Annotated in this window: 47 protein-coding genes and 1 pseudogene; 17 read left to right on the top strand and 31 right to left on the bottom strand. The window is 38.6% G+C overall.

The genetic code is table 11. The features are described from left to right. Nucleotides 1–422: 422 nt before the first annotated feature. Nucleotides 423–884, bottom strand: coding sequence for a threonine/serine exporter family protein (locus CD138_RS03690; protein ID WP_019167946.1), 462 nt, complete (start codon nt 882–884; stop codon nt 423–425). 12 nt (nt 885–896) lie between these two features. Beyond that, on the bottom strand, nt 897–1,619 hold the full coding sequence (locus CD138_RS03685) for a threonine/serine exporter family protein (RefSeq protein ID WP_019167947.1): 723 nt from the start codon (nt 1,617–1,619) through the stop codon (nt 897–899). Between the two features lie 290 nt (nt 1,620–1,909). Between CD138_RS03685 and CD138_RS03680 the strand changes: the two genes are divergently transcribed. Next, nucleotides 1,910–2,179 (top strand): AbrB/MazE/SpoVT family DNA-binding domain-containing protein, encoded by a 270-nt coding sequence (locus tag CD138_RS03680; protein WP_019167948.1) that lies wholly within the window; start codon nt 1,910–1,912, stop codon nt 2,177–2,179. After that, nucleotides 2,176–2,514 carry a type II toxin-antitoxin system PemK/MazF family toxin gene (locus CD138_RS03675; protein WP_019167949.1) on the top strand — a complete coding sequence of 113 codons (339 nt, stop codon included), beginning with the start codon at nt 2,176–2,178 and terminating at the stop codon, nt 2,512–2,514. Before CD138_RS03680 ends, CD138_RS03675 begins: the two co-directional genes overlap by 4 nt. Nucleotides 2,515–2,723: 209 nt before the next feature. Here CD138_RS03675 and hemQ read toward each other — a convergent pair whose 3' ends face one another. After that, nucleotides 2,724–3,479: a hydrogen peroxide-dependent heme synthase gene (hemQ, locus tag CD138_RS03670; RefSeq protein WP_019167950.1), complete on the bottom strand. Its 756-nt coding sequence runs from the start codon at nt 3,477–3,479 to the stop codon at nt 2,724–2,726. Nucleotides 3,480–3,646: 167 nt separating this feature from the next. On the opposite strand from hemQ, the gene pta reads away from it, so the two are divergent. The 4 genes and pseudogenes from pta to CD138_RS03650 all read left to right on the top strand — a co-directional run bounded on the left by pta (nt 3,647) and on the right by CD138_RS03650 (nt 6,208). Further along, the gene (pta, locus tag CD138_RS03665; RefSeq protein ID WP_019167951.1) at nt 3,647–4,636 is read left to right on the top strand and encodes a phosphate acetyltransferase; all 990 of its coding nucleotides are present in this window, start codon (nt 3,647–3,649) and stop codon (nt 4,634–4,636) included. Beyond that, nucleotides 4,636–5,472, top strand: coding sequence for a lipoate--protein ligase family protein (locus CD138_RS03660; protein WP_019167952.1), 837 nt, complete (start codon nt 4,636–4,638; stop codon nt 5,470–5,472). The genes pta and CD138_RS03660 overlap by 1 nt, the downstream gene beginning before the upstream one ends. Before the next feature lie 96 nt (nt 5,473–5,568). Then, nucleotides 5,569–5,732: pseudogene (locus CD138_RS03655) on the top strand (toxin C-terminal domain-containing protein); the annotation flags it as partial. 2 nt (nt 5,733–5,734) lie between these two features. Then, nucleotides 5,735–6,208 carry a hypothetical protein gene (locus CD138_RS03650; RefSeq protein ID WP_019167954.1) on the top strand — a complete coding sequence of 158 codons (474 nt, stop codon included), beginning with the start codon at nt 5,735–5,737 and terminating at the stop codon, nt 6,206–6,208. Between the two features lie 288 nt (nt 6,209–6,496). Here the strand turns inward: CD138_RS03650 and arsC are convergent, their stop codons facing one another. From arsC to CD138_RS03625, 5 genes are all read right to left on the bottom strand, one after another. Beyond that, nucleotides 6,497–6,901: an arsenate reductase (thioredoxin) gene (gene arsC, locus CD138_RS03645; RefSeq protein WP_019167955.1), complete on the bottom strand. Its 405-nt coding sequence runs from the start codon at nt 6,899–6,901 to the stop codon at nt 6,497–6,499. Nucleotides 6,902–6,916: 15 nt separating this feature from the next. Continuing rightward, the gene (gene arsB / locus CD138_RS03640) at nt 6,917–8,206 is read right to left on the bottom strand and encodes an arsenite efflux transporter membrane subunit ArsB (protein ID WP_019167956.1); all 1,290 of its coding nucleotides are present in this window, start codon (nt 8,204–8,206) and stop codon (nt 6,917–6,919) included. After that, nucleotides 8,203–8,514 carry an ArsR/SmtB family transcription factor gene (locus CD138_RS03635; protein ID WP_019167957.1) on the bottom strand — a complete coding sequence of 104 codons (312 nt, stop codon included), beginning with the start codon at nt 8,512–8,514 and terminating at the stop codon, nt 8,203–8,205. The genes arsB and CD138_RS03635 overlap by 4 nt, the downstream gene beginning before the upstream one ends. 333 nt (nt 8,515–8,847) lie before the next feature. Continuing rightward, nucleotides 8,848–10,686, bottom strand: a complete 1,839-nt coding sequence (locus CD138_RS03630; protein ID WP_019167958.1) for a DHA2 family efflux MFS transporter permease subunit — start codon at nt 10,684–10,686, stop codon at nt 8,848–8,850. 16 nt (nt 10,687–10,702) lie between these two features. Next, entirely contained in the window at nt 10,703–11,350 is a 648-nt protein-coding gene (locus CD138_RS03625; protein WP_019167959.1) for an HlyD family efflux transporter periplasmic adaptor subunit, read from the bottom strand. A gap of 125 nt (nt 11,351–11,475) precedes the next feature. On the opposite strand from CD138_RS03625, the gene CD138_RS03620 reads away from it, so the two are divergent. Together CD138_RS03620 and CD138_RS03615 are read left to right on the top strand one after the other, a co-directional pair. Then, complete coding sequence (locus CD138_RS03620) at nt 11,476–12,045, top strand: TetR/AcrR family transcriptional regulator (RefSeq protein WP_019167960.1); 570 nt, start codon at nt 11,476–11,478, stop codon at nt 12,043–12,045. A gap of 102 nt (nt 12,046–12,147) precedes the next feature. Further along, nucleotides 12,148–13,317, top strand: coding sequence for a DUF418 domain-containing protein (locus CD138_RS03615; protein ID WP_019167961.1), 1,170 nt, complete (start codon nt 12,148–12,150; stop codon nt 13,315–13,317). 245 nt (nt 13,318–13,562) lie between these two features. Here CD138_RS03615 and CD138_RS03610 read toward each other — a convergent pair whose 3' ends face one another. Further along, a complete protein-coding gene (locus CD138_RS03610; RefSeq protein WP_019167962.1) occupies nt 13,563–14,114 on the bottom strand; it encodes a GNAT family N-acetyltransferase in 552 nt (183 codons plus the stop codon). A 230-nt stretch (nt 14,115–14,344) separates the two neighbouring features. On the opposite strand from CD138_RS03610, the gene CD138_RS03605 reads away from it, so the two are divergent. Beyond that, nucleotides 14,345–15,796, top strand: coding sequence for an APC family permease (locus tag CD138_RS03605; RefSeq protein ID WP_019167963.1), 1,452 nt, complete (start codon nt 14,345–14,347; stop codon nt 15,794–15,796). Nucleotides 15,797–16,813: 1,017 nt separating this feature from the next. Here the strand turns inward: CD138_RS03605 and CD138_RS03590 are convergent. From CD138_RS03590 to CD138_RS03580, 3 genes are read right to left on the bottom strand one after another with little or no spacing between them, the layout of a single operon-like run. Further along, nucleotides 16,814–17,176 carry a DUF423 domain-containing protein gene (locus CD138_RS03590; RefSeq protein ID WP_019168992.1) on the bottom strand — a complete coding sequence of 121 codons (363 nt, stop codon included), beginning with the start codon at nt 17,174–17,176 and terminating at the stop codon, nt 16,814–16,816. A gap of 27 nt (nt 17,177–17,203) precedes the next feature. Then, nucleotides 17,204–17,539, bottom strand: a complete 336-nt coding sequence (locus CD138_RS03585) for a DUF5327 family protein (protein ID WP_019168993.1) — start codon at nt 17,537–17,539, stop codon at nt 17,204–17,206. Beyond that, on the bottom strand, nt 17,532–18,209 hold the full coding sequence (locus CD138_RS03580; protein ID WP_308446763.1) for a uracil-DNA glycosylase: 678 nt from the start codon (nt 18,207–18,209) through the stop codon (nt 17,532–17,534). The genes CD138_RS03585 and CD138_RS03580 overlap by 8 nt, the downstream gene beginning before the upstream one ends. Before the next feature lie 180 nt (nt 18,210–18,389). Between CD138_RS03580 and thiD the strand changes: the two genes are divergently transcribed. Continuing rightward, on the top strand, nt 18,390–19,220 hold the full coding sequence (gene thiD / locus CD138_RS03575; protein ID WP_019168995.1) for a bifunctional hydroxymethylpyrimidine kinase/phosphomethylpyrimidine kinase: 831 nt from the start codon (nt 18,390–18,392) through the stop codon (nt 19,218–19,220). 154 nt (nt 19,221–19,374) lie between these two features. On the opposite strand, the gene CD138_RS03570 is transcribed toward thiD, so the two are convergent. The 12 genes from CD138_RS03570 to CD138_RS03515 all read right to left on the bottom strand — a co-directional run bounded on the left by CD138_RS03570 (nt 19,375) and on the right by CD138_RS03515 (nt 29,780). Then, nucleotides 19,375–19,635 (bottom strand): hypothetical protein, encoded by a 261-nt coding sequence (locus tag CD138_RS03570; RefSeq protein ID WP_241520311.1) that lies wholly within the window; start codon nt 19,633–19,635, stop codon nt 19,375–19,377. After that, entirely contained in the window at nt 19,632–20,003 is a 372-nt protein-coding gene (locus CD138_RS03565) for a VraC family protein (RefSeq protein WP_019168997.1), read from the bottom strand. Before CD138_RS03565 ends, CD138_RS03570 begins: the two co-directional genes overlap by 4 nt. Then, nucleotides 19,972–21,117 carry a thiolase family protein gene (locus CD138_RS03560; protein WP_019168998.1) on the bottom strand — a complete coding sequence of 382 codons (1,146 nt, stop codon included), beginning with the start codon at nt 21,115–21,117 and terminating at the stop codon, nt 19,972–19,974. The genes CD138_RS03565 and CD138_RS03560 overlap by 32 nt, the downstream gene beginning before the upstream one ends. Then, entirely contained in the window at nt 21,114–22,469 is a 1,356-nt protein-coding gene (locus tag CD138_RS03555) for an AMP-binding protein (protein ID WP_258026489.1), read from the bottom strand. The genes CD138_RS03560 and CD138_RS03555 overlap by 4 nt, the downstream gene beginning before the upstream one ends. A gap of 204 nt (nt 22,470–22,673) precedes the next feature. After that, nucleotides 22,674–23,360 (bottom strand): 2,3-diphosphoglycerate-dependent phosphoglycerate mutase, encoded by a 687-nt coding sequence (locus CD138_RS03550; protein ID WP_019169000.1) that lies wholly within the window; start codon nt 23,358–23,360, stop codon nt 22,674–22,676. Nucleotides 23,361–23,929: 569 nt separating this feature from the next. Then, nucleotides 23,930–24,100 (bottom strand): P-loop NTPase family protein, encoded by a 171-nt coding sequence (locus tag CD138_RS14620; protein ID WP_241538844.1) that lies wholly within the window; start codon nt 24,098–24,100, stop codon nt 23,930–23,932. Between the two features lie 366 nt (nt 24,101–24,466). After that, complete coding sequence (locus CD138_RS03540; RefSeq protein WP_019169035.1) at nt 24,467–25,324, bottom strand: oxidoreductase; 858 nt, start codon at nt 25,322–25,324, stop codon at nt 24,467–24,469. A 261-nt stretch (nt 25,325–25,585) separates the two neighbouring features. Further along, nucleotides 25,586–26,134, bottom strand: a complete 549-nt coding sequence (gene hxlB / locus CD138_RS03535) for a 6-phospho-3-hexuloisomerase (protein WP_019169036.1) — start codon at nt 26,132–26,134, stop codon at nt 25,586–25,588. Nucleotide 26,135: 1 nt separating this feature from the next. Next, nucleotides 26,136–26,774: a 3-hexulose-6-phosphate synthase gene (gene hxlA / locus CD138_RS03530; RefSeq protein ID WP_019169037.1), complete on the bottom strand. Its 639-nt coding sequence runs from the start codon at nt 26,772–26,774 to the stop codon at nt 26,136–26,138. A 97-nt stretch (nt 26,775–26,871) separates the two neighbouring features. After that, entirely contained in the window at nt 26,872–27,606 is a 735-nt protein-coding gene (nagB, locus tag CD138_RS03525) for a glucosamine-6-phosphate deaminase (protein ID WP_019169038.1), read from the bottom strand. 5 nt (nt 27,607–27,611) lie between these two features. Further along, on the bottom strand, nt 27,612–28,286 hold the full coding sequence (locus tag CD138_RS03520) for an N-acetylmannosamine-6-phosphate 2-epimerase (RefSeq protein ID WP_019169039.1): 675 nt from the start codon (nt 28,284–28,286) through the stop codon (nt 27,612–27,614). Next, nucleotides 28,287–29,780 carry a PTS transporter subunit EIIC gene (locus tag CD138_RS03515; RefSeq protein ID WP_373364638.1) on the bottom strand — a complete coding sequence of 498 codons (1,494 nt, stop codon included), beginning with the start codon at nt 29,778–29,780 and terminating at the stop codon, nt 28,287–28,289. Nucleotides 29,781–29,944: 164 nt separating this feature from the next. Here CD138_RS03515 and CD138_RS03510 point away from each other — a divergent pair, with 164 nt between their 5' ends. The 4 genes from CD138_RS03510 to folE2 all read left to right on the top strand — a co-directional run bounded on the left by CD138_RS03510 (nt 29,945) and on the right by folE2 (nt 32,849). Then, complete coding sequence (locus tag CD138_RS03510) at nt 29,945–30,790, top strand: MurR/RpiR family transcriptional regulator (protein ID WP_019169041.1); 846 nt, start codon at nt 29,945–29,947, stop codon at nt 30,788–30,790. A 79-nt stretch (nt 30,791–30,869) separates the two neighbouring features. Continuing rightward, complete coding sequence (locus CD138_RS03505) at nt 30,870–31,229, top strand: YojF family protein (RefSeq protein WP_019169042.1); 360 nt, start codon at nt 30,870–30,872, stop codon at nt 31,227–31,229. Between the two features lie 18 nt (nt 31,230–31,247). After that, nucleotides 31,248–31,925, top strand: coding sequence for a bacillithiol biosynthesis deacetylase BshB2 (gene bshB2 / locus CD138_RS03500; RefSeq protein WP_019169043.1), 678 nt, complete (start codon nt 31,248–31,250; stop codon nt 31,923–31,925). A gap of 45 nt (nt 31,926–31,970) precedes the next feature. Beyond that, entirely contained in the window at nt 31,971–32,849 is an 879-nt protein-coding gene (gene folE2, locus CD138_RS03495) for a GTP cyclohydrolase FolE2 (RefSeq protein ID WP_019169044.1), read from the top strand. Nucleotides 32,850–33,415: 566 nt separating this feature from the next. On the opposite strand, the gene CD138_RS03490 is transcribed toward folE2, so the two are convergent. The 4 genes from CD138_RS03490 to tadA form a co-directional block, all read right to left on the bottom strand. Then, nucleotides 33,416–34,078, bottom strand: coding sequence for an ATP-binding cassette domain-containing protein (locus CD138_RS03490; RefSeq protein ID WP_019169045.1), 663 nt, complete (start codon nt 34,076–34,078; stop codon nt 33,416–33,418). A gap of 2 nt (nt 34,079–34,080) precedes the next feature. Next, nucleotides 34,081–36,273: a bacteriocin-associated integral membrane family protein gene (locus CD138_RS03485; RefSeq protein ID WP_019169046.1), complete on the bottom strand. Its 2,193-nt coding sequence runs from the start codon at nt 36,271–36,273 to the stop codon at nt 34,081–34,083. A 217-nt stretch (nt 36,274–36,490) separates the two neighbouring features. Further along, nucleotides 36,491–37,357 carry a Cof-type HAD-IIB family hydrolase gene (locus CD138_RS03480; RefSeq protein ID WP_019169047.1) on the bottom strand — a complete coding sequence of 289 codons (867 nt, stop codon included), beginning with the start codon at nt 37,355–37,357 and terminating at the stop codon, nt 36,491–36,493. A gap of 150 nt (nt 37,358–37,507) precedes the next feature. Continuing rightward, on the bottom strand, nt 37,508–37,981 hold the full coding sequence (gene tadA / locus CD138_RS03475) for a tRNA adenosine(34) deaminase TadA (protein WP_019169048.1): 474 nt from the start codon (nt 37,979–37,981) through the stop codon (nt 37,508–37,510). A gap of 68 nt (nt 37,982–38,049) precedes the next feature. Between tadA and CD138_RS03470 the strand changes: the two genes are divergently transcribed. Both CD138_RS03470 and CD138_RS03465 read left to right on the top strand, forming a co-directional pair. Continuing rightward, nucleotides 38,050–38,673 (top strand): deoxynucleoside kinase, encoded by a 624-nt coding sequence (locus CD138_RS03470; RefSeq protein WP_019169049.1) that lies wholly within the window; start codon nt 38,050–38,052, stop codon nt 38,671–38,673. Then, on the top strand, nt 38,660–39,325 hold the full coding sequence (locus CD138_RS03465) for a deoxynucleoside kinase (RefSeq protein WP_019169050.1): 666 nt from the start codon (nt 38,660–38,662) through the stop codon (nt 39,323–39,325). Before CD138_RS03470 ends, CD138_RS03465 begins: the two co-directional genes overlap by 14 nt. A gap of 236 nt (nt 39,326–39,561) precedes the next feature. Here the strand turns inward: CD138_RS03465 and CD138_RS03460 are convergent, their stop codons facing one another. After that, nucleotides 39,562–40,278 (bottom strand): HAD family hydrolase, encoded by a 717-nt coding sequence (locus CD138_RS03460; RefSeq protein WP_238310436.1) that lies wholly within the window; start codon nt 40,276–40,278, stop codon nt 39,562–39,564. 228 nt (nt 40,279–40,506) lie between these two features. Between CD138_RS03460 and sph the strand changes: the two genes are divergently transcribed. Continuing rightward, entirely contained in the window at nt 40,507–41,499 is a 993-nt protein-coding gene (sph, locus tag CD138_RS03455) for a sphingomyelin phosphodiesterase (RefSeq protein WP_019169052.1), read from the top strand. Nucleotides 41,500–41,832: 333 nt separating this feature from the next. On the opposite strand, the gene CD138_RS03450 is transcribed toward sph, so the two are convergent. Together CD138_RS03450 and CD138_RS03445 are read right to left on the bottom strand one after the other, a co-directional pair. Beyond that, entirely contained in the window at nt 41,833–42,243 is a 411-nt protein-coding gene (locus CD138_RS03450) for a type II toxin-antitoxin system HicB family antitoxin (RefSeq protein ID WP_019169053.1), read from the bottom strand. Nucleotides 42,244–42,284: 41 nt separating this feature from the next. Further along, a complete protein-coding gene (locus CD138_RS03445; RefSeq protein WP_019169054.1) occupies nt 42,285–42,488 on the bottom strand; it encodes a PH domain-containing protein in 204 nt (67 codons plus the stop codon). Between the last annotated feature and the right edge of the window lie 51 nt (nt 42,489–42,539).

The raw sequence follows: 42,539 nt of genomic DNA, 5'->3' as shown, positions 1-42,539 counted from the left end.
AAACTATCCACATTGTCTATAATTAAAATATAACTCAATCATCATTTTAATCTTTTGTTGTGATATATGATAAATGGGGTAATGTGATAAAGGGAATGTTTGTTGATAAAAATGAACTCAAAAGAAGTATTAAAGAATAAGGTGATGTGATGAATAGAACCATCTACGCTCTCAAAATAGGCGTCATTACTTTTTTAGTCCTTTGTACCGTTCGCTTTTTTTGGACAGAACTTGATCATTTTTTTGATACCATTTTGTTTGCTTTAATCGTTAGCGTTTTAACTGTATGTATGTCTTTATTTTTAATAGGTAAACCTGAAAGTTAAAACATTGATAACGCCAGTATAGGTGGAAGTTTCATTGACTCCATCTATACTGGCGCTTTTGTAGTCCTATACGTCCACTCATCTGAAATTTTTATGCTATTTTTTTACTGGTAATTTCAAAATCTCAATCGGTTTTCGAATAAATGATTTCGAGACTTGATCCGATATGAGCAACCCTACCGCAATCGCACCGGCAATGAGAGTGGCACGGACGAAAATGTCACTCGCTTCATTAAAATTGAGTGTTAAAAGTTGTTGCGTGGCTTTAAAAAATATACTTCCCGGCACTAACGGAATAATACCTGGCACCATAAAAATGATGACCGGCGATTTATATTTGCGCGCCATGATATGAGAAATAATCCCTAGAATAAAACTCCCATATAGACTTGCATAGATACTGTCGATAGCGAAAATTTCAAAAGCGATATGATAAGTTAAATAGCCGAATCCCCCACATAAGCCGGCTGGTAAAAATAACCGCTTCGGCGCATCATATACGAACGCAAAGCAAAAAGAAGTTAAAAAACTGCATATAAATATCAATACAATGGTCATTTTTACCACCTCCTACAAGATGAGAAACGCTGTCGTCACACCTGCGCCAATCGCAAATGAGGTGACAATGGCTTCTAAAAATTTCGCAGTAAACATGAGCATGTGACGCCCGAATAAATCTTGAATCGCTGTCGTAATTAAGACTCCCGGCACAATCGGCATCACAGCTGCGGTAACGGTGGCGCCGATATTAGGACTGTCTAACCAGTGATTCAATGGTATCGCAATTAAACCAATGACAATGGCCCCTAAAAAGTCTGGAATAAATAAAGTGAGCTCTTTACTTTTCATCCACTCTGTCACGAAATAGCCCATTGCACCGGCGAGCACTGCAGGTAGCAAGTCGACCCATGTCGCACCTTGTAAATATAAAAAGCCCATAGAGATGAGTCCTGCAAACAACATTTTGTGCCCTAATGCATAACGTTGTTGTTCATGCTCTAATCGCTTCAAAATCGCATAAGCTTCGTTAAAATCAATCGCCTGTCGAGCAATTTGACGTGACACGTGATTTACTAAATAAATATTCCTCAAATTCGTATCGTTCTTTTTAATTCTGACCATGCGGGTATCGTGATCTGGTGATAATGAGAAGTTAATAAAAATATTAAGTGCATAACCTTGTGATTCTTCATACCCATAACTTTGTGCAATCCGAGTCATCGTATCTTCCACACGCGTCGCCTCAGCACCACATTCTAATAAGATGCGCCCTGCTAATGTCACAATATTCATAACCTCTCGATCAGTGGGGATATACCGCGTCATTTCCGTCACCTACTTTAATGTATTTCTGTTTCCAACAAGTGCTACAACGACTGCTTCAATGTAGCCACATATTTGATTTGACTTAATTCAAAAATTATAACCGATTTAGGTCGAGATTGCTATGATAGATATTAAGCCACTCAGCCCTATCAAAATAGATGTATCGCTTATAGCATAATCATTTCCTCTAACCTCCCACTTTTTGTATTTACATCAGTAAGTACTTTTGTTATAATATGTTTATGGAGATGATAAAAATGACTCAAACATTTAACGATGTAAGTAAATCGACCGAACGCATTTTTAAAAACGGAAATAGTCAAGCTATGAGTTTAAGTAAAAAAACGATTCAATCCGTTGATTTTGAGATTGGCGATACAGTTGAAGTACAAAAAATAAATGGTGGGCTGTTTATTACTAAAAAAGAAGTATCTATTGAAGATAGTATCAAAAATTTCTTCCAAAATGGTGGTAAGTATCAAGAATCAGAAGTAGACTTCGGCGAAAGTGTGGGTCGTGAAATATGAGTATTAAACAATTTGACATCATTTACATTGATTTAAATCCAACTCGCGGTCGTGAAAAACAAAACATAAGACCTTGTTTAGTGATCAATAACCAAATGATGATTGACGGCACTGAATTTGTTTGGGTTGTACCTATCACAAATCGTGAGTTGCGTTATCCAACCGATATAGAACTTAAAACCAAAAAAGGACTGGTATCTGGCGTGATAGATACGATTCAAATACGTGCTTTAGACTTAAACGCTCGTCAACATAACTATAAAGATGCATTACAAGACAATCTAAAAAGTAAAGTTTTAAAAGCAATACAAACATATTTAAACCCAAACTACTAAAATGTGATATGAATTCCTAAAAAATATAGTAATAGTAAGCTGTAAACAATAAAACGTAATGACTGCTTTGATAATGCTTAAGCCTAATGGAAATTTCAAGCAACAATTCATTCACGAGAACAATGCAATCCAACGAAAATGAGCGATTGTCTTCAAAATCAAAAAAGACAGTGCCGTCCTCAAATCGACGTACACTGCCCACTTCTTGATTATTGTTCAATTGTCATTAATGCATCAAAACGTGTCGCATCTAGACGATGACCGACGAAGAAGCTGCCAAATTCACCGTAACGTGCTGTTGTTTCATCAAAACGCATTTCATATACGATTTTTTTGAATTGAAGTACATCATCTGAGAATAACGTGACACCCCATTCGAAATCATCGAAACCTACTGAACCTGTAATGAATTGTTTAATTTTCCCTGCATATTTACGACCAATCATGCCGTGATCGTACATTAACTTTTTACGTTCTTCCATCGACAACATATACCAGTTGTATGTTTCGTTACGACGTTTGTTCATCGGATAGAAACAGATGTATTCTTTTTCTGGTAATTCAGGGTACAATCTTGCTTTCACATGCGGATTTTCGTATGGGTCTTCATTCGAATCACCTGCAAGATAGTTACTCAATTCTACAACTGATACATAAGAATAAGTCGGAATGAAATGATCTGAAATCGCTAACTTGTTAATTTCGTTTTCAATTTCAGTTAAATCTTTCATTTCTGGACGTAACACCCATAATAGTAAATCAGCTTTTTGACCTGTTACATTATATAACACTTGGTCACCTTGTCCCTCTGATTGCGCTTGTTTTAATCGATCCATTAAACGATGAAATTCCGCAATCATCTCTGCTCTATCTTCTTGAGGCACTAATCGCCAAGATGCCCAATCTATCGCATAAAATAAATGTAAACTATACCAACCATCTAAAGTCTCTGCTGCATGACTCATTCAGAACACTCCTTAGAATTATTATTATCTGTACAAACTAAATTTTATCATAAAATATTCTGTCAGAACGATTTAAATGATTACAAATTAGTGTCATGGAAATCTCCCTTTAAATACCGTATAATAATAGGTGGAAAATTGATGAAGGAAAGTAGAGGAGGAGCATTATGTCTAGTTTATTAGATGTACTTAAAGACAAACTTTCAGGTAAAAATGTGCGTATCGTATTACCAGAGGGAGAAGATGAGCGTGTATTAACAGCGGCTGTTGAATTACAAGCTTCTGACTATGTTGCACCTATCGTATTAGGTAATATCGACAAAATTAAAGCACTTGCTGCAGAAAAATCTTTAAATATTGAAGGTTTAAATATCATTCAACCTGATACAAGTGACCTTAAAGCAGCACTCGTTGAACAATTTGTAGAACGTCGTAAAGGGAAAGCGACTGAAGAACAAGCACAAGCTTTATTAGATAATGTGAACTACTTCGGTACAATGCTTGTTTATGCAGGTCATGCGGATGGTTTAGTGAGCGGTGCAGCCCACTCAACAGCGGATACTGTACGTCCAGCGCTTCAAATCATCAAAACAAAACCAGGTGTTTCTAAAACATCAGGTGTTTTCTTCATGATTAAAGAAGACCAACAATTCATTTTCGGTGACTGTGCCATCAACCCTGAATTAGCTGCATCAGATTTAGCTGAAATTGCAGTAGAAAGCGCGAAAACAGCACAAAGCTTCGGTATGGACCCACGCGTGGCAATGTTAAGCTTCTCAACAAAAGGTTCTGCTAAATCAGACGACACTGAAAAAGTGGCTGAAGCTGTGAAATTGGCACAAGAAAAAATCGACGCTGAAAACTTATCAGACGTGATTATTGATGGTGAATTCCAATTTGACGCTGCCATCGTTCCTGAAGTAGCTAAGAAAAAAGCACCTGATGCAAAAATCCAAGGTGACGCTAACGTATTTATTTTCCCAAGTCTTGAAGCAGGTAACATTGGTTACAAAATTGCGCAACGTTTAGGCGGTTATGATGCGATTGGTCCTGTCTTACAAGGCCTTAACTCACCTGTGAATGACTTATCACGCGGTAGCTCTACAGAAGACGTTTACAACTTATCTATTATTACTGCTGCTCAAAGTTTACAATAATGGATTTAGCACACAAATATTTTAATGGTCACACATGGCGCTATGTGGACCATTCTTCTGGTTTAGAGCCCATGCAGTCTTTTGCATTTGACGATACCTTTTCTGAAAGTGTCGGTGCTGATTTATCCCCTAGCGTTGTCCGTACTTGGGTACATCAACATACGATTATTTTAGGCATTCACGATTCACGTTTACCTTATTTAAAAGATGGTATTCAATATTTAACAGATGAACGTGGCTATAATGCGATAGTGCGTAATTCGGGCGGTCTTGGTGTCGTCTTAGATCAAGGCATTTTAAACATTTCCTTAATGTTCAAAGGGAAAACTGAAGTGACCATTGATGAAGCTTTTACGGTCATGTATTTGTTGATGAGTAAGATATTTGAAGATGACTTTACGGAGATTGCGACACATGAAATTACGCATTCGTACTGTCCGGGCAAGTTTGACTTAAGCATTAACAATCAAAAGTTTGCCGGTATTTCACAGCGCCGAGTTCGCGGTGGAATTGCCGTTCAAATCTATTTATGTGTCGAAGGGTCAGGAAGTGAGCGTGCGGCTTTGATGCGTGACTTTTATGAACGTGCATTGAAAGGTGAAACGACAAAATTCACTTATCCTGATATTCATCCGACCAGTATGGCTTCATTAGAGGAGTTATTAGGTCGTCCGATAACCGTTCAGGACGTGATGTTTAAATTACTCTATGCGATTAAAGATTTAGGTGGTCAATTAAACATGGATCCGATGACACCTCACGAATGGGAGCGGTATGACCATTATTATGAACGTATGCTCGATCGCAACGCTAAAATGAATGCAAAATTGGATTAAATCAAAACCACCCGTGTGAACGGGTGGTTTGTTTTGCCTCTGAAACCCTCTGTTACTGCCCCTCCCTTTTAAGGGCACTGATACTATAACGGCCAATGCCAGTTTAAAAGAAATAAACGAGGTAACCAATGTATATAACTCCCGACGCCGATAGCCATAGTGGTGGAGCTTGGAAAGAAGCTAGCAGTATTAAGAAATTGGGCAATAAAAAAATACATAGTGGCACATATGATATTAATTTAAAGAGAATTGGAGATTAATCATGGATATTAAACTAAAAAATCTAGTAATTCAATTCGACTTAAACAGTGAAAGTCCTTATTTTCAAGTTGAAGATAATTACAAAATAAGATGGGATATTAACTCGATTCAAAAGAGAGACCTTGCAGAAATAATGAGATTATCATTTAAGTCAAAAATGAATAGTTCATTCCTATCAAAAATGATCTCACCTTACTGTAAAAGAGAAGTGACTCGGCTTGGATGGTATATTCATATAAAGAATTGGCGTGAACATATTCATTGTGATTATGAAAAATATGTCATTTCTAGTATATACGATATAGATATTACAGAAGTGTTAAATTATTGCATGTATATCAAAAACAGTCAGATTCAACCTTTTATCATTTTTTATGATGATACATCGTTATTAAAAATAGGTGCTGATACGATTGATGTAATTAGCGCTTCTGAAGAATTGATTAAAATGTTAAATACTAAGTTTAATTTTTAATTCATATATCATAAAAACACAATACAATTTGTAGCATCGTGTCAGACTGTCGAAAAAGTACTACGGAGCTGACCAAATATTATTCTAGCATGGTGAGGTGCCTATTTTAATACAACGGTAGAACCTTTTCGGAACCCTTTGCATAACGCATGATTTACTTTTAGTCAACTATAGAAAAGGCAGGTTCGGGAACATCCCTGGCCTGCTTTCCTTTTCGTCTATTGATTGTCTTTATGGTTCGGATAGGCCCTGTCTATTAGCCTCAAAGGCATCACTGTTCACATGATTCTAGCTTTCTGTACATGCATGAAACGCCTTAATTTTCTCACCGATTTCATCTCGCACACGTTGAAATTCTGACCACGCTTGATCTGCTGGATCATCAAAACCCCAATGTTCTTTTTTAACGTGTGATGGTATAGTCGGACAATTTTGGTCTGCATCACTACATAGCGTGACCACTAAATCTGATTGTTGGATGATTTGAGGATCAATCAAGTCTGAAGTATGAGACGAGATATCGATGCCGACCTCTTCCATGGCCTTAATTGCTTGTGGATTAACCCCGTGTGTTTCAATCCCAGCTGAATAGACGTGCCAATCATCACCTAGTATGTGCTTGCCCCACCCCTCAGCCATTTGACTGCGGCATGAATTTCCAGTACATATAAAATAAATAGTTTTCTTATTCATATTCAAACCTCTTCCTTAAAATAGAATCAATGTTAGGTATAATCCTAGAAGTGTCATCAATAATACAGGTATCGTTGTAATGATACCGATTTTAAAGTATGTCCCCCACGAAATCTTGACACCTTTTTGAGTTAATACATGTAACCATAATAATGTTGCTAAAGAACCAATGGGCGTCATTTTAGGTCCTAAGTCAGAACCGATGACATTCGCAAAAATCATGCCTTCTTTAATTGTACCTGCCACATCAGCTCGGCCAATTGCAATGGCGTCTATTAAAACAGTAGGCAGATTGTTCATAATAGAAGACAAAAACGCTGCGATCATTCCCATACCCATGATGCTACTGAATAAGCCGTAATCCGAAATGTGCGTCAATGCATCGGCTAAAATAGTTGTAATGCCTACATTTTTCAAACCAAATACAACGACATACATCCCAATAGAAAAAAGAACGATATTCCACGGCGCCCCTTTAATCACCTGTTTGATTCGCACAACTTTGGATTGGCGTGCAAACAAAATGAATATCAATGCAATACTTGACGCAATGAGAGATACAGGGATTTTGACAAATTCACTCACTAAATAACCTATGAGTAAGAGTGCTAAAACTATCCATGACGCATTAAATAATTTATGGTCTTTAATCGCCTCTTGAGGTAATGTCAGATTTTCAGTATTAAACGTTTGCGGTATAGATTTTCTAAAGTAAAGCCACAAAACGAAAATACTCGCAGTTAACGAGAATAGATTCGGAATGATCATGCGGCCTGCATATTGAATAAAACCAATATCAAAATAATCAGCCGAAACAATATTGACGAGATTACTCACGATGAGAGGGAGTGATGTCGAATCCGCAATAAATCCACTCGCAATCACAAATGGGAAGACTGCTTTTTGATTAAAACCTAAATGGCGTACCATAGCTAAAACTATGGGTGTCAATATGAGAGCTGCCCCATCATTAGCAAAAAATGCGGCCACCACAGCCCCTAATAACATGACAAAAACAAACATTTTCAAGCCATTTCCGTTTGCGGCCTTGGCCATATGTATCGCGGACCATTCAAAAAATCCAATTTCATCTAATATGAGTGAAATCAAAATAATGGCGATAAATGTGACCGTCGCATTCCATACGATACCTGTCACTTCAAGTACGTCAGAAAAGTTGACAACACCCGAAACCAACGCGAGTATTGCACCGATTAACGCAGTCACACCGATGTCTAAATTTTTAGGTTGCCATATCACAAAAACTAAAGTGAACAGAAAGATGACGATTGCTAAAAATGTCATGCGCCACACACGCCCGTCGTAATTTCGTTACATATACAGCGTTCGTGAGCGGTATTAATGCGGCTTAAATTTTGATTAATCGCTTCTAAAAGTGCGTGATTCAGTTGATGCATACGGTTATGACCTGTATAAACCAACTCACTCTCTACTAAAGTTTTCATGTGATAACTGAGCGTAGGCTGCGGAAATCGAAAGTGTTTCAACAAATCGCACGCATATAATTCTCCACCTGATAGAGTATCGAGTATTTCTAATCGACTCGGATTGGCTAAAATCTTCAATATTTTGGAAAGTTCTTGATATGACATCTGCATACCTCCTAAACTTTAAATAGATTAACATCTATATAGATAGTCGTCTACGTTATTGTTGTTTCTACTTTTGAAGTTTTAAATATGTTTGACCCAACCGTCCATTCCTCAGAAAACATCAACGCGTTGGTAGTTCGCTACGTAACGCGTACACTAAAGGACCAACTATCTAGTGTCGGACACATCATATATAAAAAAGGACCGATAAGATTTTCATCTCATCAGTCCTTGTTATGCCCGACGTCAATATCTACGTTGTCCACTTCACCACTGTGCTTCATGGACAATCGTTCATTTTCCCCACGAAAATAAACAACACGCATTCATTGACTATTCGTTTGAAATGTAATGTGATTTGCCTTTTAAGAAGAAACTTAAAACGAGTGCTAAACCACTTAAAGCCGTCGCAACCCAGAATGCACTGTTGACCCCATCAACAGAAGCAAGCTGATTCACGAATTTGATAATTGCCCCCATCGCTTGCTCTTGACCACCCAATTGTTGGGACAAGGCTTGCAAGCTGTCTTGTATCGTTGGATCTGTACGGTCTAAATCTTGTTGGAATGTCGCCAAATGTGTTTCAGTCTGTTGTGTCATCACTGTCACTAAAATGGCAGTACCGATTGAACCGGCTAATTGTCTCATCGTATTCACTAAGGCGTTACCATGAGAAATTAAACGTGACGGCAATGCGTTCATCCCTGCTGTCATAATCGGCATCATCACAAAACTCATCCCGAATGATCGGATAATATAAATCATTAAAATACTACGATATGGTGTATCCATCGTTAATTGTGTCAATTCCCAAGTGCCGTATGTTGTAATGGCCAAACCGATAATCGTAATCGGCTTAATCCCTATCGTATCAAGCAATTTACCAGCTATAGGTCCCATCACACCCATAATTAATGCACCTGGTAAAAGTAATAACCCAGAGTCTAGCGCTGAGAAACCTCTTAAATTTTGTAAATATAGTGGTAGTAGAATCATACCACCGAAAAGACTCATTGTGAGAATCATATTAATGACTGCAGTTAATGTAAATCCTGAATATTTGAGTACTTCAAAATTTAACATTGGCGCTTTCATTGTCATTTCGCGAACGACAAACGCAATCGTAAAACTGATTCCGATGATAAACATAATGACAATTTTTGTAGAAGTCCAGCCATCGTTACCCGCTTCACTAAAGGCGTATAACAATGCGCCGAAACCAATTGTACTGAAAATGATACCTGGAATATCTGCTTTTGGATTCGTCGTTTTTTGGTAAATTCCAAACCAGACAAATGCGAGCACGAGTGAAATGATACCGACGATAAACATACCGAAGAACATCGTGTGCCAGTCATAATTTTCTACAACATAACCAGATAACGTAGGACCGATTGCTGGCGCTAAAATCATCGCAATCCCCATTGTTCCCATGGCCATACCACGTTTTTCAGGTGGAAAGATGGTCATGAATACATTTGTACCTAAAGGCATTAAGACACCTGCACCCATCGCTTGAAGCACACGACCCACCATCATGACTGGGAAGTTCCAAGCGAAACCACAGACAAGTGAACCTATCGTAAATATAAACATCGCTATTAAGAATAAACGGCGATATGAATATTTATTAAATAGGAATGCACTGATCGGAATCAAAATACCGTTTACTAACATAAAGCCTGTCATCAACCATTGTCCTGTTGAAGCAGAAATATTAAAGTCTGTATTGATTCGAGGTAATGCCGTGTTCAACAATGTTTGGTTCAAAATAGAGATGAACATCCCGAAAATCATTGCGACTAAAATTTTGCCACGTGTGATGCCCTTTTTAAAGACATAGCCTTGTGTGGCATCCGCAGCCATTTCGTTCACCGGCTGACGCTTAGCTTTATCTTGGTCCGCTGTCGCATTTTGATGTGCGTCATTATTCTCAGCAGATGTTTCACGAGACATGTCATCTTCATTAGCATCTGTTGTTGAATGTTGGTTATCTTCATCTAATCGAAACGTATGCGTCGTTGAATGTGCATCACGTTCAGGTTGCATTGTGTCTGATGTGACGTCACGATGTTGTTGAGAAAGTGCTTTTTTCTTTCTTCCTCGTATCATCGTCCAGTTCAGTATGATAATCACAATAAGAGCAATTATGGTGTAAATCATCATAAACATGTGATGACCCCCTCTCTTAATTTTTGTGAATACTTACTTCAGCGTTCATGCCTGGAACCACACCGTTAGAAGGCTGGCTGTTTAATTTGATTTTAACAGGCACCACTTGTGTCACCTTTGTATAATTACCGTCACTATTCGATGATGGCATTAATGAAAAACTTGAGGCAGTCGCATGACCGATTTGGTCGACTTTCCCTTTCACAGTTGCGTCTTGGCCATCAATGGTAACATCAACATCTTGACCATTTTGAACATCTTTCACTTCTGTTTCATCAATATTTGCTGTGATATATAAATCATCAAGGTCGTATGCATAGGCAATCGGTTGACCTGCTTGTGCGATACCGTCCTCTTGACCATCTAATTTTGCAATTGTTCCTGCTTTAGGCATTTTGATAGTCATTGTTTGTGGCTCTTCACCTTGACCTGCACCTTGTACTTTCGCAACAGTGTCACCTTTTTTCAAAGTGTCGCCTTCACGTACATCTAAGCTACTAATTTTCCCTGACGCTGGACTTGCAATTTTAATTTGGTCCCCGTCCACTTGTGCGTTGTCTGTTTTAATATAGTTCACGGATTGATTGTAGAAATAAAATCCTACAACACCAATGATAATTAACACGATGATTGTAACAATGTTAATCATGACTAATTTCTTCATTTTATTACTCCCTTTCTCTTTCAATTCAACTTCTGTATTATAAGATAATTCTCTATTCAAAAATACAGACAATCTTTTCAAATGTGTCGGATTGAAAATTATATTATAATAACGATGGTGATCATATGGGAAAAACAAAAACAAAATCAAAAGCAAGACGTCGCATTGTGAAAGCGATGATTGAATTATTAAAAACAGCATCCTTTGATGAAATTACAATTAAACAAATATGTGCAGAGAGCGGCGTACATCGATCAACATTTTACGCGCAATTTGAAGATAAGTATCAATTGTTCGATGTGTTGACGACATATCATATGGGCAGGTATGAAAAGCTGATTTTATATACGTCAAACGTGATTGATTCGTATCCATTAGAAGAAGCGAAAACACGTATCATCAAAACATTTCGTCTGCTCTTTAAGTATATACAACGCCACCAAACCTTTTTCACGACCATTATTGTGACACAGCCGCAATTGAAGGCCATTCATCAATATTTACAATTTACGCATGATGCTTATGAAAAATTATTAAATCAACTACCTCAACTTCAACAATCCAACTACTTTATCAACTATACGATTGGCGGTGAACTTGCGCTCATTTACAGTTGGCTTATGGAAGGTTGTCAAGAATCCCCTGATGTCATGGCACAAATTTTGTATTCTAATATTGTTAAAATGGGAAGATAGTTTCACTGTTAGACATGATGCACATGTGATACAATCCAACTGACATACATGATACACAGCTTTGTCCAACCTTTAATAAAGAAAAAAGTGAGGTTATCCATCATGGTTTCCACCCCAAAAAAGCAACGTATCATTGAGTTAGATGCGTTGCGTGGGATGAGTTTGTTTGGTATTTTACTCATGAATATTTTAGTGTTTAGTTTTCCGTATGCGGATGTTCGCCTAGATGTGGCACTCCAAGGCATTAACGGCTTTTTATTTCGAGTTGTTTCGTTACTCGTTATCGATTCCTTTTATCCGATTTTCTCATTCTTATTCGGATTCAGTTTGATGCTCATATATAACAGCACACAACAACGCGGCATCGCTTTTAAGCCCGTGATGATACGACGGCTTATTTTTTTGGCATTGCTCGGCTTGCTCCACGGCTTTTTCTTATATTCAGGAGATATTTTATTTACATATGCAGTAATGGGCTTCGGTGCGATGTGGTGCACAAATGCGTCTGCCAAAAAGTTAAAAAAAGCCGCTATCATTTTATTTACAATTAAAGTCATCATCTGGGGCTTACCATTTCTTATCATGGGATGGATGACAAATGCGAAATTGCCGTTGAGTGGGGAAGGTCAGACAGCATTGAATGCCGTGTTACAAGCTCAAACGAGTACACATTATCTCGATTTTTTCCTTTATAATGCACAAGATAATCTCGGCAACATTGCTACAACACTGACGATAGATTGGCTCGATATTTTTCCTTATTTATTGTTAGGGATGGCGGCGATGAAAGGGAATTTAGTCGCATGGATCAAGGCAAACCCGACACCTACGACACAATGGGGTAGTCTTTTTGTCATTATCGGGGTACTCATCAAATTTTTAGGTGCTTATGCTATCACGAATCCTGGCTATATGATGTTCAGTTTTACAGTGGGTGGTCCATTATTATCTGTCGGAATCGTGTTGCTCTTTTTCCATATGATGCAATATCCGACAGCACAAAAGTTACTTCACCCGTTTTGTTATCCTGGAAAGATGAGTTTATCCGTGTATTTATCTCAAACGCTTGTCTGTGTACTCTTTTTCGCAGGATTCGGGCTTGGTTTTTATAATCAATTGCCACTTTATCAAACTTATCTTTTTGCGGTTGCCCTATTTCTCATTCAAGTCGTGATTTGCTTTATTTATCAACGCCAGTTCGCACAAGGTCCCATCGAATGGGTGTGGCGAAAAATCACGTACTTCGGCGTCAAAACGCAATCATCCAAATAAGCGCAAACGTTAAACAGGCCTGTTCAATCATTCGTAGTCGCTACGCTATGAATGTGAACAGGCCCTTTTATTGGAGAACTTTTTGAAAATGAAAAACACAAAATGATATGTTTACTGTCATATCTTTTGCTTACCCTTACTGTATCATGTTTTGAATCATTTTGGGATACAAATATTAGAAATTTATTGATTTTTTATGAATTGTCTCACAAAAGATGTAACATTTACACATATCGGGTATCTTCTCACTCTCGATAAAAATCACGCTTCAAACATTCATAATAGTTCATACTCATGTATTGGCCTCCATCTATGACATCTTCATGTTTGACGCCAACGAAACGAAATCCCGCTTTTTCTGCAACGCGATTACTGCCAATATTATGTACATTCGCACGCAATTCTAATTTATTGAGGTCGTAATCCGTAAAGGCGATATCACATAATTTGCGTACTGCAGCAGTTGTTATCCCTTGACCATTTTCACTTTTCGCAAGCCAATATCCAACTTCTGCCTTACGTGTTTTGTCATTCCATGCATGTAAATCAATCGTCCCAATGAGCTGATCTTTTTTATAAATGAGGAAAAATAATGCTTTCCCCTCTGCGACCAAATTTAATGTTTGTAGCATAAATGCCTTTTCTTCTTCCACAGAGGACATCGTTTCAGCCCATGGTAAATAGGTTTTGAGATGGTCTCGATTTTGATCAACGAGTTCATAAAGTGTTGGTGCATACTTAAGCGTTGGATAAACAAAATCAATGTCGTCATTCACAGCAAGTCTAAAATGTTGCATCCCGTCGCCCCCTTCAATTTAATTTTCAGATTATTATACACAAATGTCATCATTAAAACAATATTCCTTGATACAGTTTTTCAAAACCATTTTCATCAAGCACAATCAATAAAATTCATTTTTTTAATGCAATTTTTCATTTTTTAGGTTATCATTTATTTTCCAACTGTCGAAATTCGTTGTTACAAAAAATAAAACAGGGGTATAAGAATATTCAGGGGTGAAAAATAATGAACAAAAAGAATCAAAATCCTGATCGTGGTGACCTCCAACAAAATCTTTCTGAAAAATTTGTTTGGGCTATTGCTTATGGTTCATGTATTGGTTGGGGATCGTTCATCTTACCAGGTGACTGGATTCAATCATCCGGACCTATTGCCGCATCAATCGGTATTTTTATCGGTGCCTTATTAATGATTATCATCGCGGTAAGTTACGGCGCATTAGTTGAACGCTTTCCTGTGTCGGGGGGCGGCTTTGCATTTAGCTTTTTAGGTTTCGGACGTTATGTCAGCTTTTTCTCAGCATGGTTTTTGACGTTTGGATACATATGTGTCGTCGCGTTAAATGCAACAGCATTTAGTTTATTAATTAAATTTTTACTGCCAGATGTGATTGAATTTGGCAAGCTTTATACCATTGCAGGTTGGGATGTTTACATTACTGAAATTTTAATTGCATCTATCCTTTTACTTGTTTTTATGTTGATTTCGATTAAAGGGGCAAGCGTCTCAGGTTCACTGCAATATTATTTCTGTGTTGCAATGGTCGTTGTTGTCGTCTTACTCTTTATTGGATCATTCTTTGGTTCTAACTATTCATTAGACAATTTGAAACCATATAATGGAACGCATTATGGATGGTTTCATGCGATTATTATGATTGTCGCTGTCGCACCGTGGGCCTATGTCGGTTTTGATAATATCCCACAAACAGCAGAAGAATTTGATTTCCCACCGAATAAAACGTTTAAATTAATCGTTTATAGTTTACTTGCAGCAAGCATGACCTATATTATGATGATTTTATATACCGGTTGGTTATCTGGCGGTAGTAGCGATTTATGGTTAACAGGTTCTGTAACGCGAGAAGCATTCGGGACAATTGGACTTGGTGTACTTAGTATTGCCATCATTATGGGTATTTTCACAGGTTTAAATGGCTTTTTATTAAGCTCAAGTCGTCTGTTATTCTCAATGGGGCGCTCAGGCATTATGCCGTCGTTATTTAGTAAATTACACAAAAGATACAAAACACCATACGTTGCAATTATGTTCTTAGTTGCGATTACATTGATTGCACCCTGGTTAGGTCGTACGGCGTTAACATGGATTGTTGATATGTCATCTACAGGAGTGTCTATCGCTTACCTCGTAACATGTTTAGCAGCAGCGAAATTGTTTAGTTTCAACAAAGAAAGTCAAACTTATGGTCCGGTATATAAAGTATTTGCAATTATTGGCTCAATCTTTTCATTTATCTTTTTATTATTATTACTGTTACCATTTTCACCGGCGTCATTATCGATGCCATCGTATATTGCGTTAGGTGGTTGGACGATACTTGGATTGGTGTTCTTCTTTATTCGCTTGCCTAAATTACGTCGCATGGATAAAGATGAATTATCACAATTGATTTTGGATACAAGAAAACGTGATGTTGAAAAAATGATAGAAGAATAATTGATGAGTACAGTATTGATAACACTCCATTTTATGTTAATGTGTTTGTTATTTCGGTCTTGTGTTTCCAGGAGGCTTGTCCTTTTGAATGATACCATTGCCTCCATGGATTCGCTTTCCGAGGGGCTGCCCCTTCAACTAAATTCGGCTTGATTAGATCATACATGAGATTGAAGCCGAATTGGATTTTCCGGGTCAGCTGATCCCTCAGGAGTCTCATCCATTTTGGCAATCATGTGTCACCAACAAAGAAATTAATCCAACGACTTACATTTCATAAAATCAATAACATCAAGCATTTTGTAACACATGCAATACAGTTCACTCATTATTTCAAAATCAAATCATTTATTTTCATATAAGACATAGTTAGAGGCTGGGAATTGAGTTTTCCTAGCCTCCTTTTTGATTTCATCAGTACAACCAATGTGTTAGTAAAGTCCAATTCAACAAAAAAGACAGACGTTTTGAAGGGACTGGGAGATTATACTTTTCCAGTCCTTATCTTTTTATGGACACTTATCAATTAATGATGATAAAACAACCAAAAATGAGGATGAATGGAAGGTTATCATTGAATGTTATGAGGTTGTCTCCATTTCATAAACTTTCCCTAAGTGACTGCATTTGATGTCAGATTGCCCAGAAGGCTGAGACTCCCGAGGGATATAGTTAAAAACAAAATGTCGTCTTTTAACTTTGATAAAGGCTACTGTTTCACGCAGTAGCTGTCTGACTTCTCAATGTTTTACTTTTGAGAAGTCTAGTCAGCCTTGCGGGGGCAGTACGAGGAAATCTTTGTTGCACATCAGATTTCTGTACTGCTCCCAAAATCCAATTCGGCTTCACATCAATGTACACTTTAATCAAGCCGAATTTAGTTGAGGCAAGTCCCTGGGAACGCGAAGCCATGAGGGCAATCGTAAAAATCGTGTTCCATATTAGAGTGCAAGTTAAGTCAAACGCAACAAAAAAGACAGACGTTTGCCTGTCTTTTCCAACTTTATTTTCATTCAACTATAATTTAAATGCTGCGATGACAAGCATGAGCCAGCTAATGACAAACAAGATGCCGCCAATCGGAGTAATTGCACCAAGGACGCTCACTTGTGTTAAAGATAAGATATACAGTGAACCACTGAAGAATACGATACCGAAAAACATGAGCCAACCTGCCCAGCCCACGTTAATGTTAAGTGTCCCACCGATAATACCAATGAGCACAAGACCTAAGCCATGATACATTTGATATGTTGTTGCTTTTTCCCATACTGACATATAATGTTCTGATAATTTTCCGTCTAATGCATGCGCACCGAAAGCACCTGTACCAACTGCCATTAAAGCATTCAATGCACCTAAAATAATAAATACTTTCACGATATTTCCTCCTCATCAAAGTTACCATTAAAAATCAAAAATTGAAGCACCATTTCCGATTTCATCATCCGTTACCATACGTTGATCTGAAGTCGTTTGCGCTGTTGAACTAGAAGATGACACTTTACCGCCCATCAGTCTAATCTCTTCATCTGTCACTTGAGTCGCCGCTTGTCTTTTCGGTGTGACGGGTGAAGTTGAACGTGATGATGTACTTCCATCGTTCGACACTTCTTGTCCTGTATACAGTGCCGTTAAAGCATGAATAGCATACATATGTTTTTCAAAAGCTGCATCACTCGTCGCGGCATCTGCTTGAACCAATTCATGTTCCAACAGTTGAATGAGTTTGTCTTTATTCATACGCTTCCTCCTTTTGTTCACACCAATGGATTGGCGCTAAACCTTGTTCTTCAAGATAAGCATTCGTTTTGGAATACGGTTTGGAACCAAAAAAGCCTCTATGTGCCGACAATGGACTTGGGTGTGGTGATTTAATCACATAGTGGCGCGATGTATCAATCAACCGTTCTTTTTGTTGTGCAGGTCTGCCCCACAATACAAAGACGACGCCAGTTTTATTGTCAGATATCGCGCGAATAATTTCATTTGTAAAGGTTTCCCAACCAATATCTTTATGCGAATGTGCTTGACCTTGGCGTACTGTCAGCACCGTATTCAATAGCAGTACACCTTCTTTTGCCCAGTCTTGTAAATGTGGCGACGTTCGTTGACAACCGATATCGTCAGCCAATTCTTGATACATGTTTCTCAATGAAGGTGGAAACTTCGCACCCGGTTGTACTGAAAATGCTAAACCATGGGCTTGATTTGGGCCATGATAAGGATCTTGTCCTAATATGACCACTTTGACATTTTCGAATGGTGTGAGGTCAAAAGCTTGATAAATGTTTTTGCGTTCAGGGTAAACAATTTGCGTCGTATATTCTTTTTCTAAAAAGTCATGCATCGCTTTAAAATCATGCTTTTCTTTAATTTCATGAAATATTGTTGACCAATCCATCTTCTTCACCTCAGCCACATTTTAACATAATTTCGTCAGACTCACCGCTTTGATTCAATAAACATTTTTATAGCAGCCTTTCAACGCGCGTGCTAAAATGGGGAACATAAGCATATTGTAACGTACTATTGTTACCCACCTCATTATGATATGATGTAACAGATGTACAATTGAAGGAGTGAATGAACGATGGCTTTGAAAAAAGTATTAACGATTGCAGGATCAGACACAAGTGCAGGCGCGGGGATGCAAGCCGACTTAAAAACTTTCCAGGAGTTAGATACGTACGGCATGGTCGCACTTGCAGCAATTGTCACAATGGATAAAGAAACTTGGTCACATGATGTGAGCCCTATCCCATTTGATGTCTTCAACAAACAACTTGAAACAGTCATTAGCGTAGGTCCGGACGCGGTCAAAACAGGTATGCTCGGTAGCGAAGAAATCATCCAACGTGCCGGAGAAGCATACACAGAATCAGGCGCAAAAAGTTTCGTCGTAGATCCCGTTATGGTATGTAAAGGTGAAAATGAAGTGCTTAACCCGGGAAATACTGAAGCGATGATTAAGTATTTATTACCAAAAGCAACTGTTGCAACACCAAACCTTTTTGAAGCAGGTCAATTATCAGGTTTAGGTACGCTAAAATCTATTGAAGATATGAAAAAAGCAGCGAAAATCATCCACGAGCAAGGTGCACAACACGTGGTGATTAAAGGTGGTAAAGCGTTAGATCAAGATAAATCATACGACTTATATTATGATGGTAACAAATTCTATCAACTTACAACGGATATGTTCCAACAAAGCTATAACCACGGTGCAGGCTGTACATTTGCAGCAGCGACAACAGCCAACTTAGCGAACGGTCAAACACCAAAAGAAGCCGTGATTAATGCCAAAGCGTTCGTAGCTTCTGCCATTAAAAACGGTTGGAAAATGAACGATTTTGTCGGCCCTGTTGATCATGGTGCGTCAAATCGTGTTGAACAAATTGAAGTTGAAGTGACAGAAATTTAATTTTCTGAGCACGCGGATTCAAATGTGATTTCGCTCATTATCATAAGCATGACTCAAACCTTGATGTATGGTACTGTTGAGCCCAGTTATCTCGCTCACAGACAGGACATCAAGGTTGTTTTTTGTTTGATGATGGGCCAATGGCATTGTGCTCCTACGTCTCTTTGACCTCTATGACAAGTTTTAGCTGTTCATCCATTCCGAACACTTGAATTTGCATGTTGTCGCGGTACCAAGTGACCTGTTCATCGACAACAATCGGATTTTTATAACGTACGGCGATCGGTTCAACTGCTGCTTTGACACATATACGTTGCACAACGAGTTGGCCTGGAACAATATCCGTATGTATCGGGTTCGTGTCATTCACCAGTGCTAAATAGTGCTGCACGTCTTCTGTTGAAAAATGCATCATGCTGCCCTCCGACTAACAAAAGTTTGTATGATACGACAATGGCATGTGTCGCCTTGCTCGAATGATAACGTCATTTGATAACATTGAAATGCCTTGATTTGTTGGACTTTCAACACTGCCATCGTCACTTGATAATGCACGCCTACTTTTAAAGGGTGATGTGCTTCCATTTCTGTCGCTACAAGTTGAATTGCCGTCTCTTTAAACGGTTGAAATAGCGAAAAAAGTGGCCATACTCGTGCAGTCATGAATAAAGGGACAGTAGTCGTCTGTGGCATATTAAAAAATTGCTGATAACGCTGCACCTCTTTTTCGTCAAAACAGTAATCTTTAACTTCACGGTCGCCAACGTTCAAACAGCGCTGCATTGCCCATACCTCCTCCAATCCCCATTGTCGCAATCGTGCTTTGTGCATCTTTCATGTAAAACAGACGGGTCACTAAAATCGCACCACTCGCACTATATGGATGTCCGATCGCAATCGCACCCCCATAACGATTCAGTTGCGTCTCTTGAATATTCAACGCACGTGCAGATGCTATCACTTGCGCACTAAAAGCTTCATTCAATTCTACAGCATCAATTTGGTCAATCGTCTGTTGTTGGCGTTCCAAAATACGCTGCACGGCAGGTACAGGGCCCATACCTAAGACGTTCGGGTCTACTCCTTCAATCGCATAATCCACAAACATCAGACCTTCTGACATACCGAGTTCGCGTGCTTTTTGTTCAGACATAACCACAACTAAGCAGGCGCCATCATGTTTGAGGCAACAATTACCGACCGTCACTGTACCACCTTCACGTAACGGCTTTAATCGTGCAATGCGTTCATACTGAATATCCGGTTTGACACTTTCATCTACTGTCATTTGCTGACCTTTCACCATTAATGGCAATATTTCAGCTGACATCACACCCGTCGCAATCGCTTCACTCGCACGGTGATGGCTTTGAACTGCGAAACGATCTTGATCTTCACGTGATACATCATACTGTTCTGCCACATTGTCTGCCGCTTCAATCATACTCGGATCTTGACCCGCTGGCGCAAATGGGGCACGATCATAAAATGTTGGAGGTACCGTTGGATAAAGCGATGTCGGCTTTTCCATTTTCCAAGGTGCACGACTCGTACTTTCGACACCTCCTGCAATGTAAAAGTCTCCCGCACCACTTTCAACAAGTCGACTTGCCAAATGAATCGCTTCAAGGCCCGAACCACATTGACGATCAACCGTGAGACCTGGCACAGACACATCTATCCCTGCCTCGAGCAAACTTTTTCGCGCAATATTGCCGCCTTTACCAACAATATTACCGAGAATGACATCATCCAAATCATTGAGCGAGCAAGGTAATGTCGCTTCAAAATGTTCGAATAACGGTTTGAGTAGATGTTCAGGTTCCCATTTTTGAAGTTGGCCGCCATATACTCCAATTGGCGTCCGTTTTGCTGCAACAATGACTGCTTTCTTCATTGAAAATCGCCCCTTTCATAGTAAGTTTGCGCCATTTTTCGTGAAACTTTCCCACTCGCAGTATATGGCAATGATGTGACGCGAATGAATTTGGAAGGTATTTCATATCTCGATACACGTGATGACAGCCAGTGGCGAATTGCTTGAACGTCCACCTGCTTCGGGCCAGTGTAAAGGGCAATCGCTAACTCACCTAGCTTGTCGTGTGGACGTCTTACGATGATCGTATCTACAATTTCTGGCCATTGCTTGAGGTGTTGTTCAATCACAGCAGGATACACATTCCTCCCACCAATAATCAAACGATCTTTGACACGACCTTGTAAATACAGCACATCTCCTTCAATCCGAGCGTAATCACCTGTCGCTATCCATTCATCTACTGCATCCTCACCGAGATAGCCTGAAAATGTCATCGGGCTTTTCACAAACAATTGTCCGATATCGGCATCGTCTCGTTCTCTCAAAGTCACCGTCACATTCGAAAACAAGCGACCCACAGAATCGAGGGGTGCAGTTTGATGACGATTGACACTAATAAAGCTCGCTTCCGAAGTGCCGAAAAACTCATCAATCGTACTTTCTGGAAACACTGTTTTAAGTTGTGTATGACGACTGGGTGGTAATTTGTCCCCAGAAATAAAAATGTGACGTACCCACTGTGACTGTTGTCCTAAATGGATGCCATCGTAGACCATTGTTGGCACGAGAAACAATGCACACGTTTGTTGAAGCTTTGCAATATACCCCAGACCTTTTGCCATATCATATCGATCTTGCCCCATAAACGTTTTGCCATTCCATAATGCATAAATCATGACGTATAACGTTAACGAATGGGCGTACGGACCGAGTGCCATATACGTCTGTGTCGAGTAATTTAACAATGTATCATTCACCTCAAAGGAAGCCATCCATGACGGTAAATCTCTCATAAAGCCTTTCGGTAAACCTGTCGTACCTGATGTAAAACCAATATGTAACAATTGCTGAATCGTCGGCGCTTCATGTGAGGGTTCATATGAAGTAGACGTCAAGCCTTCATCTCCCCATATATAAGGCATACGGTGTAATCGAATAAGCGCATCACGTTGTTCCGTTGACCACTGTGGCCCGAGCACACACGGCACACCTTGACGTACGAGCACTGCTAAATAAGCCACAATAAAGTCCGCCGTTTGGGTATGCATCAACATGACATTTTGATGCGCCATAGTCGTGGGTAACAGTTCACTTTCCTTTTGGACATCTCGCCATAAGGTTTCATATGTGACGGTCTCGTCGTCCACCCAAATCGCGATATGTTCCGGCCTTTCTAATGCATAGGTTTCAAGTCGCTTTAACAATTCCAAACTTCATCACACTACTTTTACAGTTTTGCTTTATTTTAACATAGCACGCACTTTCCACATATGCGAACTTCAATGATTATCTGTATAATATCATCGCACATCATGCCAAATGCAATACCATGAGAACGCATCCTTATTCGTGTATTTCCATATGAAAAGGCCGGGTCATCGTGAAATGCCCAGCCCGTTAAAATGATTCAGTTATTATAAATAATATTTATCAACGACTTTTAAATCATCTGTCAATTCGTAAATCAGTGGTGCACCTGTTTTAATTTCATAGCCGACGATATCTTCATCTGATACGCCTTCTAAATATTTAATCAAAGCACGTAATGAGTTCCCGTGTGCAGCGACTAATACTGTTTTACCGGCGAGGAGTTCTTGAGAAATTTGGTCGTTCCAATATGGGATCACACGCACCAAAGTATCTTTCAAACTTTCAGATTCAGGCATCACGCGTCGATCTAATAATTCGTATTTACGATCTTTTAAATAGCGCTCGCGTTGTGCTTCATCTTGTGCTGGCGGCGGTGTATCGTAGGATCGTCTCCAAATATGTACTTGTTCTTCACCAAATTGCTGACGTGCTTCATCTTTATTTAATCCTTGTAAACCGCCGTAATGCCGCTCATTCAAACGCCACGATTTAACAACGGGTACAAAGAGTTGATCAGACTCATTTAATAAATGAAACGTTGTCTTAATCGCACGCTTCAATAATGAGGTAAATGCAATGTCAATCTGAATTGCTTGTTCTTTCAATTTTTTCCCGGATGCGATTGCTTCATTGTGACCTTGTTCGGATAAATCGACGTCTGCCCATCCTGTAAATAAGTTTTCAGCATTCCAGACGCTTTGTCCGTGTCTACATAAAATAAGTTTTGGCATGTTTTACCTTCTTTCTATGTCGTGAACGCCAGTGTCGCAACATTTGTTGATCAAAAATAGACGTTCACGTACTTATCATTGAACTAACAAACTCACTTACCTTATTTTATAAATTGATTATAACAAGTTTATTATGCTTTTTCATGATACCAACATGATAACATTTGACTATATTGAGTCATTTGCTCCCTCGCTAATTCCAAAGAAGGGATGGAATATGAAATTTTTTGATGCTGAGGATGCAGTATTTTGTTTAACTTGCTCTCCCTATGATTCCTGGTTTTTGATTGCCTTCATGGCTTCGCTTTCCGAGGGGCCCTTCAACTAAATTCGGCTTAATTGAAACATACATGAGAGGGAAGTCGAATTGGATTCTCCGGACCAGCTGATCCCTCAGGAGTCTCAGCCTTCTTGGCAATCTTACACCCAACACAGTCACTTAGGGCAAGTTTATGAAATAAAGACAATCCATAGCATCAATTTTTGTACGCCATTCACCCTCATTTTCCGATTGCTTTAAAGTTATTAATGAATCATAAATTTTGGAATGGATTAAGGCTTAAAATTTTCTATATTTCAATCCCTTCATCACGTACCAATTGAATGGTTTTAGAAGCGAGTGTTTCTACAAAGTGTGCATTATGATCAATTACAATCATGGTTGGTCGTGATTTTGCCAACATGTCAATCAGTTGGTCCACAACATAGAAGGCCAGATAGTTGGTCACTTCATCCCACATCAACAGACTGTTTTGCTGAATGAGTGAATGCGCAATCAACACTTTTTTCTTTTCGCCATCACTCCAGCCTTCCGAATGTCGCGTCGCAAACTTTCTCTTATCGATTCCCTATTGATAAAGCAACTGTAGAAATTTCTCCTTTTGAGGGTGCGGTAAACATTGAAACCACTTGAAGTATTCATGGGACTGTACCTCATCAGATGAATCTATTTCATGAATCATTGAGATTGCTAATACATCAATTCTATATACCACGCTTCAATATTACACAAATATAGAGATATAACGAAACGAACAGAATCTTCAGGAATTTTACCGCAAAAAAGCAGGGTGATGCGCCCCTGCTTCCGTCAATATTTTCTTTTTCTATCGCTGTCTGACCTCATTTTGATGTGCTAACAACGTATATGTCGTTTCAATATAAGGAATGTGAAGTTGATGCTTTTGACCTTGTCTGTAAATATAACCTTGAATCGCTTCAACTTCTGTCACGCGTTCGTTCATCGTATCATAATACATGCTCGTCGCACTTTCATCAGAAAAGATGCGATACGCCGCAATGACATCTTCTACAAATGAATCTTCGTACGTAATCCCTTCCGCATTAGCGACTTGCAAACCTTCTTTAAGCAAGTTTTTACATAATTCCAGCATACGCTCGTCTTTCAACAGGCGTGCTGTGTCTCGACTTAATGCAGTCAATGTGTTCATACCGAGGTTGAAAATCAATTTAAACCAAATCGCCTTCTCAATATTTTCTTCAAGTTCTAACGTAAGTTCTGTCGTTGAAATGGCCGCTTTCAATTGTTCAGTGAACGTATCTTTCTTCAACTGAATGCGGTAATCCTTGTCATGTCTCACTTTGTCCTCTTGTTTTTCACCACTAATGTAAACGACAGCTTGATAGGCATCATAGCCCTCTAATTTCGGAAGTAAGCCACTACCATTTTGTGCTAAAATGACTTTCGATTGCGCGTGTGTGATGGTTTTCAGTTGTGGTAAAATCGTATCTATTTGATGAGTCTTCACCGCAATAAACACGACATCGAACGTCGTCGTTACAGATGACAATGCTTTGACAGGGATACTTTTACGTTCTCCTGTGTCGCGCTCTTCAAATGCCATCATTTTATCTTCTCTACCTAACAATGTCACATCGATGTTATCCAATGCCGAAGCGATCGCTGTGCCTACCGCTCCCGGACCAATGATTGCTATTTTCATCTCGTTCATCCTTTCAACCGCAAAGTTTTAATGCCATTTCTCGTCCTTTTATACATAACTCAATATATTCTTTTTTTATTTATAAGTAAAGCGAGTTGATTGTGTGTTTCCAACGTCGTGTCGCTCACATTTCTTCTTTAGCTCTTAAATCGACACCATCGTTTTCCTTTCAATCTTTCCATCTATTCAAAAAAGCTAGTCCCTACATTTTACTGTAGAAACTAGCTTATTCAGCGACTTTAATCTGTCATTTTATTCAATTCACTCTAAATTCGCATGATTGTTTTGCATCGTTGTCTCATCGACATTCCATGCGGTCATGAAGTCTAACACGACACCATCTAACATCAATTGTGCACTTTGTTCAAACAAGCTGCCGAGCGGTTGTTCAGAACCTTCAGCTTGATGTTTCGTGCCAGCTGGAAGGACGAGCGTCACTGCTGCCAATTCCCCGATTTTAGAATCTGCTGCTGTCGTGACTAATACGATTGTAGCACCGACTTCATGCGCTTTATCGGCCAATAATTTTAAATGCGTTGTCGAACCTGAACCTGAAATAACAACGAGTACATCATCTTTTTGAATGGAAGGTGTCGTTGTTTCGCCGACGACATGTGCTTTTTTGCCAAGTTGATTCAAACGCATCGCAAAACCGTTCGCGACGAAACCTGAACGGCCTTTGCCTGTCACAAACACCGCTTCTGCATCAGATACAGCGTGTTCAAATTGCGCTATCGCTTGGTCGTCCACTTGTGATAACATTTGTTCGATCTCACGGTGAATCAGTTCAAACTGCTGTTGAATAGCCATGTTATTTACCTTCAATCGCTTCACGGATTTGTTTAGCCGCTTCACGAGGATCGTCAGCGTTTGCGATACCGCCACCGACGATAATTAAATCCGGGCCTTCATCCGCAACTTCTTTAACTGTTTCTGGTTTAATCCCACCAGCGACAGCGATTTTAGCGTTTTTGATGACTGATTTTACTTTTCTTAAGCTTTCTAACGGTGATTGCCCTTCAGCTTGTAAGTCATAACCGATATGCACTGCGATATAGTCTGCACCTAATGCGTCAATTTCTTTTGCACGTTTTTCTAAATCTTGAACAGCAATTAAGTCGACCAGTAATTCTTTACCGTGTTTGTGCGCTTCTTCCACCGCATTTTTGATCGATGCATCTTCAGCTACACCTAAAATTGTGACCACATCTGCACCAAATTTCACAGCTTGGCTCACTTCATAGTCTGCCGCGTCCATAATTTTTAAGTCGGCTAATACTTTGACGTCTTCATCTTTCACGTTATCTTTTAAATGTTGAACAGCAGGTAAACCTTCATTAATCACGATAGGTGTCCCAATTTCAACAATATCGACATAATCCGTTACTTTTTTCGCAAGTTCTGCAGCGTCTTCTTTATTTAATAAATCAATGGCTAATTGTAATTCCATGATTCCATCAATCCTCCGTCATGTTTTGTCTCTCACAGTTGGTGGATTCCCCTTTCTAAAAGAGATTAAACATGTCGGATTTCTAATTCAACACTGCTTATTTGTCGATTTCAGGCATTGCCGCATCATCTACAAACACTTCAACATGGGGGTGACGATGTAAAATCGTAGCTGGCACATCTGTTGTCACTTCTTGGCTCATTAAATGACGAATAGCTTCACGTTTTTGTTCACCAAACGCCAACAAAATAATACGTTTCGCTTTCATAATGGAACTTAATCCCATTGAAATCGCTTGTTTTGGCACATCATCTATAGAATCAAAATAGCGACTGTTCGCTTTAATTGTGCTCTCAGTTAAATCCACACAATGCGTTAAACTTTCAAAAGGTGTCCCCGGTTCATTAAAGCCGATATGACCATTTTGACCGATTCCTAAAATTTGAATATCTAACGGTCCGCCTTCTTCTAATAACGCTTCATAACGCTTTGATTCCGCTTCAATATCTGCCGCTTCACCATTTGGCACGTGAATATTTTCAGCAGTAAAATGAGGATATGCGCCAAATAACACATGCTTCATATATTGGCAATAACTTTCCTTGTGATCAGAAGCTAAGCCAACGTATTCATCGAGATTAAACGTTTCCACTTGAGACACGTCGAGTTGATTTTTTTGGAGTAATTCCACTAAATAGTCATACACTTTGACCATTGTACCACCCGTCGCCAACCCTAATCGACTGTCTTTTTGGTATAACATTTGTTTAAATAATTCACTCGCAACATAAAAAGATGCGTTCGCTTCACTGCCTAAATTAATGATTTTCATCGTGCTTATTCCTCCTCAATCATTTTCACAAAGCGTTTTGTAATGTCGCGTGGTCTCGTAATCGCACCACCAACGACTGCTGCATACACGCCTAAATCCATCACTGTTTTTAACATTTCTGGTGTAATGACATTGCCTTCAGCGATCACTTTTTGAGATACGTTCGCTAACACGTCTTTCAAAAATGCAAAATCATTCGCGTATAACACTTGGCCCGTCGTTTGTTCTGTATAGCCGTGTAACGTTGTGCCGATATAGTCAAAACCGAGACGTTCCGCATTTTTCGCTTCCTCTACCGTCGCAATGTCTGCCATTATTTCGACATGGGGAGCTGCTTTACGAATGTACTGTACTAACGTTTCTAAATCTTCAGCAGGGCGTTCGCGCAATGTCGCATCCATCGCAATGACTTCACAGCCGCTTTCTAATAGTTCATCCACTTCTTTTTGTGTTGCGGTAATAAAGACAGAAGAATGGTCATAGTCCCGCTTCACAATACCAATGACGGGCAAATCCACCTCTTCTTTAATTGCTAAAATATCTTCTTTCGTATTCGCTCTAATTCCCACAGCGCCACCTTGTTGAGCAGCTAACGCCATTTTCCCCATAATAAATGATGAATGGAGTGGCTCATCTGGTAACGCTTGGCAAGATACGATTAATCCTTGTGATAAATTCATCTAATGACTCCCTTCTAATTGCTCTTCTACTTCATTTTTAATGGTCGAAACGTGAGGTCCATAGACAATTTGGACACCGTTTCCTTTTTTAATCATTCCTTTAGGGTCGGTACTTCGAATCAAGCTTTCATTTACTTTTTGTGTATCTTTTAACGTGACTCTCAGGCGTGTCGCGCAACAATCGACTATTTCGATGTTTTCGCGGCCACCTAAACCTTGAATAATGGTTGTTGCACGTTCATTCGTTTGTACACTTTGTTGTGTTGTCTCATCTTCGCGCCCAGGTGTTTTAAAGTTAAATATTTGAATGAGCACTCTAAATATCACGTAATAGAGAGCGAACCAGACGAGACCGATTGGAATAATCCATAAATAATTCGTCTTCGCTTGGCCTTGTAGAACACCGAACAAGATAAAATCAATAAAACCACCACTAAACGTCTGTCCTACCGTGATGTTAAAAATGTCTGCCATCATAAACGCCAAGCCATCTAATAACGCATGAACAACGTAAAGTATTGGGGCAACAAATAAAAAGCTAAACTCTAACGGCTCAGTGATACCTGTTAAAAAAGACGTTAAAGCTGCAGATAACATTAAGCCCCCTACTACCTTTTTACGCTCAGGTTTTGCTGTATGATATATCGCAAGTGCCGCACCAAGTAGCCCAAACATCATCGTAATAAAACGGCCCGACATATAACGCGAAATACCTTCATAATAATGTGTCGTTGTTGGGTCTCCTAATTGAGCAAAAAAGATATTTTGTGTTCCTTGAATGAGCTTGCCGTTCAATTCGAGTGAACCTCCGAGTGCGGTTTGCCAAAATGGAAGATAAAAAATGTGATGTAACCCGAAAGGCCCTAACATTCTTAATATGAAACCGTATAGGAACGTACCTATCACGCCGGTTTGTTTCACAAGTTGACCTGCTCCCATAATCGCATGTTGAAATAACGGCCAAATAAAGAACATCACCAAACCTAATACAATAGAGGCAAATGCTGTCACAATAGGAATAAAACGTGAACCACCAAAAAAGCCTAAAAACTGTGGCAGTGTGATTTTGTAGTACTTGTTATGAAGCATTGCCGTCATGATACCGACGATAATCCCCCCAAATACACCTGTCTCTACAGTTTGAATGCCTAGTACCATCCCTTGTCCCGCTTTCGCTAATTGGTCAGGTGCTGCCATTTGGTTAGTAATCGTTAAGAGCCCGTTCATGGTCGCATTCATAATTAAAAAGCCCAACATCGCTGCTAACCCCGCAGTGCCCTTATCCGCTCGTGCTATGCCGACTGCAACACCTATCGCAAACAATACCGATAAGTTTTGAAACACAATACTGCCAGCTGACCGCATCAATACAAACAAATGTTGCAACAATGGGATGTCTAAAAATGGATACGCTTCGATAGAGTTTGGATTACTCAGTGCGCCCCCAATACCAAGTAATAGTCCCGCTGCCGGTAAAATCGCAATCGGTAGCATAAATGACTTCCCAAATTGCTGTGCTTTATCAAAAAATGTATTCAATTTTGCCACCCTCTTTTTCCCTATTCACTTTCAATATATCACTAAGAAAATTTTCGTCAATAAAATACGTTGTTTTGGAAATTATTTTCAAATATACTAAGTTTAAAAGGAGGATGACGATGAAAATTGAAAATCGTATTCAACAAAATCAACATCTTTTCACGAAAGTCGACCAACAAATCGCTCAATTTATTTTATCGCTTGATGATGATACGAACTTAGGTGCCATTCATCACTTAGCTGATGCGATTGGTGTGTCACCTTCAAGTATTACACGCTTTGCCCATAAATTAAATTATGACAGCTTCCAATCGTTTCGTTTCGCAATCCAACACGAACTGCAAACTGAACCGATTCACAATAGTCCTTCCATACAAATTTTGCATCAACATTATCGTTCAATCATGGATCACACTGGCGAATTTCTCGTTGAGGATGATTTGATGTACCTCGTCAATACGATTCAACAAAGCGACAAAATCATTTTCATCGGTATTGGCAGCTCTGGATTAAGCGCACAAGAATTGTACTTTCGCACTTCTCGCATGGGATTTAATACCCTGGCCATTACGGATGCGCATTTAATGACTGTGATTGGGCATATGTGTCAGGGCAATACCACCATCGTCGCATTTACGAATAGTGGTGCCACGAAAGAAATTATGGACAGTTTGAGTCACGGTCGTGAAAATGGCGCGACAATCATAGCCATTTCTCATTTTCGAACACCCGCACTTGAACAAAACTGTCATCGCATCATTATGACGGCTGATCGTAATCAAACACATGATGCTTATTTTATTAATTCTCAACTCGCCAATCACTTTATTATTGATTTATTGAGTTATTACCTACTCCAAGATGAAGCGCGGTTGGCACATTTCACATCGAGCTACCAACAACTATTATCAAAAAGAGCGGCCGCGACATATTCGGCGCATGATTTTCACCGTCTACAAGATTAAACTGAGCAGAGGTATATTAATTTGGACTCTTTTTTAGTAAAATAGATAGATAATCATAATCAGGAAGGCAGTGAGTCTTTTGCAACCGATTACAGAAGAAGCGGTACAAGCATTACTTGACGAATACGCAAATCAACCTGTCTATCTCCACGTTGAAACGACAAATGGCGCTTATGCCAATCACTTCGATCAACGTGTGTTTAATGCAGGTACTTTTTTAAGAAACATCCAAGTCACTTACCAACATGCACAACTTAAAGGCGGACAAAAAGACCCTTACCGTGTAGGACTGAAGCTCGGCGAACATAGCTGGGTCTATGTTCAAGGTTTAACGCATTATGAAGTGACTGAAGACGGTATGTTTTTATTGGCAGGATTCAATTATGAAGGACAACTTGCGGCAGCACTTGAAATGAGCCACAAGCCTTTTAAAGCATAGAAAGGAGTAACGATAACTATGACAACAGAAAGCCATATTCTTGTCATCTTCCCACACCCGGACGATGAGACATTTTCTTCTGCAGGGACGCTTGCACGTTATGTTGATGAAGGTGTGCCAGTGACGTATGCATGTCTGACACTCGGGCAAATGGGACGTAATCTCGGCAACCCACCTTTCGCCACACGTGAATCACTGCCTGATATTCGTGAACGTGAGCTTGATGACGCTATGAAAGCAATTGGTATTACAGATTTACGTAAAATGGGCTTGCGTGATAAAACAGTAGAATTTGAACCCGTGGAAGAAATGGATGCGATGGTGCAATCACTCATCGATGAAACACAACCTTCCACGATTATTTCATTTTATCCAGGTTTTGCTGTACATCCTGATCATGAAGCAACAGCAGAAGCGGTCGTGAGAACTGTCGGTCGTATGGAAGTTTCGCGTCGTCCAAGACTGCAATTAGTCGCATTTAGTAATGATGCTGTTGAACAATTGGGCGAACCCGATATCGTCAATGACATTTCAGCTTATCGAGACCGTAAATATGCCGCATTTGAAGCACATCGTTCGCAAACGGGACCTTTCCTTGAGCAACTTGCGAATCCACAAGGTCAAGCTTCAGGCGTGCCTAAAGAAGCCGCAAACTTTTTAACAACTGAAACATTTTGGACTTATTCATTTAAATAAATAACGTATTGCACATGCATGTGACATTTTAGTGGAGGAAGATACATGACTGAATTCGATTTATCGACACGTGAAGGTCGTTGGAAGCATTTTGGTTCAGTAGATCCGATCAAAGGAACGAAACCGACAACCAAAGATGAAATGACCGACCTTCAAAGTACACATAAGAATTTTTTGTTTGAAATAGAAGAAGTAGGCATTAAAAATCTCGTGTACCCCGTATGGATTGATCAATATCAAACCGCTGGGAACTTTAGTTTTTCAACAAGCCTTAACAAAGACGAAAAAGGCATTAATATGAGCCGTATCTTAGAATCTGTAGAAGCAGAATATGACAACGGGATTCGTCTTGAGTTTGATGCATTAACACAATTATTAAACCAATTGAAAAGTCGCATGAAGCAGCACAGTGCTGGTGTAGATGTGAGCGGTAAGTGGTTCTTTAATCGCTATAGCCCCGTTACACAAATGAAAGCAGTCGGTAACGCCGATGTGACTTATGGTTTAGCGCTAGATAATGAAGCAGTGACTCGTAAAGAAATCACGATTGAAGCCGCTGTTACAACTTTATGCCCTTGTTCAAAGGAAATCAGTGAGTATTCCGCACATAACCAACGCGGTATCATTACAGTGAAAGCGTATCTCGATAAAACGGCAACACTTCCAGAAGATTACAAGGAAGTCATTTTAGATGCAATGGAAGCCAATGCAAGCTCCATGTTGTACCCGATTTTAAAACGTCCGGACGAAAAGCGCGTGACAGAACGTGCCTATGAGAATCCGCGTTTTGTGGAAGATTTAATTCGTTTAATTGCGGCTGATTTAGTCGAAGTCTCATGGTTAGAAGGCTTTGACATTGAGTGTCGTAACGAAGAATCAATTCATCAACATGACGCATTTGCGAAATTGAAATATCGAAAATAATGGGATAGCCCTCAGTTCCTATGATTTTTGGATTTTGACTGCCCTCACGGCTTCCCTTTCCTAGGGGCTGGTCCTTCAACTAAATTCGGCTTGATTGAAGCATTACATTAGATGGAAGCCGAATTGGATTTTGGGAGCAGTACAGAAATCTCATGTGTAACAAAGATTTTGTAGTACTGCCCCCGCAAGGCTGACTAGGCTTCTCAAAAGCGAGCGCATTGAGAAGTCAGACAGCTACTGCGATAAACAGCAACCACTATTAAAGTAAAGAAGTGACTGTTAGCAGTATGCACTTATTCCCTCAGGAGTGTCAGCCTTCTGGGCAATTTTACAATATACACAATGAAAATGAGGGCAAGTTTATGAAATCAAGAAAAACAATATCATCAATTTTCATGTCCAATTCATCCTCATTTTTTGACTATTTTTTTATCATTAATACATCATAAAACCATGATAAAGACTGGGAAAACCAATATCCCAGTCTTTTCCTATTTTAAACAGTAATCATCAATACAATAAACTTGCTTCTATCGTTGAATACCTGAAAGTAAGTTGATTCGCGACTAGCTCACTTTCTCATTCAAAACGTTAAGGTCAATCACACGATCAGCTTGTTTAGCTTGCTCAATATTATGTGTGACAAGTACGATGGTTTTATTATCGTGATCACGCAACTGTCGTATGAATTCGAACGCGATGTCTGCGAGTTTTGGATCAAGCGCACCAGTCGGCTCATCAGCTAAAATGATGTCTCCTGGTTTTAAAATCGTTCTCGCTACCGCTACCCGTTGTTGCTCACCACCCGATAAAGTATTAATTTTATCATTCAATAATGCATCAATTTCAAGTTTCTGTAACACTTGCTGAATTTTGTTGATCTTCTCTTTCTGGCTGATTTTGACATACTCCAACGCCAGTAATAAGTTGTCTTTAACCGTCATATCAGAAATCAGTGCATAGGATTGAAATAAATAATTAATTGTATGTCTTCTCAATTTTGTCGCTGCAGCTGAGTTAATGTTGGGAATGGTCTGATTGTAAATTTTGACTTCACCCGTTTCTATCGTTTCTAAAAGCCCTATCATATTGAGCAATGTTGATTTCCCACAACCTGATTTCCCAACAATGGCTACAAATTCTCCTTGATGAATATCAAGTGAAAAATCACGGATAATTGTTCTACTTCCAAATTTTTTCGTTATATGATTGATTTCAATTGCTTTCATTATCATTTCTCCTTAATTGTAAGAAGTAATTGTTTAATATCATTGCGCGACATATACAGGTAAAAAATGAGTAACTGAATCACGCCGTAAATTGTAATGGACACAACACCTGATGTCGATGACCAGAATAAAACGGCAAGCATATCCACCACCCATATACTGACTATCAAAATCATCGGAACTTTATACATTTTAAAGAAATTGAATCCTAAAAACTTTGAAATATAAAGGCGTTCATAATGAGTCAGTCGGTACACATAGGCTAATGAGATGAGTAAAAGAATGGATAGCACCAACGCACCAACAATAAAACTACCAAACCAAACGATGGTTTCTGCTAAGTCTTTTTGAAGTCCATCAATAAAGATTTGAATAGGAACAAATTTGGGTTCATTGTCTGCTAAATGATAGGGTTCCAAGTAGCTTTTTGCAGTATATTTTTCTGCTGTTTGTCGATCCTTAAATTTAATATAGCTGTTCAAATCATTACTTCTCATGCTTTCTGATTGTAAGTAGTTCATATTTTCTGGCGTAATGATATAAATAATAGGATTCTTTACCATCACTTCATTGTTCGGCGTATTGTTCCAACTAAATATTTTTTGCTCAAAATGGTACGTCACAAATTTAAAACGATTTTCCTGATTAAAGGCCGTCGTAATATCATTTTCATTTCGTTCAGTTGACTCACTTTCTTTAATCCATTGTTCAAACTTTTCTTTCTGTTGTTTCGTGTAAGTATCAGGTATTAAAAACACCTTTGTACCGCGCTCAGCAGTATCGATGTATTGCTGTGCTACATTGAGTTGAATCTCCTTTAAATAATTGGGTGAAAAAGTCATATACCAAAATGGCTTTTCTGGTACATTTTCATAAATCGCCTGCTGTCGATAATATTCAAGCAAGTCTTTATCAAAATATTCAGAATGTGCAATGAATACGTTAGCATCTTTGACAATAGATTGATACCAATGATAAATGTCACGATCTAAAGCATTAGATTTTCCAGTTATCGTTGAAAGATCTTCCCCTGTCTGGATATCTTTTAATGTATAGTAATGAGAAACACCTTCCCATTGTTTGGCAATTCTAAAATTTTGTACGACCTCTTTCATTGGTTCATCTAAACGAACACTACCGAATACCAGCAAAACACTTAGAAGTACATAACCTAACGCGCCCATCCCATAGAGTGTACGATGCGGCACTTTCCCTTTAATTGCATCTACTGGCTTCATTGAAAACACCGTAAACACCGCTATGCTAGTCATGAAGAGTATGAGTGTTAAATTGATTACGCCACCTAAAAAGAAATAAGACAAAACTTTTAATGTAATCGAATACCAACCACTCATATACCATAAAATAACTGCAAAGACCGGAATAATCAGGATTGAAAACACAACAAATTGACGCAACACTTTATTCGCAACTGCCCATTTTGACCACCCTAAAAGCGTTAAATGCCCTAAATTTTTAAGGTTCGCTACTGTAACAGCAATAAATAATATGAGCACTGCTAACATAGTCATGATCAATAAACATGACAACACAACCGTGACTGTATTGTCCATTTTAGCAACGCCGCCATTGACCGTTGTCAAAGCCGTTTCAGATTGATGTGTTACTACAGACAACGCTTTGATCAACTGATTGAATTGCTGCTCTGAACCATAAACTGTATATGTGCCATTGATACTTTTTGTCGTATTGATGTAAGTCTGCAAATTGACAATAGAATGCTTTTTAGCAAAGTAAGGCGTATTGAATTTTTTAATATTATTGATAGAACCATTAAAATCTCCAATCGTTGCTTTTTCATTTTTACTATTCAATAATTTTTTGATATCTATTTGAGACATAATTTGATGATCATACAGTTGAATTTCTGGAAATTGTTCCGCTTTACCTGTTACACCAATCAATTCATGCTGCGTCTCTTCATCAACTGTCGATGTCAGAATCAAAAGTTCAGGAAATTGTTTTAATACATCCATGACATTTTCTTTTTGCTCGATGGTGATACGATTTAAATAAAACTGATGCTGATCCGCCGAATTCTGTATCTCGTCCCATTTTTCATCATACACGTCACCTAATCGAAACGTTGTCATCATCAAAATAATGATGGCTTGAATAGCGACTAATGCAAAGATGAAATACCGTATCTTTCCTACTAATTGTATATTTTTCATTTATCTCCCCCTCTTTGTCCGTCATCATATGAAGCGTTTCCACTTATTATAATACTCAAAAGCGATACGAACGTAAAATTATTTAGTTTTATTTTGTATGTAGTATTACAAAACTCTTTTATTGGCATGCAGCACAATAAAAAAAGTGCAGGACAACGAAACCTTTAAAACAAGATTTCTGTCCTACACTTTAAACATTCATTTATTTATTTTCGTTTTATTCTTCTTTCCCCAATGCACGGTAGATGGCTTTTGCGACACCACTGTTTTCATTCGAATCTGTCACAAATGTCGCAATGTCTTTCAATTCTGGCAAGGCATTTTCCATTGCGACAGCTACACCAGCACGTTCTAACATAGATTTATCATTTAAGTTATCACCCACAGCCATCGTATCCGCCATATCGATACCGAGTTGGTCGGCAATGGCTTGTAAGGCTAGACCTTTTTGTGCATCGATATGTGTAATTTCAATGTTCCCGAGTGAAGAAGAGGAAACTGCTAAATTACTACTTTCTGATAATTGCTTTTTCACACGTTCAATTTTATCTAAATCTTTATCATATGCTAAAACTTTCATAATCAGTTCGCCTGGTACAGATTCGATATCATCATAATTATCAACGACTTTTAAAGTACCAAGGTCAATACGATGTTGGATATGTTGTCTAATTTTCTCTGCATCGCCTTTTTGACCTGAATGTTTCGCAATGTCTAAATATATGGCTAAGTCTTTCTCTGGGTCTTCTGTGTAAATACCAAAATTCGTATAGACTTGATAATACATATTTTCATTGTTTAATGTTTCGCGAATGCGTTGATACAATCCATGGTTCAAGCTCGACGTATGGACGATATCGAAGCTTTCATCGCGCACTTCCGCACCATTCAAACAAATATACGGTACCTTTAAACCTGTAGCCATAATCGGATCATTCGCCTCGTAAAATGCACGTCCTGTCGCAATGACCACCGTCACACCTTGAGACTGGGCATATTGAATCGCCTCGACATTTTCTTGTGATACTTCATGAGCTGCATTCAACAACGTCCCATCCATATCTGTTGCTATCAGTTTAACCATCTCAATCCCTCTCTCATTACTTTTCTTTAATCCATTGCCTCGTTTAAAATATAATCTCATTTTAACAAAGTTATAAAGGGAAGTACCGTAAAATGAATTCATGTCACACTTTTATCATTCACATATGTAGAGAAACCATATCATAATGACTTAATTTTTTTGTCGTTTTTTGTGCAAACGTAACGCTTTAAAAAATTGGCGTAAAATTTCACCACAAGAATAAGCCAACACACCCGTCACAACAGTTGCACGATGATTCATTCGACTGTCTTGAACGAGATTCATCAAACTACCGACACAGCCCCCTTTTGGATCCATCGCACCAAAAACAACCGTATCGACACGACTCATCACAATCGTACCTGCACACATCACACACGGCTCTAATGTCACATAAAGCGTGCAGCCTTCTAATCGCCATGTCCCTAAAGCTTCTGCAGCGCGCTCCATAGCCAAATGTTCTGCATGTGCGGTTGGACTTTGATCCGTTTCTCGTAAATTATGCGCACGTGCTATTATTTTTTCATTTTTGACAACGACCGCGCCAATAGGAACTTCGCCTTTTTTAGCAGCTTCCCTCGCCTCCTCTAGCGCAATTGACATATAATATTGATGACTTGTCATACAGAATTAGCCTCACTTATGTTAAAATTTTTAGTACTGGTTAAAATAAATGATATGGAGCGAAAAATATGAAAAAACCATTTATCGCAATTGAAGGTCCGATAGGCGTTGGCAAATCTTCATTAGCACATCAGTTGAGTCAATCTTATCACTTTTATGAAGCGAAAGAAATTGTCGGTGAAAACCCTTATTTATCAGATTTCTATACTGATATTTCAAAGTGGAGTTTTCAAACTGAGATGTTCTTTTTATGCCATCGTTACAAAGACTATCAAGACCTCGCAGAACATACTGATGGCATTGTCAGTGATTATCATATATATAAAAACAAAATATTTGCACGCAATACATTGAACGATACAGAATACGATAAATTTTCAAGAATTTATGACATTTTAACTGAAGATCTCATCTCACCGGATTTCACGGTCATTTTAGATGCAGATTTAAGCGTGCTCAAACAACGTATTGCGAAACGTAATCGTAGTTTTGAAGCCCATATTGAAGACAGTTATTTACTGAAACTCAAAGAAGACTATGCGAATTACTACAATTCTTTAAAAAATGAAGGACATGCGGTGTTGTGGATTGATACGACAAACCTTGATTTTGTCCAAAATGAAGCAGATTATGCGTATGTATTTAATCAAATTAATGAATTAATCGGAGGCCATGAACATGAATCAATATGATATACCGTCAAATGCTATTATTACCATCGCCGGGACTGTTGGTGTGGGAAAATCATCTTTAACACGTGCAATCGCTGAAAAACTCAATTTCAGAACATCCTTCGAAAACGTCGAGCATAATCCATATTTAGATAAATTTTATCATGATTTTACACGTTGGAGCTTTCACCTGCAAATTTATTTTTTAGCTGAGCGTTTCAAAGAACAAAAGCGTATGTTTGAATATGGTGGCGGCTTTGTCCAAGACCGTTCGATTTATGAAGATGTCGATATTTTTGCGAAAATGCACGAAGAACAAGGTACAATGTCTCCTGAAGACTTTAAAACCTACTCTAACTTGTTTGACGCGATGGTGTTGACGCCTTATTTCCCTAAACCTGACGTCCTCATTTACCTCGAATCCGATTATGATACCGTGATTGAACGTATTCAAACACGTGGCCGTCAAATGGAGATTGAAACAGATCCTGAATATTGGAAAATGTTATTCCAACGTTATGATGATTGGATTAATCAGTTCAATGCGTGTCCAGTTGTCCGCGTGAATATTAAAGAATATGACTTATTTGATGATCCTGATTCAATTGATGTCGTGTTGAAGAAAATTGAACATGTTATCCATACTTATAGACAAGTCGACCAACGTTCATAAAGATTTGGATGAACAGGTCTGTAGCGATGACACACTGAGGCGCTCCTCACTTTTGCCATCCGTTATTCTGCAGCATCGTATTGGGGTGTTGTAGTATTATCAAGTTAAGCACTTTTACAATCAACAACCAAAATCGCAAAATGAACAGGCTGGAAAATTCTCCGGCCTGTTTTTTATGCGTATGGTTTGAATGTGTATCTCACGACTTACGAAATGAAAGTATGACTTTTCCTCTGTCATTTCGCTTTGGGTAACACGTCTTCTAAAAGCCCAACATGGTCAATGACGACATCTGCCGCTTCAAACGCCGCATCTTCCCCTAAGCCTGTACGTACGCCTACATTCAGGGCACTCCCCATATTTTTGCCGGTCATCATATCATTATCTGTATCGCCCACCATAATGACATCTTCTCCGCGCACACCAAGTTCCCATAGTGGTTGAAGCAAACGAATGTCTGGTTTTTCATACTGGCCATCATTTGTCGAGATAACCATATCAAATGCATCGGTTAATTGCGTTTTTTCAAGAAATTGTGTCACGCCTGTATGATTATCACTCGTTACGATACCTAACGCATAGCCTCGTGCCTTTAAACGTTGAATTAATGCCGCCACGCCTTCATACAATTCAATTTCAGGGACGCGTTGACTGATTAAAGTTTGACTCCGTTGTGCGGTCCAATCCGCCACGTCTTCATCCGTAAACTGTTGAAAGACCGCAATCAAATCTTTCAGCGTTCCTCCATTCATCACGCTATCCTTTTCAAATCGACCGTCCTTAATACCAATCGCCCGATACACGGCTTGTCGATCTTCAAGTTGAAAATGGTCACATACATCATTCACGAGTTGAATTCCAATTTTCGTCCAACTTTCATCAAAATGAATCAATGTCCCATCTTTATCAAATAATATCCATTGGCTTGAAATCATTTGTATGCCTCCGTTCATCTTATTTTCTCTTTATATCAAACAAAAGTGGTAAAAGTCGCTCCGTTTTCTTTTAATAAGGTACTTTCATGAATCATTGTATCACGTGCTACTATTTCTTATGTTACAAAACTTAACTTCCATTGCAAATAGCCGATTAATATTTATTTATTTTTCACAAACAGTTAATAATCATTTAATTTTTTTATTCTATAAATGATGTAAAATATAACAGAAGGAGTGATGAGTATGAAAAAACTAAAAAGAAAAAAACGCTTAACATCACTAGTATTAGCCACTACGATGCTTTTAGGTATGATGAATACTGGCATTAGCCATGCTGCTTCAGACCAAAATCAACCGGAACTAAAATTAGCGACGCACAACGTTTATATGCTTTCAGGTCTCCTCTATCCGAATTGGGGACAAAACAAACGTGCAGATTTAATTTCAAAATCCAAATATATACAAGATAATGATGTCGTGATTTTCAATGAAGCATTCTATCCCTCTTCAGCCAATCAATTATTCAATAACTTAAAATCATCCTATCCGTACCAAACGCCAGTACTCGGTCGTTCATATTCAGGATGGGATCGTACGGAAGGCCATTATTCAAGTACGACTTTTGAAAATGGCGGTGTTGCAATCGTAAGTAAGTATCCAATTAAAGAAAAAATTCAACACGTTTTCCGACATGGATGTGGTTTTGACAACGATAGTAACAAAGGGTTTGTATATACAAAAATTGAAAAAGATGGGAAATTTGTTCACGTAATCGGTACACATACACAATCTGAAGACTCTCGCTGCGGCAGAGGTCAAGACAGAGCGATTAGAGCTGAACAAATGGGAGAAATTCGTGACTTTGTGAAAAATAAAAACATCCCTAAAGATGAAGTTGTTTACATTGGCGGCGACATGAATGTCAATAAATATGGTAACAATGGTGAATTCCAAGACATGTTGAAAAACTTAAATGTCAATGACGTCCTTTACGCAGGTCATTCAAGCACATGGGATCCTAAATCTAACTCAATTGCTAAATACAACTATCCTAATAGTGCACCAGAATATTTAGACTATATTTTTGTAGATAAAGATCATCGCCAACCCGGTCAATTGATTAATGAAGTCGTAGGTGAAAAATCACCAACTTGGGATGTTTACAAATTCCCTTACCTCTACGTATATAACGACTATTCTGATCACTATCCAGTCAAAGCATATAGTAAATCATAGCAGTCATTCTTAAAGACAATAGTCATATTTTTGAATCACTAGCTTTAAAATTTAACCTATGCTTCCCCTACAAAGAAACAAAAATTATAACATATCGACTTAAAACCGAGGCTTTCGTGATCCATTACGAAACGTCTCGGTTTTTTTTATGAATTTCAAAACTATACTTCGCTAATCGTCAAACACTGTTTAAAACGTCACACCATCAAATAGCACTGTCAAACAAAATAGAGCGCACTTTCACCATCAAGCTATTATCCATTCTAAGCGCACGTAAAAAACTAGAAACCCTTTCAATCAGGATTTCTAGCTTTTGATGTTCATTAATTCCACTCAATTAAAACGATGTGAAACTTTATTTTCAAATTCTTCATGAAAGTTATTATATAAACCAGATTGCAGTAAAACTATAATAGCAGTATTTTTACTAACATTTTCTTGTTGCATATATTTATTTATTTGCTTGTCTATATCTGATGGCAAACGTAACGTGAGTCTTGTTTGTTCTTCAGTTTTTTTAGTAATTGGTTCTGGTATAATTGTACCTACATTTAAATTTGCTTCAAACCAATCTTTTTTTATTGTTAAAAGGTCATTAACAGCTTTTATTTCTGAATCACCAGTACCAACAAGGCCATCCAACTCTTCATATTTAGCTATAAAATATTCACTACCATCATAATCTGTATCCTGCTCTACTTTTAACGTATAAGGCAATTTTAAATAGTAATTTAAATCTTTCATGCTATCACCTTTTCTAAATCTTTTAGTAAAGTTTCAATATGCTATTTGCGTATAGGATCTGTAATATTAACTGTTCTCACAGGGATTTCTTTATATAAGGGATGCCTATACATAATATGTCCAGCCTTACCTCTATGATTCATTATCTCAAAACCGTACTTGCTTAGTAGAGAAATAAAATCTTTTTTATTCACATTTCTTGGGTTATTTTTTATTTTCTCTAGTATTTTATCACGTTTAGTCAAATAAGTACCATCATCCTAGCGTCACCTATATACCATTTCATTAATAGCTGT

Origin of the sequence: Staphylococcus intermedius NCTC 11048 (assembly GCF_002902385.1) — a bacterium.
Lineage (GTDB): Bacteria > Bacillota > Bacilli > Staphylococcales > Staphylococcaceae > Staphylococcus > Staphylococcus intermedius.
The sequence above is the reverse complement of the archived record's forward strand: the minus strand, read 5'-3'. Positions and strand labels throughout refer to the sequence as shown.

What these genes read in the sequence shown, in the direction of transcription:
- CD138_RS03690 (WP_019167946.1), bottom strand. Translation starts at nt 884, where the DNA reads ATGACCATTGTATTGATATTTATATGCAGTTTTTTAACTTCTTTTTGC.
- CD138_RS03685 (WP_019167947.1), bottom strand. Translation starts at nt 1,619, where the DNA reads ATGAATATTGTGACATTAGCAGGGCGCATCTTATTAGAATGTGGTGCT.
- CD138_RS03680 (WP_019167948.1), top strand. Translation starts at nt 1,910, where the DNA reads ATGACTCAAACATTTAACGATGTAAGTAAATCGACCGAACGCATTTTT.
- CD138_RS03675 (WP_019167949.1), top strand. Translation starts at nt 2,176, where the DNA reads ATGAGTATTAAACAATTTGACATCATTTACATTGATTTAAATCCAACT.
- hemQ (WP_019167950.1), bottom strand. Translation starts at nt 3,479, where the DNA reads ATGAGTCATGCAGCAGAGACTTTAGATGGTTGGTATAGTTTACATTTA.
- pta (WP_019167951.1), top strand. Translation starts at nt 3,647, where the DNA reads ATGTCTAGTTTATTAGATGTACTTAAAGACAAACTTTCAGGTAAAAAT.
- CD138_RS03660 (WP_019167952.1), top strand. Translation starts at nt 4,636, where the DNA reads ATGGATTTAGCACACAAATATTTTAATGGTCACACATGGCGCTATGTG.
- CD138_RS03650 (WP_019167954.1), top strand. Translation starts at nt 5,735, where the DNA reads ATGGATATTAAACTAAAAAATCTAGTAATTCAATTCGACTTAAACAGT.
- arsC (WP_019167955.1), bottom strand. Translation starts at nt 6,901, where the DNA reads ATGAATAAGAAAACTATTTATTTTATATGTACTGGAAATTCATGCCGC.
- arsB (WP_019167956.1), bottom strand. Translation starts at nt 8,206, where the DNA reads ATGACATTTTTAGCAATCGTCATCTTTCTGTTCACTTTAGTTTTTGTG.
- CD138_RS03635 (WP_019167957.1), bottom strand. Translation starts at nt 8,514, where the DNA reads ATGTCATATCAAGAACTTTCCAAAATATTGAAGATTTTAGCCAATCCG.
- CD138_RS03630 (WP_019167958.1), bottom strand. Translation starts at nt 10,686, where the DNA reads ATGTTTATGATGATTTACACCATAATTGCTCTTATTGTGATTATCATA.
- CD138_RS03625 (WP_019167959.1), bottom strand. Translation starts at nt 11,350, where the DNA reads ATGAAGAAATTAGTCATGATTAACATTGTTACAATCATCGTGTTAATT.
- CD138_RS03620 (WP_019167960.1), top strand. Translation starts at nt 11,476, where the DNA reads ATGGGAAAAACAAAAACAAAATCAAAAGCAAGACGTCGCATTGTGAAA.
- CD138_RS03615 (WP_019167961.1), top strand. Translation starts at nt 12,148, where the DNA reads ATGGTTTCCACCCCAAAAAAGCAACGTATCATTGAGTTAGATGCGTTG.
- CD138_RS03610 (WP_019167962.1), bottom strand. Translation starts at nt 14,114, where the DNA reads ATGCAACATTTTAGACTTGCTGTGAATGACGACATTGATTTTGTTTAT.
- CD138_RS03605 (WP_019167963.1), top strand. Translation starts at nt 14,345, where the DNA reads ATGAACAAAAAGAATCAAAATCCTGATCGTGGTGACCTCCAACAAAAT.
- CD138_RS03585 (WP_019168993.1), bottom strand. Translation starts at nt 17,539, where the DNA reads ATGAATAAAGACAAACTCATTCAACTGTTGGAACATGAATTGGTTCAA.
- thiD (WP_019168995.1), top strand. Translation starts at nt 18,390, where the DNA reads ATGGCTTTGAAAAAAGTATTAACGATTGCAGGATCAGACACAAGTGCA.
- CD138_RS03570 (WP_241520311.1), bottom strand. Translation starts at nt 19,635, where the DNA reads ATGATGCATTTTTCAACAGAAGACGTGCAGCACTATTTAGCACTGGTG.
- CD138_RS03565 (WP_019168997.1), bottom strand. Translation starts at nt 20,003, where the DNA reads ATGCAGCGCTGTTTGAACGTTGGCGACCGTGAAGTTAAAGATTACTGT.
- CD138_RS03560 (WP_019168998.1), bottom strand. Translation starts at nt 21,117, where the DNA reads ATGAAGAAAGCAGTCATTGTTGCAGCAAAACGGACGCCAATTGGAGTA.
- CD138_RS03550 (WP_019169000.1), bottom strand. Translation starts at nt 23,360, where the DNA reads ATGCCAAAACTTATTTTATGTAGACACGGACAAAGCGTCTGGAATGCT.
- CD138_RS14620 (WP_241538844.1), bottom strand. Translation starts at nt 24,100, where the DNA reads ATGTGGGATGAAGTGACCAACTATCTGGCCTTCTATGTTGTGGACCAA.
- CD138_RS03540 (WP_019169035.1), bottom strand. Translation starts at nt 25,324, where the DNA reads ATGAAAATAGCAATCATTGGTCCGGGAGCGGTAGGCACAGCGATCGCT.
- hxlB (WP_019169036.1), bottom strand. Translation starts at nt 26,134, where the DNA reads ATGGCTATTCAACAGCAGTTTGAACTGATTCACCGTGAGATCGAACAA.
- hxlA (WP_019169037.1), bottom strand. Translation starts at nt 26,774, where the DNA reads ATGGAATTACAATTAGCCATTGATTTATTAAATAAAGAAGACGCTGCA.
- nagB (WP_019169038.1), bottom strand. Translation starts at nt 27,606, where the DNA reads ATGAAAATCATTAATTTAGGCAGTGAAGCGAACGCATCTTTTTATGTT.
- CD138_RS03520 (WP_019169039.1), bottom strand. Translation starts at nt 28,286, where the DNA reads ATGAATTTATCACAAGGATTAATCGTATCTTGCCAAGCGTTACCAGAT.
- CD138_RS03515 (WP_373364638.1), bottom strand. Translation starts at nt 29,780, where the DNA reads ATGCTACCGATTGCGATTTTACCGGCAGCGGGACTATTACTTGGTATT.
- CD138_RS03510 (WP_019169041.1), top strand. Translation starts at nt 29,945, where the DNA reads ATGAAAATTGAAAATCGTATTCAACAAAATCAACATCTTTTCACGAAA.
- bshB2 (WP_019169043.1), top strand. Translation starts at nt 31,248, where the DNA reads ATGACAACAGAAAGCCATATTCTTGTCATCTTCCCACACCCGGACGAT.
- folE2 (WP_019169044.1), top strand. Translation starts at nt 31,971, where the DNA reads ATGACTGAATTCGATTTATCGACACGTGAAGGTCGTTGGAAGCATTTT.
- CD138_RS03490 (WP_019169045.1), bottom strand. Translation starts at nt 34,078, where the DNA reads ATGAAAGCAATTGAAATCAATCATATAACGAAAAAATTTGGAAGTAGA.
- CD138_RS03485 (WP_019169046.1), bottom strand. Translation starts at nt 36,273, where the DNA reads ATGAAAAATATACAATTAGTAGGAAAGATACGGTATTTCATCTTTGCA.
- CD138_RS03480 (WP_019169047.1), bottom strand. Translation starts at nt 37,357, where the DNA reads ATGGTTAAACTGATAGCAACAGATATGGATGGGACGTTGTTGAATGCA.
- tadA (WP_019169048.1), bottom strand. Translation starts at nt 37,981, where the DNA reads ATGACAAGTCATCAATATTATATGTCAATTGCGCTAGAGGAGGCGAGG.
- CD138_RS03470 (WP_019169049.1), top strand. Translation starts at nt 38,050, where the DNA reads ATGAAAAAACCATTTATCGCAATTGAAGGTCCGATAGGCGTTGGCAAA.
- CD138_RS03465 (WP_019169050.1), top strand. Translation starts at nt 38,660, where the DNA reads ATGAATCAATATGATATACCGTCAAATGCTATTATTACCATCGCCGGG.
- CD138_RS03460 (WP_238310436.1), bottom strand. Translation starts at nt 40,278, where the DNA reads ATGAACGGAGGCATACAAATGATTTCAAGCCAATGGATATTATTTGAT.
- sph (WP_019169052.1), top strand. Translation starts at nt 40,507, where the DNA reads ATGAAAAAACTAAAAAGAAAAAAACGCTTAACATCACTAGTATTAGCC.
- CD138_RS03450 (WP_019169053.1), bottom strand. Translation starts at nt 42,243, where the DNA reads ATGAAAGATTTAAATTACTATTTAAAATTGCCTTATACGTTAAAAGTA.